We start from the raw sequence: 57671 nt of genomic DNA, 5'->3' as shown, positions 1-57671 counted from the left end.
CAAATATTGAACAGCCTGAAATATTTAAACAGATAATCTCAGATTTTATAAGATAATTTAAAATCTCATTTTCTTTTTAAATTTCAAAACCGGATAAATTAATTTATCCGGTTTTTTATTAAAATTTTTATTAAGTTAAAATAATTTTATACATTTTTATTTTACTCTATCTATAAAATATTTTTTATATAACTATAAAAATAATATATAAATTTCTATTTTCATTAATATGATAAATATTTTTCAAGATCAAATAATTAAATAATAAATTTTAGTCATACCTTTATTACATAAATATATACTGATTAAGTTTTTGACTTAATACAAGCTCCCGCCTAATTTATCAGCATAATTACTCAGTACTTCACAGATTGGAGGTGAAGAATGAATAAAAGTCAGATCAATATTCATGATCTTATAGACTATGCGAAATTTACGCCTTTTCATTGGAAGGTATTAATTTTATGCCTGATCATTATTATTTTTGATGGTTATGACTTGGTTATTTATGGGGTCGCACTACCGCTATTAATGCAGCAATGGTCATTATCGGCAGTGCAAGCAGGCTTACTGGCCAGTGCAGCATTATTTGGAATGATGTTTGGCGCCATGATTTTTGGCACGCTATCTGACAAACTGGGCCGCAAGAAAACTATTTTAATCTGTGTTTCACTGTTTAGTGGTTTTACTTTTATAGGCGCTTTTGCCAGTGGTCCTGTCGAATTTGCAATATTACGCTTTATTGCCGGGCTAGGTATCGGAGGGGTTATGCCAAATGTTGTAGCCCTTATGACAGAATATGCACCAAAGAAAATTCGCAGTACTTTAGTCGCAATCATGTTTAGTGGCTATGCCATTGGCGGTATGGTATCTGCCTTACTTGGTGCCTGGTTAGTCAAAGATCATGGTTGGCAGATTATGTTTTACATAGCGGGTATTCCTTTACTGTTTTTACCTTTACTCTGGAAACTTCTGCCTGAATCTCTTGCATTCCTGATCAAGTCCCAAGACGAGCAACAAGCTAAAAATATTGTTCAGAAATTATCTCCTCAGCTAGCTGTAGGGTCTGAGACTGAACTTTATTTAAATGAAAACATTGATCATCAGGGTGCACCTGTTCGTGCCTTATTTCAGCGTGGACGTACTTTCAGTACATTCATGTTCTGGATAGCCTTTTTCATGTGTCTATTGATGGTCTACGCTTTAGGAAGCTGGCTACCAAAACTGATGTTGCAAGCAGGCTATTCACTAGGTGCCAGCATGCTGTTTCTGTTTGCCTTAAATATTGGGGGAATGGTAGGAGCAATTGGTGGTGGAGTACTGGCAGACAGATTCCATCTGAAACCTGTCATTACTACCATGTTTATATTAGGTGCTCTTGCCCTGATCTTACTAGGTTTCAACAGCCCGCAATTTGTGCTGTATAGCTTGATCGCGATTGCTGGCGCAGCAACCATCGGATCGCAAATTCTACTTTATACTTTTGTCGCACAGTTTTATCCAACAGCTGTACGTTCAACCGGTTTGGGATGGGCATCCGGTATAGGCAGGATTGGTGCAATTGTTGGACCTGTATTAACAGGTGCCTTACTTACACTGGTGTTACCACATCAGATGAACTTTTTAGCGATTGCTATTCCCGGTATTATTGCTGCCCTAGCAATTTTTCTGGTCAATTTAAAAGTATCTGTAACTGCTAGCCCTGCTCCACCTTTAAATACAACGACCTCATTAAATACTTAACTTATCTATGTGCCCAGGATGGGCACATTATTTCAAGAAATGGAACTAAACTCTATGAATGAATTAAAAACTAAACATCTTGCAGTTTCTTCAGGGGTTATGCTGGCAGCATTTACGGCATCTCTACCGCTTTGGGCAGCTGAATCTCCGCTAGGTAATCAGGATACAGCAGTTCATCAGAGTACACCGCTTCCAGAGAATATTGCAGGAAGTCCCGTACAGCAAAACAAAGCTTCTACTGCTGCTCCAAGTTTACCTGTACTTTTTCCAGTTGAAGATGAATGGAAATTTACCTTAAAAAATGCATATATTGATCGTAACTTTGAACGTTCCGATTTAAAAGATACCGGCAGCTGGTCACAGTCTGCTTCTTTATTCTATAAATCCAGAATGATTGACACCCCACTTGAGATTGCAGGACTGCCAGTCAAAATTGGTGCAGATGCCTCAGTACAGTACGCGGTACGTTTAAGTTCAGACAAACACGTTGCCGATACTGTTCTACCTTTTGATCCGGTAACTCAAACGCAAGCACGCGACTTTTTAAAATATGGCGCTACCTTAAAACTGGGTTATGACAGAACATTGCTCAGTTTGGGTGAGTTATGGCTGGATTTACCGGTTACTGCCGTAGATGCCAGCCGACAACTATTGACGTCCTATTGGGGAGCTAATCTTAAATCACAACTGACCGACCAGTTAAATCTGGAAATTGGCCATATTACCAAGGTTTCGCCACGCAATGAAGAAGACTTTCGCAAGTTTTCTTTTACTTCAAACGGCATAACCGAATTTTCTGATGGCTTAAACTATATTGACCTGCGTTATCAGATCATGCCAAATCTTAAAGCAGAATATTATTTTGGTAATCTGGAAAATCTATATAACAAGCATTACCTTGGTCTAGATCATACCTGGAAACAGCCAGAGTTTTCAGTTAACTCACGCTTTAAATATTTTAATGCTCAAGATACCGGAAATAATTTTGACATAGATGCACAAAATGTAGGTCTACTGGAAACTCTCAAGATTAAAAACCATAGCTTTGGTATCGGTTACCAGCAAATTATTGGTGAGTCTGCTTACCCGCTTCCAGACGGTTTCTTGCCAGAAACTTATTTTATTAACTGGAATACCACCGGTTTCTTCAAGCAAGATGAAAAGTCATATCACTTTATCTACGGTTATGACTTTAAAGACCATGTACCGGGCCTGAATACGACACTGAAGTATGTATATGGCAATGACTTTAAAACTGCAGATGGCCGAGAAAACAAGGAAAGTGAATCAAATATTATTGTAAATTATGCATTCCAGCAGCCTGCGCTGAAGGGTGTAGCTCTGCAATATATTCTGATTAATTACGACGTCAAATACGGTAATGACTTTACCGAGAACCGGTTCTTTGTAAATTACACCAAGAAATTTTAAGCTTGCTTAAATATACTTCAAAGCCAGAAGCCCTGAAATTTCATATTTTAGGGCTTGTTTTTTTACCTGTAATTAAAAGTCTTTTTATATTTATAATAAAAATGCCGAATTAATGCCCATATATTTACTAAAATTTCTCATATGGCTACTTTTTAATATTTAATCTCTATAATTGCCAATGCTAACTACTGTGTATATCTTCTTCCTATATAGAAGAAGAGAAAATACGATCATTTATATATTTTAAATAATGATTATCTAGCAAATAGTACAACTGGCATAGCCATAAGGATATCTAGATGAGTGAAGTCATATATACGAAAGAAGAAAAACGGAAACGGGTCTTGGGAATTGTCGGGGCTTCCTCCGGTAACCTGGTGGAATGGTTCGATTTTTATATTTATGCTGTTTTTGCCATGTATTTCCAGCATGCACTTACTGCACCAGATATGACTTCTACCGCACAGGGTATTTATGTCTGGGGAGTATTTGCGGCAAGTTTCTTTATGCGTCCAATCGGTAGCTGGCTTTTTGGCCGTATTGCTGATACCCGGGGCCGTAAACAGTCGATGGTTATTTCTATCAGTTTGATGGCTATAAGTTCTTTCCTTTTCGCCTTACTGCCTACATATGAACAGGTAGGTATGGCAGCTCCATTTTTATTATTACTGGTTCGACTGTTACAAGGTTTATCGGTTGGGGGCGAGTACGGAGCGGTTGCAACCTATATGAGCGAGATTGCATTAAAAGGCCAGCGTGGTTTTTATGCTTCTTTTCAGTATGTCACCCTCTCCGGCGGTCAACTTCTAGCGAGTCTGCTAGGTGTGATCCTGCTTGCTTTTATGAGTGAACAACAGTTAATGGACGGCGGCTGGCGTATTCCGTTCGTCATCGGGGGTATTACCGCCATTATTTCTTTGCTGGCCCGTAGCCGTCTTGAAGAAACTCTGTCACATGAAGACAGTGAGCGTAAAGAGTCTGGTAGCCTGCGTGCATTATTTCAGAAACACTGGAAAACCTTTTTACTGGTGGTTGGCTATACCTCGGCAGGTTCATTAACTTTCTATGTTATTACTGTTTATTCAAAAACCTACCTAACCAATATCGGTATTGATGGCAAGACTGTCGGTTTTATGATGACCTGTGCCCTATTTGTATTTATGCTGGCGCAGCCGATATTCGGTATGATTTCCGACCGGATTGGACGACGGGCATCTATGCTGCTGTTTAGTGCCACCAGTGCTATCTTTATCTATCCAGTAATGGTTGTCGGGATGCGACACTTCAGCTATTCACCTGTAATCGTAACACTCCTGCTTATTTTCCTGATGATGTTGCTAAGCTTCTATACGTCTATTAGTGGTCTGGTTAAAGCAGAAATGTTCCCGACCCATGTGCGTGCACTTGGTGTCGGCTTTTCTTATGCAGTAGGTAATGCATTATTTGGAGGCTCGGCTCCTGCCGTTGCTTTAAAATTTAAAGAAGCAGGGTTTGAAAATACTTTCTTCGTTTATGTTATTGTCATGCTTGTTATCTGTTTCCTGTGTAGTTTTGCACTACCAAAAGAACCAGAATATCTTCATCATGACCACTAATTAATAAATATAAAAAACCTGTCTAATGACAGGTTTTTTATATTTTAAGATATGAAGTCTAGAAAACTTTAAGGCTCAGGTATCCAGCATATTTAAGATGAGTGCCATGACCTGTTCTGTTTTCTCTGCATGTAACCAGTGGCCTGCCTCAACCTCTTCAATCCGTGCAAATGGAAACTGCTGGTGAATTGCCTGAAAATGTTTTTCTTTGGAAATATAAGGTGACTTGCTACCTTTGATGAATAAGGTTGGAATGGATGAGGGCTCAATAGTTTCCCATGCCAGAATATTCGGGTAATTGTTCGCCAGAGCATCGACATTAAACAGCCAGTGCCCAGCCTTAAAGGATTTCATCAGGAACTGTATAACCATTTCTTCCTGAAGGTATTCACGCATAATTGTCATTGCTTCAGGTCGGGTTTGTACATCACTGGCTTCTACTGCTTTTAATGCCTTAAAAATCTGCTCATGTTCACCATGATTACTATGCACAGGTGAAATATCCAGTACGATCAACTTTTCTACCCACTCCGGTCTTAAAGCCGCAATTTTCATCACAACTTTTCCGCCCATAGAGTGCCCGATCAGAATGACTTTCTCCAGTTTAAAGGGTTCTAAAGTTTCGATTACATCTTGTGCCATCAGTTCGTAATTATGTTCGGCCGAATGCCCAGACTGTCCATGATTCCTCAAATCCAGCTGAAAAATATCACGGTCTTTTATACCCCGTGCCAGCATATTCAAATTACTGTAACTACCAAATAAACCATGCAACAATACAACTGGAGTTTGTGTAGTGGCCTCAGAAGCAGTTTGTATATGATGATGTAATTGCACAAAACTATCCTTTGAATGGCTGAACAATAAGTTCAAGCATAACATGCCTGACTGTAAGCTCATGTGGCAAAAAATGTTTCTACAATAGTCCCCTCTAGGTTTCAAGCCAGCACTTTATATTTACCAAATACACTCGAATTGTTTACCAAGTTGCATATTTCATTGCTTTAGAGTTGGCTAGATTAGTACCAAATTATTTTCTTATTTTTAAATTTAGTCATATTCAAATAATAAAGGAGCCTTGTCATGCCGGAACGCTATGTGCGCTACTATCCCGGAGTAGAACAAAAACAGCCAGATGAGGACCGTCTGATTCAGGAAATTGTCGAGCAGATGGCTGAAACAAACTGTAAAGTCTTTGATAAACACCGTCATGCTGTCCGTGATGCTCATGCAAAATCACATGGATTCTTAAAAGGAATTTTGAAGGTTCCTGAAAATTTGCCTGAACATTTGCGCCAAGGCCTGTTCGCTCACCCTGGCCATTATGATGTTATGGTGCGTCTTTCTGCTGCCCCGGGAGATTTGCGTAGCGATAAGATTCCGGCACCTCATGGCTTTGCTCTTAAAATTTTAAATGTTCCCGGACACCGGTTACTTCCTGATGATCCCAGTGATGGTCATAATCAGGATTTTTTAATGGTCAATATACCGGTACTGGCTTTCGGGACAGTACGAAAATACAAACAGATGCTGCCTTTCATTACCCAAGGCGAGCAGGCACCTGAGAGTATGATGCGCGGTATGCGTTCAGTATTACGTGGCGTTAATCAGTTAGTAGAATCTGCAGGAGTTCCCGCGCCTGCAACTTTGCAAGGTCTGGCTCGCAGCCAGAACCACATATTAGGTGAGACCTATCATACAATGGCTGCGTTACGCTATGGCGATTATATTGCCAAGATTAGTGTTGCCCCTGAGTCCGATTCAGTAAAAACACTTACAGGACAACAGATGCAGATTGAATCCGAGTCCACCATCCGTGATCTGGTCAGGGATTTTTTTAAACATAATACTGCTGATTACGTAATACGTGCGCAACTTTGTACTGATCTTGAACAGATGCCAGTTGAGGATGCAGCAGTTTTATGGCGTGAAGAAGAATCTCCACATCAGAATATTGGTATTCTGCATTTTCCCCAGCAGGATACTTTTGGTCCGGCCCGACGGGTGTATTCAGATGATGTCCTTTCTTTTAATCCTTGGCATGGAATTCGTGAACATCAGCCATTAGGGTCGATTATGCGGGTACGAATTCAGGCTTATGAACATTCCTCATCATTTCGCCATCGCATGAATGTACAGCCCCGAGCTGAACCGCGAAATATTGATGAGATGCCTGACTGATATAAACTTCTAGCTAAAGCTTTAATATGTTGATTTAACTGAATTACATTAGAAATAAACTTTAAGCAATGGAGCATAATAACTATGAAGAAACTGGTTGTTTTTTCTGGTGCAGGCATGAGTGCAGAAAGTGGAATTAATACCTTTCGCGACAGCAATGGACTTTGGGAGCAATACCGTATTGAGGAAGTCGCTACGCCTGAAGCCTGGTCCAAAAATCCTGAACTGGTACAACGATTTTATAATGAACGGCGTAAAAATATTCTTGATGCCGAGCCGAATGCTGCACATCAGGCTATTGCCAGTTTAGAAGATAATTTTAATGTCGAGGTGATTACCCAGAACATTGATGATCTGCACGAGCGCGCAGGAAGTAAGCGGGTATTACATTTACACGGGAATATTCGCCTGGCAAAGACATCAGGCCCGGACGCGCAATATACTGAAGAGTTTTATCCGGTTGACGGCTGGGAGCTTGACCTCCAGCAACATAAATGTCGGCAAGGTTATTCTTTGCGGCCCCATGTGGTCTGGTTTGGTGAAGCTGTGCCTACTTATGAACAGGCCATTAAACTTGCAAGACAGGCTGATATTTTTATTGTGATAGGTTCAACACTGTCAGTATATCCTGTTGCAGCTCTGGTTAATGAGATTCCTGCTCATTGTGAGGCTTACTATATTGACCCAAAAGCCGATCATGTGCAGCTCCCTGAACAGTACCAGTTACTTTCCATGACTGCCACGGAAGGAATGCGGTATTTAACAGAAAAATTAAAACGGTTATAAGAATGTTTTTATTTTCTGTTTCCTGAATTGCCAGCTAAATGTTCAGGAAAATACAGACTAAACCGGACCCCTTCTGGCATATTTTTAACTTCTGTTATCCCTTCATGAATACTCATAATTGACTGAACAATTGCAAGCCCTAAACCTCCAGAACGTCCTTGCTGGTGTCTGGCCGGATCACATTGATAAAAGCGTTCAAACAAATGTGGCAAATGTTGTTCAGCAATATATACATCATATGTCAAAACATGAATTGCATTATATATTTTACCTGCCAGCGTTATCCGTTCAGCTATTATAGAAATATGGCCATTCTCTGTACTATATTCAATCGCATTGTTTAAAAGGTTGGAAACTGCTCTTTGAAACAATAAATAGTCAGCATGGATAAATGTAATCTTGAGGCGGCTGTTAATCTGCAGATTTTTTTCTTCAGCAATTAATTCGAAATATGCCAACAGTTCATTCAGACTACTTTTTAGATTAACCTCTATAATACTTAGGCTATTTTGAGAATGATCAGCACGTGCCAGAAATAGCATATTTTCAACCATCCTTTTCAGACGTTCATATTCTTCCAAATGGGAAAATAACAAATCCTGATAATCGGCCTTTTCACGATTTTGACTAAGCAGAATCTGCGTCTGTCCAATCAGATTATTTAAAGGCGTCCGAAACTCATGTGCCATATCTTCAGAAAAGCGGCTCAGTTGCTGATAACCTTGCTCAATCCGCTCCAGCATACTGTTCATGGCGGTAGAGAGTAGTCTGATTTCGTCACTTTGACTGGTTTCGCTGACACGCTGGTTCAGCTTTTGAATATTGATTAACCGGGTCTGCTCACTTAAATCTCTTAGTGGTGCAAGGCCATAATAACTGACTAAAGCACTCAATATACATACCGTCAAGATTCCTAGCCCAATGTAACCTACAAGCTTTAAGGCAAAGCTATAGAGGACCTGCTCTCGCTCATCGAACTGCTTACCTGCAATCAGCAAATACTGCTGTCCCTGATAATTGATTGTTTTCCATGCCAACCTTGTAGTGGCCTGCTGTTTCTTATTATCAATGAGCCAGGTTTGTTCGGCTTTAGGCAAAATGGGTATATGAATCTGTAAGGGATTAATATAAATCAGAGCAGTTCCGTTCTGATTTTCTAATATAAGCAGATTATCCTGATTTCCAAGCATATTTTCATAAAGTTTGGGCCGCTGAATCAGGCTATTTAAATCGCTAGAATTTTGAATCAGGAGTTCCAGCCGCTCTACCCTGGCTCGCAATGCTTCATCCTGCTGGCGCTTTAATACCTGATCCATACCATTGTAAGCCAGTAGACCTATCGCTAAAAACACTGCACAGGCAATACCGATAAATAATAAGCTCAGCCGAACTGCAAGCGAATGCCGGAATATACTCATGTGTTTGTATCAAGTTTATAGCCCATACCACGTATGGTATGAATCAGTTTAGGCTGATAAGCATCATCAATCTTAGCACGCAGGCGACGTACTGCTACATCAACCACATTGGTGTCAGTATCAAAATTGATATTCCAGACTTGGGAGGCAATTTGGGTACGTGTCATGATTTCGCCCTGATGCTCAGCCAGAAATCTGAGTAAAGCATATTCTTTGTTGGTTAATTCAATAAGGTCCCGGTCACGGTAAACCTTGTGTTCGAGCAAGTCGATTTTCAGATTCTCGACCTGCAACTGTTCGACTACTTTAGTAGATGAACGCCGTAACAAGGTTTTAACTCTTGCCAGTAACTCAATATAGGAAAAAGGTTTTACCAGATAGTCGTCAGCACCCAGTTCCAGACCTTTGACCCGGTCTAAAACACTGTCACGGGCGGTCAGGAATAATACCGGAACTTCCGAAAACTGGCGCAAGGTCTGAATCACCTGCCAGCCATCAAGCTCTGGTAACATCACATCTAGGATAACCAAGTCAATTGCATGCTGTTCAAATAGCATAAGACCTTCCCGTCCGTCATGTGCAAGCCATGTTCGGTAACCTGACTCAGTCAGACCCTTGGCCAGATAGCGCGCTATTTTCTGTTCATCTTCAATAATCAAGATATTCATTTCGAAACCATTTTTCCATTACGCCTAAATGACAAATCTGTAATCTACTTGTCATCCAACAAGACCACATCTCTTTTTATTATGTTTTCAGGATTTAAGGAGATACTCATGTTAAAGCCATCTTACTGGCCTGTTCTGACGGCAAGCTTTATTTTAGCTTCAGGTTTTATCACGACATTGTCTGCGAAAACACCTGAACCAATACAGCAATATAATTTAAGTCTAAAGCTTGCTGAACATTTAGCTGATCATACCATTACTGCCTGTCATGCCCAGCAAAAGAATATTGCAGTCGCGGTACTGGACCGGGGTGGCAATATACTGGTACTCAAACGTCACGAAAGTGTTGGTCCACATAATACCCTTGCGGCACAGCGTAAGGCTTATACTGCACTGTCTACCAAAACACGGACTTCTGTCCTGAACCGTAATGCTCAAAATAACCCTGAAGCCAGTAATTTGAACACCCTAAATGAACTGTTGCTACTCGGTGGCGGTATTCCAGTAACCTATAAAAATGAAGTGATTGGTGCAGTAGGAGTCGCAGGTGGAGGTGGTGCAGCACAAGATGAAGCATGCGCCGAACAGGGTGTCCAAAAAAGTTTATCACAGGAGTAAAAACATGAAAAAACTCATTATTGCCGGTTTAAGTCTATGTGCAGCCCAATTCAGTTTTGCTGCAGCTAATCCGCTCAGTGTGCATGTACTTAACCTAGAAACAGGCTTGCCTTCATCTAATGTTGAGGTCACGCTTGAAGAACAGATTAAAGGAAAATGGGTTCAAATCAGCCAGTCTAAAACCAATGAAAATGGCCGTATTACTGCACTTTATCCGGAAAACAAGAATTTTCATCAGGGGCTTTATAAAGTTACCTTTAAAACAGGTGACTGGTTTAAAACACAGAAACAGGATACTTTTTTTCCCGAAATTCCGGTCATTTTTGAAGTGAAGGGCACTGTACCCCACTATCATATTCCACTCCTACTCAGCCCTTATGGATATTCTACTTATCGTGGAAACTAATCAGTACTAAAATATTAGCCGGCGCTATAGTTTAAGCCGCTGGCTTTTTATTGATCTCTTTGAATTTTAAAAATATAAATAATCTTATTTCTCAAGTTATTCTACGACTTTTATACCAAGATACTACAGATAAATTCTGGTCAGCTGCATTTATTTCCATTTTAATACGCTTCTAATGCTGAGTTTTTATCTGAAATCAGGTTTAGAGTCATAGGGGAGCTTTAACTTATTCTTATAACAAATCTTTCCCTTATACTTTCATTGTTTTATATATGAATAAACATGGTCTGATCTTTTAAAAACTCAGCTTTTTTACCTTAAGAATCTAGTCTTAAATTCTTAGGCTATTAGTATTTACCAGTCCAGGATACTTATGAAAAGCTCTGCTTCCCTATCTGCCTTTCCATATAAAAAACTTCTTCTGAGTGCCTGCATTCTTCAGGCAAGCTGGGCTCAAGCACAAGAAGTTGTACAGCTTGCACCAATTACGCTTGAAGCTACACGTACCGATACGAGCTGGCTTGAAACACCGGCATCTGTCTATCGTATAGAACAGCCACAAAATCAGAATAATCTGGATGTGAATCTGTCAGAAACCCTAAAAGGTGTTCCAGGGCTGCAGATTAATAACCGTGAAAACTATGCGCAAGATCTGCAAATTTCCATGCGTGGCTTTGGTGCACGTTCAACATTCGGGGTACGCGGTATACGCTTATATGTTGATGGTATTCCTGCCACCATGCCGGATGGTCAAGGTCAGACCTCAAATATTGATTTGGGCAGTCTCGACCATATAGAAGTATTAAGTGGTCCATTCTCTTCCCTGTATGGAAATTCATCTGGCGGGACTATTCTTACCACGACACGTAAAGGCAAAGGTCGTGATTCTGTTGAATTGGGTTATGCCGAAGGCAGCCATCATAAAAACAAAACCAGTCTGGTTTTACAAGGTGGTGCAAATAAAGCAGGTGAACCAAGCTATATCATCAGTTCATCTTACTTTGACACTGACGGCTTTCGGGAACATAGTGCAGCACGTAAAGTCCTGAACAATGCAAAGCTGAGCTGGAATCTGGAAGATGGTTCTCAAGTTAACTGGGTAACCAACTATGTCAAGATTAATGCAGATGATCCACAAGGTTTGAACCGAGAGCAGTGGCAGAAAAATCCTCGCCAAGTCAATGATGTAAAGAATACCTATGATGTTCGCAAAGATATTGAGCAAACTCAAACAGGTGTAACGTGGACAAAACCAATTAATGATCAGCATGAACTCTATGTCATGACTTATGCCGGGCAGCGTCATGTGGTGCAATACCAGTCTATACCTCGATGCATATTTAAAAAAGATACCCAAGAATGTATACCTAATAGTACACAGCTAAACGCACGCCATGCCGGCGGTGTAATCGATTTTGACCGTATATATTACGGTACAGATTTGCGCTGGACCGGTAAAGAGCTACTGCCAAATACTACCCTAAGTATTGGTATGGCACTCGATGCAATGGATGAAGACCGGAAGGGTTATGAAAATTTTGTATTGAATAACAATACACCACAATATGGCGTAAAAGGTAACTTGCGTCGTGATGAGAAAAATACTTTATGGAATATTGACCCCTATATTCAGGCTTCTTGGCAATTCCTGCCAGACTGGCGGGTAGACAGTGGTCTGCGTTATAGCAATGTGCATTATGAATCTAAAGATAAATACATTAAGGGTCCCAATGAGGATGACAGTGGACAGACAGACTATCAGAAGCTTCTTCCCTCAATTGCATTAAGCTGGAATATCAGACCGGATTCAACACTTTATATTAGCTATGCTAAAGGCTTTGAAACACCAACCTTTACAGAAATGGCTTACCCTACCTTAGGAACTTCGGGGATTAATTTTGATTTGAAGCCAGCCAGCAGTGACAGTTATGAGCTTGGTTTCAAAACTCAGAATAATTGGGGCGATTTCAGTACGGCCATTTTCCATACTCAGACTCGCAATGACATTGTCTCGGCAGAGAGTAATAATGGCCGTAATACTTTTCAAAATGCCAAACGCACCCAGCGTGAAGGTATTGAGTTGTACTGGAATAAAAACTTGTGGCGGGAGCTTTATGCACAGGCAAGTTATAGTTATCTAAATGCCAAGTTTGATGCAGATATTCCTGGCTCAGACAGCCGTGAAACCGTATATAAAGGCAATATCATACCGGGAATTGCCAAAAATCAGGCCTATATCGCTTTAAACTGGCAACCCGAAACCGGTTTTCAGGCAGGACTTGATGTTCGCTACAATGATAAAATTTATGTAGACGATATTAATTCTGATACTGCACCAAGTTATACAGTTATGGCTGCGAATATTGGCTATGTATGGAAAAATGCTGACTGGAAAATCAATACTTTTGCCCGGGTAGATAACTTGCTTGATAAAGATTATGTAGGTTCAGTAATAGTAAATGATGGGAACAAACGTTTCTTCGAACCCGCAGATGGCCGCAACTGGAGTGCTGGTTTAAAAATGATCCGATCCTTCTAGTACTGTATAAAGACCGGCAAAAGCACAGCACGTTGAAAGGCAGGACTGATTTTTATTCCTGCCAATCTTTGTTAAGATGCAGCATCGATTTTCACCTGTTTTTGTTGATTCTTTATGACCGCGACCTATCAAGCCCAACTTGAAGCAAAAATTCAGCGTATTTCTACTCAATTTGCCGAATTTAACCCGCCTGCCCTGGAAGTATTTGAATCACCTGAACAGCATTTCCGGATGCGTGCTGAATTCCGTATCTGGCATACCGATCAGGATATGTTTTATGCCATGTTCGAACGTAATCCTGAAGACCAGCAAAAAACAGTTATTCGTGTAGATGAATTTCCAATTGCAGACCACAGCATTAACCAGCTTATGCCGGTTTTACTTGCAGAACTAAAAGCAAACCCTCTGCTTGAAAAACGTCTGTTCGAGGTTGATTTCCTGGCTACTTTAAGCGGTGAGATGCTGGTTACACTGATTTATCACCGTAAACTCGACAATGAGTGGGAAAAGGCAGCAACAACTCTAGCAGAAAAGTTAAATATTAAGATTATTGGGCGGAGCCGTGGTCAAAAGCTGGTATTAACTGATGACTTTGTTGTAGAAGAATTACAGGTATTAGAACAAAAATTTAAATATAAACAGATTGAAGGTGGTTTTACTCAGCCTAATGCAATTGTCTGCCAGAAAATGCTTGAATGGGCATGTAAAGCTGCCGAGGCATCACAAAAGCATCTTTTGGAACTCTATTGCGGTAATGGTAATTTTACGCTACCGCTTTCTTTAAAATTTGAGCGGGTGCTGGCAACCGAGCTGGCCAAAAGTTCAGTTTATGCAGCGCAATGGAATATTGAGCAAAATGGAATTAACAATATCCAGTTGGCCCGCCTCTCAGCTGAAGAGTTTACCCAAGCTTTCAATGGTGAACGTGAATTCAGACGTTTGCAGGAAGCAGAAATTGACATTCAGAGTTATGAGTTCGATACTGTTTTTGTTGATCCGCCACGTGCAGGAATCGATCTGGATACTTTAAAATTATTACAACGCTTTGACCGGATTATCTATATTTCCTGTAATCCTGACACTCTGCATGATAATCTTAAAATCTTATTAGAAAGCCATAAAATTTTAAAGTTTGCCATGTTTGACCAGTTTCCATATACCCATCATGTGGAGACAGGTATTTTGCTGGAAAAGATTTAAACAATTTGTATCATATGTAAAAGAGATTATTTTTATAATCTCTTTTTATTTTATAAAAAATATAACTAATACATATAGTTGTAAGTTATAAGATTTCTCCTCTGTCATAAAACTGTTAATTCGTAACAGTAAAATTAAAAGTTTTAACTGTTGAGCTCATCTTTTAAGACCTAGGATGACTTGTATTTTATTTTAATTTGGCTATATTTCCGCATATGTTAGGTTGATTAATATAAATTTATGAGTTTTTGGCAAAAGCTGTTCTCCGCAGACCAGCAACAGAACGCACATAAAAACCAGGTTGTTTGTGTCGAAAATGATTGTGCATGTAAAAGCAATGCACAACTTTTGGAAGCGTTGGCGAAAGCCACCAATGAAGATGTCATCGCAGGGATTACCCGGGTATTGGTATCACGTGGTTATAGCCGCAAAGAATTGAGTGAAATTTCTCATCATCCAATTCAGTAAAATGCCTTGTTGAAAATAACCATAAAAAAGTCCTGTTTATATACAGGACTTTTTATTAACAAATATCTAATCATATAGAACAACAAGATTTATTCAGGCAGATTGCAGGGTTAGATTATTCCATTGCTCCAGCTGCTGTACCACACTGGAAAAGTCACTTTCTGAGGGTAGATTATTACTGGCAGAACGATACAGCTGCTGTGTTAACTGCAAAACCGGCATTATAGTTTGAGTTGAGCCTGCAAGCTGTGTAGCAATAGTGGCATCTTTCGCAAGCAGGTTTAATGCAAAAGTTAAAGGAAATTCACGACTCAACACGCGCTGTGCAAAAATATTATGAGACATATTACTTTGACCGCTTGAGGCATTAATACATTTTAGGGCTGCATCCAATTCGACCCCTTGGCTTTTTAAATTACACATACCTTCAGCCAACGCCCATAAATTTGCTGCCATCAAAATATTGTTTACCGCTTTTACTGCAAATCCCGAACCACTTTCGCCTACATGCTGAATCAGACCGGCAAAAGTTTGAATGGCCGGGTTTGCCTGCTCTAGCATATTCGGGTCTCCACCAACCATAACGGTTAAGGTGCCTTTTTCTGCCCCTATAGTCTGTCCTGAAACTGGCGCATCAAGATAGGTTACGCCCTGCTCTTTTAATTGTTGTTGTAGCCGCTGTGCTGATTGTGGCTCTCCACTGGTACAATCTACCCAGATACTACCCGTTTTAGGTTGTGCCTCTTGAATAATCTCCTCAACCTGCTTACTGGTAGGTAAACAGGAAAAAATAATATCGGCCTGTCCCGCTTCTTTAAGACTGGTGGCTTGTGTTGCGAACACTCTGGCATGTTCTTTGGCCTTGCTGGCAGTACGGTTCCAGACCCGGACATCTGTATATACTTTGGTCAAATGGCCTGCCATATGCCAGCCCATTGCACCCAAGCCAATGAATGCTACAGATTTTATTGTCATAGTTACTTCCATAAAAGATAAGGTTTTTTAAAAACTGATAAATTTTTTATCAACTACTTTGTATCTGTACTGTTCTAGATTTATTCTTTAACGGGCATGGCAGGTGAAGTTAAAGGTGTTGTACCTGAACCAGTTTTAAGAGTCCGTGTTTCACGATTAAAAACCAGATTCATCAGAATTGCAGCAAAGGTTGCAGTACCAATTCCGCCTAAATCAAAGTTGCCAATATGCAGAGAATAATTACCTGCACCCATAATTAGAGCGATCGCAGCGACGATCATATTGCCATTCTTGCTAAAATCTACCTGATTACTAATCCAGATACGTGCTCCTGCGATCGTAATTAGACCAAAAACTACAATTGAAGCGCCGCCCAGAATTGCTACTGGAATGGTGCTGATCAGACTACCGAATTTTGGGGATAAACCTAACAGGATTGCAAAAACACCAGCAATAACAAAGACAACAGTAGAATAAATTTTAGTGGCTGCCATTACCCCAATATTTTCAGCATAAGTCGTCATGCCTGTACCACCTACTGAAGCTGAAAGTGTGGTACATAAACCATCTGCAAAGAAAGCCCTTCCCATATATGGAGAGATATTTTGCCCGGTCATCGCACTGACCGCCTTAAAGTGGCCGAGGTTTTCAGCAATTAAAATAATAAACACAGGTGCGATCAATAAAATGGCATTAAGCTGGAATACCGGCTGATGAAAAGCAGGTAAACCGAACCAGGCAGCACTAGAAATAGCATTAAAATCGATTGGTTTGCCTAAACCCATGACATTGGCGCAGACAAAGTATATCGCGTAGGACATGACCAGACCGATCAGTAATAGTAGACGACGAATCATGCCTCGGGTAAAAACGGCAATCGTACCAATACATAAAATAGTTACAAGTGCCATCCATGCATCGAAATTATTGGCTGAAACACTTTTAATGGTAACCGGGGCAAGATTTAACCCGATAATCATGACAATTGTACCGGTTACTACAGGTGGCATCAGTTTCTCAATCCACTGAGTACCAGTTCGCATGACCATTAAACCTACAATTGCATATAAAACTCCACATACAATTGTTCCGCCTAAAGCAAGCGCGATATTGGGATTACTGCCAGCTCCAGCATAGCCAGTGGCTGCAGCTACGGCGCCAATGAATGCAAAACTTGATCCCAGATAACTCGGCACATGGCCGCCTGTAATGAGGAAAAATAAAATCGTACCGATACCCGTAATGAGCATCGTCAGGCTCGGATCAAAACCCATCAATAGAGGGGCCAGAATAGTTGCTCCAAACATGGCAAAAGCATGCTGGGCGCCCAGTACCATGCTTTGCCCTACTGGCAGATATTCATTCATTGCTACAGGCGTTTTTTCAAGATTTCCCCGATAGGGACGCCATCTGACAAACCAACGTTCTTTCATGTCTACTACCCCCAAAGTTTATTTTTATTTCTGCAATAGATTTAGTGGTGTTGAGTAAGCTGGTGATAGGCGCGGTCAAAATAAACCAGACTGCGAGCTCCTGATTTTTGTTGAATACTTAGTACTTCACAGAAAAAAATATCATGTGTACCTACGCTACTGATCTGTTTAACCTGACAGTCAAAAGCCAGCATGGCGTCTTGCAATACCGGTGAACCAGTCGTCAGGGTTTGCCATTCGCCCTGTGCAAAACGCTCTGCCATTGGTGTTTTGCCGCCGAACAGATTACTCAGATTTTTATGCTCCAAAGCGAGCGTGTTAACACATAACACCTGATTCTGCTTGAAAGTTTCATAGACTGATGCATTACGGTTCAGGCAGACCAATAATGTAGGTGGCGTATCGGTTACACTACATACAGCAGATGCAGTAAAGCCCGCACGTCCCGCTGATCCGTCGGTACTGATAATATTGACTGCTGCCGCCAGATTGCTCATGGCGTTCCTAAATAACTGCTGGGTTTCATTTAAAACCGGTTTTTCTGAGGCTGATGACTCTTTTAATTTCATCAGAGATGCCGAAAGTTTTGTACTCACTGCCAGATCTTTTGCTACAACTGAATTCATGTGTAATTCTCCTCAATAGTAGAAAGATGCCAGGTTCGTGCGGAATTTTTTAGCCTTTAATCTGTTCTAGCATCTTTCTCAATATGGTCCATGATGCGATTAGCCAATATGAGCAACCGAAGCAATTTCAATCAGAGCTTCGGGTTTCACCAGCCCGCATTGGATACAGAAACGGGCTGGTTTTTCATTTGGGAAAAATTCTCTATAGACAGTATTGATGGCAGCATAATCTGCCCAGTCTTTTAAAAATATGGAATTAAAGGTCACATCATCCATCGTACCGCCCGCTGTCTCGATGACATTCTGAATGGTACTAAGTACATGTCGGGTCTGGGCAGCAGCATCTCCTACAAAGACCACCTCATTATTTGTGTCTAAGGGTAAGGTACCGGATACATATACAATATTGTCGGCCAAGGTTGCTGGAACATAAGGTGCCAAAGGCGTACCAGTACCTTCTGGTATAATTACTGTTTTTGCCATGTTTCTTCTTCCAATTTTTTTATTTAAAAAATAACTTATGCTGCTGAGCTCTGGGACTGTTTTTGACTAAAACACTGTTGCATGCTGGCTACATCAGAAACCCAGCCAAAAAAGGTTTTAACGTTATATAAAGTGGCTTCATGCGCTTCACGCGGACCAGCCTGATAGCAAGCATCATCAAGTAATACACCGAAGTACTCCAGGAAGAAGCCATCTCTTAAGGTAGACTCTACGCAGACATTAGTCGCAATTCCGGTGAATAATAAATTACGGATACCACGTGCACGCAGCACACTGTCCAGACTAGTATTAAAGAAACCACTATAACGGGGTTTATCGATAACAATATCACCCGTTACAGGCTTTAGCTCATCAACCAGCTCATAGTCCCAGCCGCCTTTAGCCAGTAATTTTCCCTGTAGCTCCGGCTGCTTACGCATGGTTTTCAGGGCATTTGACTTATGAAAATTTGGCGAACCTGCTCCGCCAGCTTCTACATAATGCTGGTCCCAGCCATTTCTGAAATAAATCACCTGAATACCTGCCTGATGGGCAATATCCACAGCTTTTTTAATTTGCTCAATGACTGGTTGTGTAGTAGATACATCAAAACCGGCCAAGTCCAGATAACCACCTGAACTGGCATATGCATTTTGCATATCCACAATAATCAATGCTGTCTGTTTGGGATCGAGCTTGATTGCTTCAGGAGCAGCATTCAAAATTGGTGCAGAATCTGAAGTAAAGTCGGCACATATTGCTGATTTCATATTCATGCGCTTTTCTCCAGTGCAGTGACCTGGCTTGGTACAGGGCTATCTACTTCAATACGGCTTTTCATCAGTGGCTGAATTCGGGTTCCGAAATCTTCTACACCTTTTATAAAATCATCAAAAGTCAGAAGAATACCGTCTGTACCTTGAACTTCTGCAATTTCATCAAGCATGGCAGCCACTTTTTCATATGAACCTACCAGAGTTCCCATATTGATATTGACTGGAGATACACTGGAAGCCATGTGCCGTATATTGGTGTCATTACCTGAAATCTTGTCTTTTCCGCCTTGGTCCTGTAACCACTGAATAGCTTGCATGTCAGCCCCATTATTATAGTTTTGCCATTTTGCCTGAGCCTTTTCATCAGTTTCATCAGCAATGATCATAAACAGTACATAAGTCGAAACATCACGGCCTGTCTTATCTGTCTGTGTTTTTAGACGTTCATTAATACCGGCATAGGCCGTTGGAGTGTTTAAGCCCTTACCAAAAACGAAATTATAATCGGCATACTTTGCTGAAAATGCCAATCCTTCATCAGACTGGCCTGCACAGATAATTTTCATGTCTGCCTGAGGCACTGGCTTCACCTGGCAGTCATCCATCTTGAAAAAATCACCTTTAAAGTCAGAGTGGCCTGTTGCCCATAACTCTCTTAATACCTGCACATATTCTGAAAGATATTCATAACGTTTACCAAAGTACTCGTCTCCCGGCCACATACCCATCTGGCTATATTCTGGCTTTTGCCAGCCAGTTACTACATTCAGACCAAAGCGGCCATTAGAAATAGAATCAATTGTGGAAGCCATTCTTGCTACAATTGCCGGTGGCATAACTAATGTAGCAGCTGTTGCATAAATCTGGATTTTGGACGTAACCGCAGCCAAGCCAGCCATTAATGTAAATGTTTCCAGGTTATAATCCCAAAATTCAGTCTCCCCCCCGAAACCGCGCAACTTGATCATGGATAAAGCAAAGTCAAAACCGTAATGTTCAGCACGCTGTACGATTTCTTTATTCATTTCAAAACTTGGTTGATATTGTGGTGCTGTTTTCGAGAGCAACCATCCGTTATTACCAATTGGACAAAAAACGCCGACTTTCATATTCGTACCTCTCTTTTAAAACTTCTCGAGTAAAAGGACCAAGTACATCAGTTCTTCTTGCTTGTATTTTTATTAATGCAAGGTACATGCCAATATTTTTTATTCTTTAATATCAACATATTAATAAAAAATTGAGATATTATTTTTTTTACCATTTAGTCTAAATAGGTGTATCAAAAAGTATCACGCGCACAAAATATGTGCATACAGTGCAAAATTTAAAGGCTTTTGAAAATAACTAATAAGATGAGTAGCTTTCATAGAATCTTAGACTGGCTCTATCCAGAATAGAAATGAATAACAGAGTTAAACCAAGTTTAAATATCAAGCGCACCATGACGTAAAAAACAGCGGTACATTACTCGCAAAGGTATTAAAATTATTTTTAAGATCTATCTTGAGTTGTATAAATATAGAGAAAATTATTAAAAATCAGAATTAGGGCAGTTCTATTAAATATAAATACTGTGAATAAAACGAGTAATCTGTGCTTTAAAGCGCAATACGACTGCAACAGTGGCTTTTTTAAGCTTCTTATCAAATATAAGTGTTTCCTAAGAAAATAATCGAAGCATACTAATAAATATAAATTAGATAAGGGCTCAAGAGTAGTATTTTTAATTAGATAGTGCATCAGGAACAGAAATATAAGCATCTTCAATTAATCGCAGCAAAAATCTATTCAAAGCTAATTTTTTAACTATTAATAATTTATTTAAGATTTAGTATTTTGATTTTTTAGAATTACTTGAGCAGCAACAACGCGTATGTTCCTGCTCGATGGGCTTTAGAGTATTTTGCAGGTTTTTTCAAAATTCAGTCGAGGTAACCGCTCAAACAATTTTTCTGTAGCTCCATAGCCAATATTAATCAGCAGGTTAGATTTCCAACTGGTGCCTGCAAAAAAAGTTTCATCAATTAAAGCTGGATTAAAACCGGACATTGGACCGGTATCAAGCCCCAGGCTCCGACAGGCCAAAATCAGATAAGCTGCTTGCATGGAACTGTTACGAAAAGCCGTTTCATGTGCCAGTTCTGGACTTGAAGTAAACCATGACCGGGCATCTCCATGTGGGAAAAGTTCAGGCAGCTGCTCATAAAATTCTGCGTCATAAGCTACTACCACTGTTACGGGCGCGCTCATTGTCTTTTCCAGATTCCCTGATGATAAGGCCGGTTTAAGTTTGGCTTTGGCTCCTGCAGATCTGATAAACAAAAACCGCGCAGGTGAACAGTTTGCCGAAGTGGGAGCCATTTTCACCAGATCGTAAATCTGCATAAGCTGCTCATCGCTTACATCACGTTCCTGCCATGCATTATAGGTACGTGCTTCAGTAAATAACTGCTTGAGTACATCCTGCTCTAGGCCTTGCTGATAAATTGTCATTTTCTACTCCCTATATCAGATTAATCTGTTGTTTTAGTTAAAAATTTAATTAGTATCTCATTTACGCTTTGAGCTTGGGTTATGGTACTGGCATGACCGCCATTTGGTATTAATTCCAGTTCAGCATTTTTAATCAGCTTGGCAAGTGCCAGCCCCCGTTTCCATGGCACCAGAAAGTCATCCTGATTGGTTAACACCAGAGTAGGATTTTGAATCTGACGCGCCACTTCAAAAGGTTGATAATTCTGTAATGCATGAAGCCGTTTAAAGACATTTTCTAGAGGTGCAAAAATATCGATCATTTTGTTTTCCTGTTCATTCAATTGCAGTGAATGTGCGGAAATCCAGGCAGGCGGATATAAAAATAAGGCCTGAGCCCGTATATAAGCTTCAATACCTGCATACCGAAGTAAAGCAATACGGGTACTAAAACACTTTTCAGTATGCGAATCGAGCCGGTCCCAAGCATTAATCAGGACCAGTCTATTGACCAGCTCAGGATAAAGCCGCACAAGTTCTATGCCTATAAACCCACCTAGGGCATGTCCTATAAAATGACAGTTTTGCTGTTGGTGCTGTTTTAAAATTTTTGCCAGATGCTCTGCCAGATGCTGTATGGAATAATTTTCCGGTAATTCTGGACTCTGCGGTTCTATGCCTTCATGGTCATAGCAAATGACCTGAAAATATTCTCTTAATGCTTCAATCTGCGGCTGCCAAAAATTCGCGTGGCCACCTAGGCCCGAACTGAGCACCACTGTCTGAACAGAATGGTTTTTACAGGGATAAATTTCAACAGTCATACACTCATCTGCTTTAGTTGAATTGTTTTATTCCCAGCAAAAAACATACCAGTTTTGACCAAACGGTCAATTTTCCATGAAGCGTTAAATGAAAAATATTTTTATTTTAAAAGAATTGTATAAGCCACCCTTAACAGTTTTTTATTTTTTCTAAAAAATCTGAATATTCAATAAAAGTGTTAAAACGCGCTATATTGTGACAGCCTACACTAATTTTAGGTATAATCCTGACCCTGCTTTCAATAAAGTAATCCCAACGATTTATTGGAATAAAAACAATATGCAGTCACGACGCGTAAAACGCTTCACTGTTGGAGCGCATTTAATTGTTAAACATTTTGGCTATACTCACCATGGTATTTATGCCGGGCGTGGTCGTGTGATTCATTATTCTGGTTTTGCCCATCTATTTAAAAAACATCCTATCGAAATGACCTCACTCAAGAACTTTTCTCATGGCAAGAAAATTTCTGTACGCCACTATGAAGCTCCAAAATATAGTGGCCGCACGGTAGTTAGACGTATGTGTTCCCGCATGCATGAGAATCAGTATCATCTTATTATTAACAACTGTGAGCATTTATGTAGCTGGGCCATTACCGGGGTCGAGAGCAGCCCGCAAGTGGTGAAGATGATGAATCGTCTGACAACTATCGGTTATGTCAGTTCAATCATGAGCTATATGAACAGCATGATGATTACCGTGGCTACCACATCCTTTGCGCTAGTATTGTATATCAAGAAAAAACTGCGGGATAAGGCAAAAATGCAGATTCCTTCTTATCTCATCTATAAACAGGAAGAAAAAAAGTAGTCTAATGGGTTTTATTGTTTAAAAAGATAAGTGGTTTCATTGCATATTGAAATAGCAATTGCAGAGTGATTGCTGCAATTATGGCAAGGATAAGCGCAAACCAGAAACTCATATATGGCCATGCCATTACCAATATAAAAAAGAAAAGTACAAGCGAATATAAGCCCCGTACTGTACCCCGATATAGAGTAGTGACCGCGTCGGCACCTTGTGTAATATGCGTAAAAACTGCCAGAATCGAACCAATAATTGGAAAAACTGCCAGTAATCCACTCCATGTTCCACCCACCAGATCAGCAGCCTGTGTAACTATCAGCGTGAATACTCCACCTGCTAACATTCGTACCGGCAGATCTTTTGCATGAGCTGCAGGTCGATACACCCAATTTTTCCGAGGTAATAAGTACGGTGTGAAGATCAAACCGAGTAATGCTATACAAAGGGCAAGATAAATATTTTGTGGTAAAAGTACCAGAAAGCTAGAAATAACACTCCAAACCAGCGTTGCCAGAAGAAAAGTCATCCACCAGTTAAGTTTCAGACTTAACCAGCAATAAGCTATCCCAAAACTCAGTAAGGCAATTACACCTGTAACAGCTGCTGTCGCAGTATATATACCAAACCCAACCCCCTGCTCTAAAGCAACCAGCACCACTATCGGGCCAGCAACTACCGGCATACCGGCCAATATACCGGCAACCGTTGTTCCCCAGCGCCGGCCAGCCAGACTGACCAGTAAGATAAAAGCAGGCACTATTAGCAGCTTTAACCATATCATATTTATATTATGCCCTTTAAAAAAAGAAGCCTCTTTCACAAGAGGCTTCTTTTAAGCTTATTTACCCGGTTTAAAACTGTCTCTCAAATCGAGAATTCTATTAAATACCGGTTTTTCAGGAGAATGGTCATAACGATCGGCCACAAAATAACCTTCACGCTCGAACTGGAAACGGTCTTCCGGTTGAGCTTGTGCCAGTGCAGGTTCAATTACCGCCTGAAGCACTTTGAGTGATTCAGGATTAAGGTTAGCCAGGAAGTCATCTCCAGTTTCTGGATCTGCTTCAGTAAACAGGTGATCATAAATACGGACTTCTGCCGGTATACCTTGGGTTGCAGAAACCCAGTGGATAACACCTTTTACTTTACGCCCTTCCGGATTTTTACCCAGAGTTTCCGTATCAATTGAACATTTCAATTCTACTACCTCACCGCTTTCATCTTTAATAACTTCATCGCATTTAATGACATAAGCATGACGTAAACGAACTTCACCATCTGGTATGAGGCGTTTAAAACCTTTTGGCGGCACTTCTTCAAAATCTTTACGGTCAATATAGATTTCAGAGGTCAGCGGAATCCTCCGCTCACCCATATCTACATTTGGATGGCGCGCATGAACCAGATCCATGGCTTCTGGCAGATTAGTTAAAATTACTTTAAGTGGATTTAGGACTGCCATACCACGTGCTGCACTATTTTCCAGTGACTGACGGATGCAGAACTCCAGCATTGCCACATCAACAATACCGTCAGTTTTCGAAACGCCTACTCGCTTGCAAAAATCACGCAATCCTTCTGGAGTAAAACCGCGACGGCGCATACCAACAACTGTTGGCATTCGAGGATCATCCCAGCCATGTACATGCCCACCTTCTACCAGCTTACGCAGTTTACGTTTTGAAGTAATAGTATAATCGACATTCAGACGGCTAGATTCGTACTGGCGCGGTACAGCGGGTGAGTGGACTTTCTCGACGACCCAATCATAAAAAGGACGGTGGTCCTGGAATTCCAGAGTACAAAGCGAATGTGTGATGCCTTCAATCGCATCAGACAACGGATGGGCATAATCGTACATCGGGTAGATTTTCCATTTATTGCCTGTTTGATGATGCTCAGAATGCAACACACGATACAGAATCGGATCACGCATGTGGACATTTGGTGAAGCCATATCAATTTTAGCGCGGAGTACCGCTTCACCTTCACTCAGTTCACCATTACGCATCTGCTCAAAGCGTGTCAGATTCTCTTCAACACTTGCATCACGATAAGGTGAGTTTTTGCCTGACTCTACAAAAGAGCCACGATTTAACTTAATCTGTTCTGGAGTCTGCAAGTCTACATAGGCATCGCCCTGCTGAATCAACTGAAGCGCCCATGTATAGAGCTGATCAAAGTAGCTTGATGCATAACGCGGCTCACCTTCCCATTGAAATCCAAGCCATTTCACATCATTAGCAATGCCATCTACATATTCCTGCTCTTCGGCATCTGGATTGGTGTCGTCAAAACGCAAGTTACATGCACCTTGATATTCTTCTGCAATTCCAAAGTTCAGACAGATAGCCTTTACATGACCAATATGCAAATAGCCATTCGGCTCTGGTGGGAAGCGGGTGATTACTTTCTGGGTACGCCCGGCAGCCAGATCATCACTAATGACCTGACGGATAAAGTCTAAGCCTGCCTGTTGTTGTTGCTGCGCTTGATCGACTATGGCTTCATTATTTGGTGTCGGGTTATTTGGCAGGGATGAAACAACATCATTGGGCTTCATAATAGATAATTCACTTCTAAATCAAAAAATGAGGATAATTAAAACGCTATTCAGTTTTTTTAACAAAGAAAATAACGTTTTTACTTGCCTTGTAGTTTACAGTTTGCTTATGCTTCTCTCAACCAAAAAACCCATGGCATTTTTGTCCATGTTCAGGAGATTAACCAATGAGTTTTCCTCAAGTCGAATTAAACACCAATAAAGGTCGTATTGTTCTTGAGCTTAATACTGAAAAAGCACCTAAAACTGCTGAAAACTTCCTGCAATATGTTCGTGACGGCTTTTATGACGGCGTTATCTTTCACCGTGTGATTGACGGTTTCATGATCCAAGGTGGTGGCTTCGACGAAAACTTTAAAGAAAAAGCAACTCGCGATGCAATCGAAAATGAAGCAGATAACGGCCTGAGCAATGACGAAGGTACGATTGCAATGGCACGTACCCAGGCTCCTCACTCTGCATCTGCCCAGTTTTTCATTAACGTGAAAAATAACTCTTTCCTTAACCATACAGGTAAAACTGCTCAAGGTTGGGGTTATGCAGTGTTCGGTAAGGTTGTTGAAGGTATGGACGTTGTTAATGAGATTAAAAATGTCCGTACTGGTAACCGTGGTTACCATGCCGATGTTCCTCTGGAAAATGTTGTAATCGAATCTGCTAAAATTATCTCTGAATAATTTTATACAGGACACCTTGTGACCTATCTGTTTATTTCAGATTTACATTTGTCACCTGAACACCCTCGACTTGTTCGGGGGTTTTTAGACTTATTAAAATATTATGCAAACCAGCATACCCAGCTCTATATTTTAGGAGACTGGTTTAATGCCTGGATCGGTGATGATTATTCCGCGCCTTGGCTGGATGAAATTGTTCAGGCTTTACAGCAGTTCCAACAAGCTGGTAACACTATCTATTTTCAGGCCGGAAATCGTGACTTTGCCCTAGGCCAAAAATTCTTGGACCAGTTTCACGGTGTTCTATTGCCAGATATATATCAGTTGAGTATTGGTGCTTTAGCGTTCCGGCTAGAACATGGAGATGCACTTTGTACTGATGATATATCTTATCAACGCTTTAAAAAGATAATTCGCAACCCACTTTTGCTGGGCTTTCTAAAGCGTCTACCACTCGGTTTTAGACAAAAGCTGGCCAATGGATTCCGTCAAAAAAGTGCTGAGACCAAGCAGACCAAAGCTTATGAAATTATGGATGTTAACCAGCATACAGTTGAGCAGGTTCTAGAAAATTCCGATATTTTGATTCACGGCCATACACATCGCCCTGCAATTCATGAAATATATAATAAAAAGCGTATTGTGCTAGGTGACTGGAGAGAGCGTTCTGCTCAAATTCTGGAGATAAATCCGCTAGCAGAGCAAACAGAGTTAAAGTTGATAAGCTGGAATTATTAAACAAACAATATAATCCTGCTTCTTTAAGATAAAAATTGATTGAATTTACGAGTATTATTTAAAAAATATCGTATGATCAATCTCAATGATTTGAACCTAAATGCAGTGATGGAGTACATATATGGATCTGCTTGATATCGTACATAACCGCTATACGACTAAAGCTTATGACCCAACCAAGAAAATTTCACAGGAGCAGTTTGAACGCTTCCTGGAAATACTTCGTTATACTCCTTCATCAATTAACATTCAGCCTTGGCATTTCTTTATCGCTGATCATGAATCTGCCAAACAGCGTATTGCGAAAGCTCTGGTGGGCAAGTACAGTTATAACGCACCTAAAGTATTAGACTCTTCCCATACTATTTTATTTTGTACTAAAGCCAATATTACTGAAGAACATCTTGAGCATTTGTTAAATCAAGATGCAGCAAGTGGGCGCTTCAAGGATGAAACAGCCAAACAAGGTCAGAAAGACAGCCGTAGTGGTTATGTTGATTATTACCGCAATGAAAAAGGTGATGTCCAGCGTTGGGCTGAAAATCAGACTTTTATTGCTCTTGGGCAAATGCTATTGGCAGCAGGTATTGAAGGTGTGGACGCTACCCCTATTGGTGGATTTAATGAAGATATTATCAGTGCAGAATTAGGCCTAACTGAATTAGGCTTAGTTCCATCAGTATTACTTACATTAGGCTACCGCAGTGCAAGCGATTTTAATGCCAAGTTACCTAAATCACGCTTGGATAGAGAACAAATTTTTACCAAGCTATAAAATTCTAAATTGAGGAGAGGATATCTCTCCTTTTATAATTGTCATCATAATTTTATATAAAAATTTTAAAATCATTCAAAAACTGGAAATAAAAAACAATGTTACCTATTCCCAAACGTCTGCTTAAATTTGAATGTCTAGGTTGCGGCAGCATGTACATAGAACAAATAAATAGACAGCATATGCTTTCCTATCCAGCATGCCCAAATTGCCAGCAGCCAGGCCAGATACTTGGTAGTGTCAATAAACTGGATTATTTGCTTCATCCGGTAGCAGTGATAAAAATTTACTTACCTTAAAGCATATTACATGGCATATGCCAGACAGATTACTCCAGTCAATCCTAAAATTAAGCCGATTAATGTCGGGAGATTCAGTTTTTCTTTAAAGTACAGCAAGCCACTCATCACGCCCAGTAATACTACCAGAATATTCATTCCAGCAAATACAATAGCCGGGCTATCTTTAAGTAGCATATGGGCCTTAATGTACAGAGCAATATTACAAAAATTAAGCAAGCCCAAACCTGAACCAGCTAATATATTTTTTTGTGACCACCGGTTTTTTTGTAAAACCAGAAAACCGCTTGAGAGTACAAAAGAAAAGAGAAAGGCCAGATTCAAGGCCAGTGCAAATTGTAAGCCTAAGCCTGTGGTGTATTTTAAAAGAATATCCACCAACGCGTAGCCTATCCATACACTCAATAGAAAAACCAGACCTTTTTTATGATCGGAAGTCGTTTTTTCCTGAAAATGTTGACCGAATAATAAACTGATTACTGCGACTATTCCTAGACCTATACCCAGCAGTTTACTAATACTGAACTGTTCCTGAAATATAGAAAAAGCAGCCAGTAGAGATAATACAACAGACAGGCGTTGCGCAATTTCGGTTTTCAGGATTCCTGCGTATTGTAGTGATCTGGCCAGACATAGAAATATACCAGGCAATAGCATACCTAAAATAAAAATCAGCCACCACGGAGTGGTACTTAAAGAAACATGAGAAAAATCCGGTTTAAACCATATATAGCAAAGCACACTGGCAACTGCATAATTGACAGTAATCATTTGCAGAGCATCAAAACCGTGTGATTTGCCCCATTTTAAGAATATAGACACTGCCACACTGCATAAGGCCGCCCCAAAAATCAGTTCCATCTTGCCACTCTTAGCTTGTTTTACTTGAGCTTATAGAAAAAGCCCACATCTGTGGGCTTTTAAATATTATAAAAAATCACGTAGTGAGTTATTTATAACGATCAACCATTTTTTCCAGTGAAATCGGATGGATTTTATCTGCATGGCCTGCCGTACCAAATGCTTCATAACGATCTACACAGATCTGTTTCATTGCATCAATAGTCTTGGCAAAGAATTTACGCGGATCAAATTCACTTGGCTGCTCAGCCATCATACGGCGCATTGCACCGGTAGAAGCCAGACGTAAGTCTGTATCGATGTTAATTTTACGTACACCATGTTTGATCGCTTCTACCAACTGCTCAACTGGCACACCATAAGTTTCTTTGATATCGCCGCCGTACTGGTTAATAATAGCTAACCATTCTTGTGGAACTGAACTTGAGCCATGCATAACCAGGTGTGTATTTGGTAGAGCCGCGTGAATTTCTTTAATACGGTCAATTGCCAAGATGTCTCCCGTTGGTGGACGGGTGAATTTATACGCACCATGTGAAGTACCTACAGCAATTGCCAGCGCATCAACATTGGTATCAGCCACAAAACTGCGTGCTTCTTCTACAGAAGTCAACAGCTGAGAATGGTCAAGTATCCCTTCTGCACCTACGCCATCTTCTTCACCAGCCATACCGGTTTCAAGTGAACCCAGACAGCCAATTTCACCTTCTACTGAAACACCACAAGCATGTGCCATTTGTACAGTACGACGAGTCACATCAACATTGTATTCATAGGAAGTTGGTGTTTTACCATCTTCACCTAATGAACCATCCATCATCACCGAGCTAAAGCCAAGCTGAATTGAACGTTGGCAAACATCTGGGCTGGTACCATGATCTTGGTGCATAACTACCGGAATGTGTGGCCATTCTTCAATAGCAGCCAGAATAAGATGACGCAAGAACGGCGCCCCTGCATACTTACGGGCCCCCGCTGAAGCTTGTACGATCACAGGTGAATTGGTTGCGTCTGCAGCCAGCATGATTGCGCGCATTTGTTCTAAATTGTTTACATTGAACGCTGGTACGCCGTAGCTATGTTCTGCGGCGTGGTCCAAGAGCTGGCGCATCGAAATAAGTGCCATAATATCCTCCCAGGTAATGCGGCCTATTCTACCCTGTCATTTATTTCAATTCAGCAACAAAACACATGATTTAAAAAAAAATCCCTGCATTTGCAGGGACTTTTAAACAAAAGCCTACAATTTACTGTGTGGCTGTGCCTGTAGTAGCTGTTTCAGCATCTGGTGCAGGCATTTCTGCTGCTGGAGTCATAGAATCTTCAGCTGGTGCATTCGCTTGTTCAGGCGAAATATCTGTATTATTTTCATCCATGACTGGCTTATCGATTGCATCAATTGCAGCTTGTTGTTCAGGTGTTATTTTTTCTTCTGCAGCAGGTGCATTTTGCCCCTGATCAGTTGCAGCTGCTTCTTCTTTCTTTGCACACGCAGTTAGTACCAGTGGTGCGACCAGTGAGATCACAAGCATAAATTTTAACTTCATTACCTTTACCCAAACAAAGAAGATCTAATGCAGATTATGTTATTGCACAAATATGACAGTTATATGAATCTAAAATGAAAACAGGCTGGACCAAGCCAACCTGTTTAAACTTTAAAAATTATAGAATCAGAAGAATGTATTAGGCACGCTCTAGTAGCACGGCTACTGCTGGCAAGGTTTTGCCTTCTACAAACTCAAGGAAAGCCCCTCCACCAGTCGAGATATAGCCAATTTTGTCAGCGACTTCATATTTATCAATAGCTGCCAATGTATCTCCACCGCCTGCTATCGAGAAACCGGCAGACTTTGCAATTGCCTGAGAAAGCGTTTTGGTACCCTCTCCAAACTGGTCAACTTCAAATACACCGACCGGACCATTCCATAAAATAGTTTTTGAATTTTTAAGAATCTCTGCAAATGCCTGAGCTGTTTCTGGACCAACATCCAGAATCATATCATTTTCCGAAACTTCTGATACTTTTTTGACTACAGCTTGAGCTTTTGCCAATGAACCCAAGAAATCTTCAAAGTTAATTTCAGATGCATTAGCAACAACCACGTCAGTTGGCAAAGGGACAGAAACTTTCGCAGCAATCGCTTTTGCAGTGTCGACCAGGTCTGCTTCAAAAAGCGATTTACCCACGTTATAACCAGCGGCGGCCAAGAAAGTATTGGCAATACCGCCGCCAACAATTAACTGGTCACAAAGTGTAGATAAAGAATTTAAAACGTCGAGTTTAGTAGAGACTTTAGAACCTGCAACAATTGCTACCATCGGCTTTTCAGGTGTTTTTAGTGCACGGCCCAGTGCATCCAGTTCTGCTGCAAGCAGCGGCCCTGCTGCTGCAACCTTGGCAAAGCGCGCTACACCTTCTGTAGATGCTTCTGCACGATGCGCAGTACCAAATGCATCCATAACAAAGACATCACACAATGCAGCGTATTTTTGTGCCAGCTCAGGATTATTCTTCTTTTCACCTGCATTGAAACGTACATTTTCCAGTAAAACTACCTGGCCGGCCTGAACTTGAACGCCATCCAAGTACTCTGTAACCAACTGGACTTCCTGACCCAGTGCCTGAGACAGATAAGCCGCAACAGGAGCGAGTGACTGTTCCGGTTTAGGTTCACCCTCTACCGGACGACCCAGATGAGAACACACTATCACTGCTGCACCTTTTTCCAGCGCAGCCTGAATTGTCGGTAATGCAGCGCGTAGACGTGCATCGCTCGTAATCTCACCATTTTTTACAGGAACGTTTAAGTCTTCACGAATAAGGACACGTTTGCCTGTCAGGTCAAGGTCAGTCATACGCTGAAAGTTCATGTAATACTCTCTTTATGTATTTAAAAATGCCATCGATTTTAAATGATTATGCTTAAAAAGGTTAGCTTCTTTTGCATAAAAGCTAACGTTTGCCAAAGATTTGTTATGATAGATAAAGCCTGTCTATTTCCGAGTACTTATGTCTTTTCATCCTGATCCGAAGATTAACCGCTTAAATGTATTAGGTGAACCCTTGGCAAGCTGTTGCTATGACCCTATTACCGGATATTTCCGTAATGGTTTTTGCCATACTGCTGCTACTGATCTGGGCCAGCATACTGTTTGTGCACAGATGACATCTGAATTTCTAAGTTTTTCTCAAAAACTGGGTAATGATCTGATTACGCCCTTACCGGAAGTAGGTTTTCCCGGACTAAAACCTGGTGACTTCTGGTGTATCTGCGTAACGCGCTGGGTTGAAGCCTATCAGGCTGATATGGCTCCGCCTGTAAAAATTCATGCCTGCCATCAGGCAGTACTCAGTTATGTACCTTTAGATATTTTAATGGATTATGCAATTTGATGAAGCAGCCTCCTCTTATTCTGGCCTCCAGTAGTGATACCCGTAAAGCGCTGTTGAATCGTTTAGGCTTGCAGTATCGATGTATTTCACCAGATATTGATGAATTACCCCAGGGTGAGACACATGCAGATGAACTTGCAAGGAGACTGGCTTTTGACAAAGCTCATATTGTTGCCAGACTTTACCCTGAAGCAGTAGTGATTGGTTCCGATCAGGTAGCATGGCGGGAACATACACCCGATGATTTTATAGGTAAGCCCTTAACAGTTGAAAAGGCAGTGCAACAGTTGCAGGTCAATTCCGGGAAAACGGTCTATTTTAGTACGGGGCTGAGTGTACAGCAGCATTCCACAGGTTTTCAGCACACACTGGTAGAGCATTATCAGGTAAAATTCCGCACATTAAATCTGGCCGAAATTGAGCGATACATCGAACTGGATCAACCACTTCACTGTGCAGGTAGCTTTAAATGTGAAAGTCTGGGCATTAGTCTGTTTGAAAAGATGACGGGTAATGACCAGACAACTTTAATGGGCCTACCCATGATTCAGCTATGCCAGATTTTGCGCCAACTCGACTTCCAGATTCCCTAGCTAATTTTTTTAATATTTACAGGTTTTTCTATGTCCCAACCTCTAGCTGTCTTAGGCGGTATAACTGCCGAACAATTTTTAAGTGAATATTGGCAAAAAAAACCGCTACTGGTCCGTAATGCCCTGCCCGAAATTATCAATATTCTTGAACCGAACGATGTTAAAGAACTTGCGCTTGAAGAAAATATTACTGCCCGTTTAATCAAGCAAAAAGATAAAGATTCTAACCAGTGGTCAGTGAAATCTTCTCCCCTGATTAAAGGCGATTTCCAGAAAATGCCAAAACTATGGACCTTGCTGGTTCAGGCGGTTGACCATTATTCATTTGACCTCGCAGCCCTATGGAAAAAATTTCCCTTTATTCCACAGTGGCGCCGTGATGATATTATGGTGTCTTATGCGCCTAAAGGCGGTTCAGTTGGCAAGCATTTTGACTTTTATGATGTATTCCTGGTGCAAGGTTACGGTCACCGTCGCTGGCAGCTTGGGCAGATGTGCGATGCAGACACGGCTTTTGTTCCAGGTCAGCCTCTTAAACTGCTACCAGATATGGAGGTAAATTTTGATGAAGTACTGGCTCCAGGTGATCTGTTATATGTTCCGCCAGGTCTGTCTCACTATGGCGTAGCAGAAGATGACTGCCTGACCTTTTCCTTTGGTTTTCGCATGCCTAATATTGCAGATATGATGGATCGTGTGAGTGATAAATTTTCTGAAGACCAGTTACTCAGAAATCCGCTAACCGATATTCTGCGTGACCAGGCTACAGCAGCAGGCGAGATTACACCTGTTGAACTTGAGTACCTTAAAACAGAACTGCTTGCCCGTCTGCAAAACTCTACTGTACTTGATGATGCTATTATCAGCTTGATGTCAGAGCCGAAGTATCCGGAGAATATTCCTGAAGCGGAAGAGATCGGTACAGGTGATCTGGAAGAAGCTTTGGATCAGGGTTACATGCTAATGCTGGAACCTGCTTCACGCCTGCTTTATACAGATGAAGACAACCAGCTACTTTTTTGGGCAAATGGTGAAGCACTATATATTTCTGAAAGCTTTGCAGCCTATTTAAAGCGCCTTGCTGATGGTGAAATTCTGGTTCTTGATCAGAATTTAAATGATGAAGAAATACTTGAAGATATCGCACAACTATTGACTGACTCTATTTTGATGCTGCTTCCACCAGAAGAAGAGCAGAACTAATATTTATTTATAAAAAATAGCCAGACCTGTTCTGGTTATTTTTTTATCTGAAAAATTATCTCAGTTATCTTCTTATATGACTGAGAATGAACAAAACTCTCATTGAGAAATATAGCCCGGCTTGGCAAGTTGAATCTATTGAAAAATATTAAAAGGAAAGCTGAATATAATGGCAAGCCCAGCACAAACAATACGTCATAAGCTCCTCAATACATTTTTCTCAAGACATTCGGTCTGGTTCCTGTGCATTCTGATCGCATTAGGTATTACCATGCTTAGGCTATTCTATGAGCCACATTATATTTATTACTTCGTTTCAGATACCTTGCTTAACAGTGTCTGGCTAATCACAGCTTTGCTCAGCCTGCTGGGTCTCTATGATGTTTTGCAGAATCGTCACTCGATCTTAAAAAACTATCCGATTATGGGCCACTTTCGCTATATCTTTGAAGATTTTCGTCCAGAGATCCGGCAGTATTTTATTGAATCGGATCATGATGCACTGCCATTTTCACGGGTACAGCGCAGTCTAGTATATCAGCGTGCGAAAAATGAAAATTCAGATAAACCCTTTGGCTCAATTTTAGATGTCTATCAGGCAGATTATCGTTTTATTACTCACTCCCTGGCACCTTGCTCACCAGCAGATCCGGCCACTTTTCGTATTCAGATTGGTAATGAGCAATGTACTCAGCCCTATAGCGCTTCAATTTTCAATATCTCTGGCATGAGTTTTGGCAGTCTCAGCGCCAATGCAATTCTGGCGTTAAATCAGGGTGCCAAGATGGGTAACTTTTACCATGACACAGGAGAAGGCAGTATCAGCCCTTATCATCTGGAAAATGGTGGCGATTTGGTCTGGCAAATTGCCAGTGGTTATTTTGGCTGCCGGACGCTTGACGGACAGTTTGATGAAGGAAAGTTTGCTAAACAGGCACAACTTGAACAGGTTAAAATGATTGAACTCAAACTTTCCCAAGGCGCCAAACCGGGTCATGGCGGTATTTTGCCAAAGCATAAAATTTCTGAAGAAATTGCCCTGATTCGGGGAGTAAGTCGTGATCGTGACTGCATCTCTCCTTCTACCCACTCTGCTTTTCGTACACCGATCCAGATGATGCACTTTCTGCAAAAATTACGTGATCTTTCTGGTGGTAAACCAGTAGGCTTTAAGCTCTGTATTGGGCATCCATGGCAATTTATGAGTATTGTAAAAGCTATGCTGGAAACCAAAATTGTACCGGATTTTATTGTAGTCGATGGCTCTGAGGGTGGTACAGGTGCAGCACCAATTGAATTTAGTGACTACATTGGTACACCTCTGCGTGAAGGCTTACGCTTTGTACATAATACCTTGGTGGGTACCGGTTTACGTGATCAGATCAAGATTGGAGCAGCGGGTAAAATCGTCAGTGCATTTGATATTGCCAGTACATTTGCACTGGGCGCAGACTGGGTGAATTCAGGTCGGGGGTTCATGTTTGCAATTGGCTGTATACAGGCACAAAGCTGCCATACCAATCAGTGCCCGGTTGGGGTAGCTACACAGGACCGTGACCGACAAAAAGCTTTACATGTGCCCACCAAAGCTGAACGGGTTTTTAATTTCCATAAAAACACTTTGCATGCCCTGGCAGATATGATAGCAGCAGCAGGCTTGCGTCATCCTTCGGAACTTGATGCACACCATCTGGCACAACGGATTAATGACCGGGAAATTAAAAATTATGCCCAGTTGCATTATTTTATGGAGGAAAATGCCCTTATTAATAACCAGCTTCAGGATAAAGAAAATTTTTATTACCGCATGTGGCAAATGGCCAGTGCTCAAAAATTCTGAACTGTAAAAAGCTGAGTACATACATTCTTCACTTGGCTAACTTGATCACCATAAAACTCTATCTGAGGAAAATACGATGAGTAACTTGCGCTGTTATAAACAAATGCCTGTATGGTCTAATAAAACCCTTCCTCAGAATTTCCGCGAGAAACATAATACTCAAGAAGGGACTTGGGCTAAATTGACAATATTGCAGGGCGAACTGGTATTTGCCATGCTATCAGAAAATGGTGAAATAATTTCTGAAGAAACTTTTAATGCTAGTCATCAACCTTCCTTAGTCTCACCTCAAGCATGGCACAAAATTGTCTCTACCAGTTCCGATATTGCCTGCCAACTTGAATTTTTCTGTGAACCTGAGCGTTACTTTGAAAAGAAATATGGACTAGTACCAACGCATTCCGAAATACGTATGGCGAGTAAAATTCTGCACAGTGCAGGTACCGCACTTGATCTTGGTTGTGGTAGTGGCCGCAATACACTTTTTCTCAGTGAAAAAGGTTTTGAGGTCGATGCATGGGATATTAATGAAGCTAGCATCAATAAGCTTAATGAAATTATTGATGCAGAGAAAATTGATCATATTCACACTGAGATACGTGACCTGAACCAGAATCCCATTATTGAAAAACGCTATAACTTTATCTTTTCAACGGTTGTGCTGATGTTTTTACAGCCCGCTACTATTCCCCGACTTATAGAAGAAATGCAAAAAGCAACTCTGCCTGAAGGTTATAATCTGATTGTTGCGGCTATGGATACACCAGACTATCCATGTAATGTTGATTTCCCCTTCACCTTTAAAGAAGGAGAGCTCATTCGTTATTATACGGGTTGGAATATCTTACAATATAATGAAGATGTTGGTGAGCTACATCGGCTCGATGAGCATGGTCGCCGGATAAAATTGCGTTTTGCTACATTACTGGCAAAAAAGCAGGCTTGAATATAAAAGCATACTATTCACTAAAAACTACAAAGCCAGATCATTACTCTGGCTTTTTCAGAAGATTATATGACGCTAAGTTTTATTAGTACTTAATGCCAGATCATGAGCTTATTTATTCATAATAGTATTTTGAAGGTCTGGCATGTAGAAATGCCGGAATCAGCCCGGTAAGTGCAGCCCGAATATCAGCCCGCTCATTAATGAGTTGATGCGAACCCTCTTCAAGCATAAGCAGGGTCTGTAACCGGAATTTTCGCCGAATAAATTCAATGTTATAACGCCAGTCTACCGTCTGGTCCAGGGCTCCCTGAGCAAGCCAGACTGGTATTCGGCAAGCCGGTCGCTGCTCCATTTCCAGCATCCACCGCGACATCGCCAGAATCCAGTCCATACCCATCATACGGGGCTGTAAGGGATCTTTTAAGCGAATAAAGCGCAGAAATTCCGGATTATGGTTATTACGCCGGAAATGTCGAGGCACTTGCCGCTTGATACGCCGGATAATACCGAGGCCAACCGGGTTATGCCACCATGCTGTTTTTGCAGGTCGAATGAGTGGAGATAAAAGCAAAATACGATCAACAATCGGATTACGGCGTTGCTCAGCATATTCGAGCAAATGATGCATCCAGATTGCGCCTCCCGTACTCTGCCCAATACCTAACCATGGTTGCGGCAACTGGTCAGCCTGACGGACATACTGATATACGGCCAGTAAAACTTGCTGATAATGATCAAAATTCTGGATATTGGCCGGCGAACCGTCACTTAAGCCATGCCCTGGCAAGTCATATGTTATTACGCTGAAGCCCTGTTCAAGTATTTCACGGATGATTGGCTGGTAAATGCCACTGTGTTCAAGATAACCATGCAGCAAACAGACCGTACCTTTAATTTCAGCAACTCTCGGTTTAAAAACCTGTACATGTAATCGAAAAAGTGGCATGGGAACATAACCCTGCCATTGGTCACAGTCCAGCAGATTTAAACCATAAAGTTTGCGATAAGCTAAAATATCAACTGAGGGCTCATACGGGCGGTTCAGATTTAATGGTTCTAGAAGCTGTGAAGTAATTTCACGGCTAGGTATAGGCAAGTCAAGCTGGGTAAGTACATTCGGATTTAAAAACGGGATATCTGACATTAAGGTACCTCCCGGCAGCCACTTGAGCCAAATAGGATATCGCGAATTGTGGCCAGCATTTCGTAATTGGCACGGCGACTGTGATCATAATTCTGCCGGCTTGGACGCCAGTCTGTTAATTTTGAAGGCATAGGTGCTTCAACCGGTATGGTTTCTATACCGTTTAGTGCAAATAAACGGCGTGTACGTGGCATATGATAAACATCCGTGATCAAGATTACTGTAGGTGCCCCACCTTTTTTCTGTAAAAGCAATGAACTGAACCGTGAATTCTCACAGGTATTCATACTGCGGTTTTCCAGTAATTTTGCTTCTACATTTCTTTCTTTTAACCAAGCCTGCATATAAGGGGCTTCTACCCCGCTTAAAACAATGGGTAAATGGTATTGTTTTTCGACTTCCAGGGTTTTCTCGAGCCGCAAGCGGGTATATTTATTCACTACAATATCTTTCTGGTTATCAGCTAAAGTCAATCCGCCACCTAAAACAACAATTGCATAAGGTTTGCTGGAACTTGCCGGATAGACTGGTTCATTTTTTTCTTTTTGTATTTGGGCAATATCTTGATAAATTTCGCTTTCTACTGTCTCTTGCTGTTCAACCGGATGTGTCATCAGGAAATCTATATATTGCTCCATTAACACCTTGTTCTCTGCGCTATTCAATTGCAGAAGCTCACGCATGTCTTCAACCGAATCGGAGACTGGCTGTTCTTGTTCCTGTCCTTTTTTATCAACAGATGGAACCAGTAATGGAATAACCGGTTGGTCGTCCTTATCGTTTTCTTCTTTTTCCTGTTCTTCAATAATAATTTTTTGCAATGCTTTATAACGGGCCTGTAGCGTAGGCAAATCCTGTGCATTCTGGTTTTGCATAGACTGCTCCATCAGTTTTAAATATGCCTGACGGGCAATCCAGAGATTTGAACCAGGCTCTAGTTCCTCATATTCGCTCAGGGCGGCCATTTCCTGACTTTTTGCTGCCACCTGGTTGACTTCTACTGGCACAAAAGTATTAAGAGCCTTGACCACCAGCTGCGAATAAAAAGGGGTATAGATAAAAACCATCAAACAGCCGAGCAGTACAAATATGCCTGCGGCAAGCTGTACTAAACGCACCATCCAATGATACTGAGCCATAAACTGTTTATTCCGTATGTGAGCAAATCTGGGCTATTTCATTATAGAGTACCGGTTCCGGCTCGAGCATGATGTTAAATTTCTGATAAACATCGTGCTGTACCGCGCCGTATGTAGCTTTGATATCTTCTAATGACGCTTCAGCATAGTTGACCAAGACCAGTGCCTGTTTTTCAAACATGCCTACCTGACCCAGACGCTTGCCCTTCCATCCTGCCTGCTCAATCAGCCAGCCGGCTGCAATCTTGGCCTGACCAGTCAACTGGGGGTAATGCGGTAGTCTCGGGAATCGCACTGCCAGTTTCTGATAAGCCTCATTACTAATCACAGGATTTTTAAAAAAACTGCCGGCATTAGGATATTGTGCCGGATCAGGTAACTTACTTTGTCGAATATGAATAACCTGCTGTTGCAGGTTTTCGGCACTCTGATCACCTGCCATAGCCAGTTTCAGATCGCCATAATTCAGCTTGAGCTGCGGTGTTTTTAATAACCTGAATGTTACATGGGTAATAATGTAGCGATTTGGCTGATCTTTAAAAATACTGTGCCGGTATGAAAAACCGCAATCTTTAGCACAGATCGAGTCAAACTGGCCAGTTTCACGGTCATATACTTGTACCGATTCAATAAAATCCCCAGCTTCTACCCCATAAGCACCAATATTCTGTACAGGTGACGCGCCAACTCGTCCTGGAATTAAAGCCAGGTTCTGTAAGCCATACAAGCGTTTTGTGGTGGTATAGAGTACAAACTCATGCCAGACCTGACCGGCACCCACCCTCAGGCTGCGGCTTTGTTCATCTTCATCTAAATACTCAATACCTTGAATATCAATATGCATGACCAGTGCATTAATCTTTTCAGGTAGAAGCAGGTTACTGCCACCAGAAAGTACAAGAATATTCAGCTGATTCTGGATAGCATATTGAACCGCAGCCGGAATCTGCCGAGTCTGTTCAATGTGAATGTAATGGGAAGCGACACTGTTAAGCTTTAAACTGTTAAAAGGTTTAAGTTGAATATTATTTTGAATCTGAATCACATCTAAACCTTTTAAATTACTGACTAAACTGACTTTTAAATACATTTATCCAGGCACGACTGCTTGATTCACACTGATCCAGTACCCGCTCAAAACCATCAAGTCCGCCATAATACGGATCGGGTAAAGCCTGCTTGGAATATTCAGGGTCATGCTCACTCATCAGAGCAACTTTTGCACGCAGGCATGTTTCGCCATATTCAAGACCAGCTTGATGCATTACTGCTTGTATATCTTCAAGATTCTGATGATCCATTGCCAGAATCAAGTCAAAATCAAGAAAATCCTGAGTCTTTAACTGACGAGCTCTTAACGTTGAGAGATCATAACCACGTTTTTTGGCATGCTTCTGACTCCGTTGGTCAGGTGCTTTACCTGGATGATAATTACTGGTGCCAGCTGAATCAACGATTACATTTAACTGATGCTCGTCACAATAATGCCTCAGGACAATTTCCGCTGTGGGAGAGCGGCAAATATTTCCTAAACAGACACACAACACCTTATACGGCGCTTTGGACGACATAACGACCTCAAGTACAGCTTTCTTTTGAAGAGTCTTATGTTAAGTTATTTACAGGATGAATCCTATAGAACTGCAAAACAATAATGTTCAATTTTTTAAAGAATTAAGGAAAACGTATGGGCCAATTTCAGTTTCAAACCGTTCCCAATATTATTGCTGGGCTAGGCTCAATTGAGAGACTCAAGCAAATCTTGATAGAGCAGAAGTCTAAAAAACTGTTATTGGTTACCGATCCGGGAATGCTGGCTCAGCAGCTTCATCAACCTGTTTTAGATATTTTACATAGCATTGGACTTGAATATAGTATTTATGCTGATGTACAGGCTGATCCACCAGAAGACGTAGTCCTGGCAGCTGCCCGTTTTGCCCGAGAAGAAAAAGCAGACATTATTTTAGGCTTTGGTGGCGGCAGCTCTATGGACGTTGCCAAGATTATTGCCCTGCTTGCGCATCCTGAACAACAGCAAAAGCTCCAGGAGATGTATGGTGTAAATCAGGTCCAAGGCGCACGACTGAAATTAATTTTAATTCCCACCACTGCTGGTACCGGCTCCGAAGTCACGCCTATTTCGATAGTAACCACTGGAGAAACAACAAAAAGTGGAATAGTCTCACCTGTGCTTTTTGCAGATACTACTATACTCGATGCAAATTTCACCCGAAATTTACCGCATCATATTACTGCAGCGACCGGTATTGATGCGATGGTGCATGCTGTCGAAGCCTATACATCTAAAATTAAAAAAAATTTCTATGCAGATTTACTCGCAGTTAAAGCGCTCCAGATTCTTTATACAAATTTAAGACCGGTACTTGAAGATGGCCACAATATGGAAGCCCGGCAAAATATGCTGGTCGGCTCAATGCTTGCCGGGCAGGCCTTTGCCAACTCACCAGTGGGTGCGGTACATGCCTTGGCTTATCCGCTTGGTGGACACTTTCATATTTCACATGGGCATAGCAATGCTCTGGTTTTTACTGAAGTCTTAAAATTTAACCTGACTCATGCCAAGCAGCACTATGCTGAATTGATGTTACATATTGAACCTAAAAGTAGTGGCTCAGTAGAAGGCCTCAGTGATCTGTTTATTGATCATATGCAAAATTATCTGGACATCACTGGTTTACCCTTGACTTTGCAATCACTCGCAATACCTGAGCAGGCTTTAGAACAGCTGGCACAAGATGCAGTATTACAAACCCGGCTATTACAGAATAACCCCCGTGAGCTGGGTTATGAAGATGCGCTCAATATATACCGAGCCATTTATTCATGAATAAGCCTGTAATTACCGAACGCAAGCATTTTAGATTTTTCTTGCCGATTCAGACTCGCTGGGCAGATAATGATATATACGGGCACGTCAATAACGTAACCTATTATAGCTATTTTGACACGGCGGCTAATTCGCTGCTGATTCAGAAAGCAGGGTTTAATATTCATCAATCCCCTGTAATTGGGCTGGTAGTTGATTCTGCTTGCAGCTTTTTTCAGGAACTGTCTTTTCCTGAAATAATTGAGGTTGGCGTAGCAATTGAACGGATTGGCCAATCTTCTTTAACATATCGTTTAGCGATTTTTAAACAGGGTCAGCAGCAAGCATCTGCACAAGGTCACTTTGTTCATGTGCTTGTAAATCGTGAAACACGAAAAAGCACTCCCATATCTCAACAGATGCGGGAGGATCTAGCCACTTATTGTTTATAAAACAATCATGATTTTAACTGGATATTTTGCAGCTCGGCATCAAAAAGATGAATTAAACTCTGAATTGCAGGCTCCTGCTGTAGTAATTCTTTTGCACGCTGGTACGCTTTTTCCTTGCGTACCGTTTGCATGATATATGGCGTGATCTGCTCAATTTCTTTGTATTCCACTTGAAACTGTGTATCAGGCCATTGCTCTTTCATGGCTTGCTCTAAAGCATGCTGGAGCTGAGACAGCATTCCTTCATATTGTTGTGGAATTTGAAAAACTGACAGGCCATTAATCGTGCCTGTCATCAGTCCATGCTGGGCCAGCTCTTGAACGGCAGGTGATAACTCGCTATTCCTAAACCAGTATTCCCATTTGTCTACAGTCCATTCATGCTCTAACTGCTGAGGTGTTAGTGTTAGAATATCCTGAGGCATCAAGTGACCAGAGTTTTCATATTGCTGAGCGCTAATACCAGCTTTTTCCAGCTTAGTATCAGACAATTCTTCATCAGAAAAACTATGAGATACCTGCTCAATCTTTCCCCCGGTTTTAAAGGACTCGGCTACAGGTAACTCAACAAATAAATCTTCCGCAGATATGGTAGGCGCTGTTTCACTCTGGCTAAGATCTTTTGGTATATCGGATTGGGTGTTTATTGCCAGTTCTGAAATGACTAGAGCATCAGGCTCAAGAAATTTAGTATCCAAAAGATCAGCAGAAGGCGCTACCGGTTTAGGCTGAACATTTAAACCTGCCTCATCAAACCCGACCAGCCCATCAGCCGAGTTTAAATTAAAGCTCAGCATTTCATTTGCTGCTGAACTTTCCTCAGTATTACTGTCCGGAACAGCTGATTTTAGCGGTTTTTTCTCAAAAGGTTTAGAAGAGTCTGCCGTAGTTTTAGACACAGTGTCTGGCTCTGCTCCAGCGAATGATAACTCTTCAGAAATAAAATTTGTCTCAGGCTCAAGTTTCTCTGCTAAAACTGTTACCTGTGGTTCAGACGAACGAGGTGCTGTATTAACTTCTGCCGATGCTGAAAAGCTACTATCAGAAACCGCCGGTCTAGAATTGTCTATTGATATTTCATCAGGTGCCAAAGGTCGAAAAGCTAACAGCCGTAAAATACACATTTCAAAGCCCTGCTCTTGCGTAACAGACAGTTGCAGGTCAGCTCGTCCTTTACAGGCAATTTGATAATACAGTTGCAGGTCTTGCGCTGAAATCAGGCGTGAGAGCTGTAAAATTTTACGGTTAATCTCATCACTGTATTTAAGGCCTAGGTCGGGCAAATATTGTAATAGAGCCAATTCGTGTAAGGTCGAAATCAGCTGATCCAGAACAAGTGAAACATCCAGTGCCTGATGTCTAAACTGTAATAAAAGCTGGCTGACCCGGGCCTGATTATTCTGATGAATGGCCAGAATCAGGTCATAGATGATAGTGCGGTCGATCAGCCCCAGCATCTCTTTGACATCCTGATGGTGTACCTCACCCTGACCATAAGCAATCGCCTGATCTGTCAGAGACAATGCATCACGTAGGGAGCCTTGGGCAGACTCACCAATTTGCCAGATGGCGTCACTATCAGCATTAATCTCTTCTTTTTGTAAAATTCGGGTTAAATGTTCAGTAATCTCATCAACTGCTAATGGTCGCAAGGTAAATTGCAGGCATCGTGAAATAACCGTAATAGGTAATTTCTGCGGATCTGTGGTAGCGAATAAAAATTTTACATGCTCTGGCGGCTCTTCGAGCGTTTTCAGGAGTGCATTAAAAGAGTGAGTAGAGAGCATATGCACTTCATCGATCAGATAAACCTTAAAGCGTCCCTGAGTCGGTGCATAAGGTACATTGTCGAGCAGTTCGCGGGTATCTTCAACTTTGGTTCTTGAAGCGGCATCAATTTCAATCAGATCAATGAAACGGCCTTCATTGACGGCTTTACAGGTAGCACATACTTCGCATGGTGTAGAAGTAACACCGGTTTCACAGTTTAAGCACTTTGCTAAAATACGCGCAATTGTTGTTTTGCCTACGCCACGTGTACCTGTAAATAAATAAGCATGATGCAGACGGCCACGTTCTAACGCATTGGTCAGCGCCCGTGACACATGGCTTTGCCCGACCAGCTCATTAAAGTTGCGTGGACGATATTTTCGCGCAAGTACTTGATACATGTATGCTCCTTTTTGCCTGTATAAGCATACTGTTTTTTTGCAGCTTAGTGAATGAGCCGATGTCATCAATTGCTTTTAAAACGACAAGTCACTACTTTGCGTTTGAATATGAAAATAATTTTTGAAACCAGATACGCTTTTACATTTATGTATATTTAAAATTTCTGTGCTTTTAAACTATCAGGCAATCTTGTGAACACATAGAATAATGGCTGCAATTCGCTCCACACCTGAATAATATGGCTGTTCGAGTTCTTCACCAAAAATATCCGGATCGATTTCCTGCCAGCGCCATGTAAATTTTGATTGTCCTTTAAACCACTCTTCAATTCGTTCCTGTAATACGCTTTGACCATTACGGATGGCAACCCCTGTATATAAAAACAAGTGTCCATTTCTGTAAAGATGAGTAACCCCTTGCTGCACAATATCAAAAGCCAGCTGTGCACCATCCATTTTATAGCCACCATGCCGATACTGACGCCGCTCCGAGTCTACCAGGTAAGGAGGATTGGCAATAATCAAATCATATTGCTCATGAATTTCCTGATATAAATGACTATTTACTGCACGAAACTTTTCAATGCCCGAGAATTCTGCATGAAGTTCACTTAATAATAGAGCGTGTGGATTAATGTCTACCAATGTAAGTTCTGGCTGAGGGTTAAATTTTTTGGTTGTTAGAATCGCAGTGGCTGCCGTACCCGAACCCATTTCCAGAATACTGCTCACAGAGAATTGCTGTTGTTTTAGGAAACAGTCTAAATGCAAATTAAAACGGTAGGTATCAGGTCCTAAGAAAACAGCATTCTGGCTAGTTGTAGGGTAACTGCTATGGATAAAAATCTCATCATTTAAACTTGAAACACGAAATTTGCAGCGAAACAGTTGCTCCTGCTGTTCAAGCAAATCATGATATTTCAATAGTTCAAATAAAGGTGCCTTGAGATCTGCTGCATAGAACCAGCGATTCCAGCCAAAAATATCTGCTAAAGTTTCTCCTACCGCCGCATGTCTTAAGACCCGTGAATGCGTTTCTGGCGTTACACTGATAAACTGATAAGCATTAGCTTTAAGATGTTTTAACAGATCTAGTAAAGCTTGCTTCTTGGTTTGTAAATCTGAAAGCTCTATGTCCATATATGTCCTTTTATATTATTTTAATTCAAGAGAACCATCCTTTCCTACCAGTAAGTACACCATCTGCACAGCGTAAAGCTTCTTGAGTAAGTGCCCACAAACGGTAATCTCCAGTCATGGAACCCATCTGGAAATTATGAGTATAGGCAAAACTCAAATTACGCTCAGGGTCACACCAGGCCGCTGAACTGTTATATCCCATGTGCCCAAAACCTTGTTGGGCGGCCTTACCCAGCGTAAAGATCCGATGATAGCCCAAACGCCAGTTCATGGGTACAGGCATAACCCGGTCGCGAGCAAAACTCTGAATACTGCTGAGCTCCTGAAAAACTTCTGGTTTAATCAAGACCTTACCTTTCCACTGTCCATGATTAGCCAGCATGGCATAAATTTTTGCCAGACTATGCGCATCAAACACACCATTGGCTGCGGGAACCAAGGCCTGCAGGCCGGCCTCATTAAAGAAGCTAAAGTTTTTCATTCCTTTAGGAACCATAGCATCTTGGAAATCTTGAGGGTTCTGTCCACTCCAGTAAAACAGCTTTTCACTGAATGATGTTTTTCTTTTTGTTTTCTTTGATATTTGATTGTTATGTTCCTTTCGGACTGGTTTAGAGGCAGCAAAAGGACGAGCTACACGCTCCAGTTCAGTCAAGGGAAGACCAAAATATGCACCATCTAACCCAAGTGGTTCTACCAGATACTGTTGCATTAACTGAGATAAAGTTTGACCGGTAACTTTCTCAAGTAGCCCACCGACCAGCCAGCCAAAGGTTAAAGCCTGATAAGCAACGCCCTCTCCTGCTGAAAAACGCGGTTTAGCCTGCTCGAACACAGTTAACATATGCTGCCACTCAAGCATTTCTGCAGCATCATTAATCAGGTTGCGGATATCATATAAACCGCTTTGATGAGACAATATATGTCGTAGCGTCAGCTTATCTTTCCCTTGCTGTGCAAATTCAGGCCAGTATCGACCAATGGGTGTGTCATAGTCCAGAAAACCTTCACTTACTAGAATATGAGCCAAAGTGGCCAATATGCCTTTTCCGGTTGAATAGCATACTGCCAGCGTATCGGCTTGCCAGTTTTCAGTTGCAGATTTTTTGCCAGTATAAATATCAACAACTTTTTTTCCTTTAAAATAAACTGCTAACCCAGCCCCTCCGCTATTTAAACGGCTGGACTGCAATCGGCTAAACAGCTTTGCTAAATCTCTGAATTCAGATTGACATTCACCTTTATAATGCTGGTGTCCATGAAGAATCCATTCTTGAATGGCTGACATATCATTACTCTTATTTTTAATCTAAATATTTTAATTCAATACTTACTATAAAAAAGCCTGAGTTATGAAACTCAGGCTTAAAACTTACAACGCTTTAATACAACCCGCAACATGGGGTTTATGCGATTTGGCATTACAAATCAGGAATACTGTATCTTGGCCTTGCTCGGCAGAGAGAAGCTCTACCCGGGAAGGTAAATACATAGGTAATTTAAAATTCACATCGGCTTCATAAGCTTCTGGTAGTTCAAGACTTGCCAGTGCCCGAGCCTTACTCCACATACCATGTGCTATTGCCTGCTTGAAACCAAATGCCTTGGCTGTAACTGCATGAATATGGATCAGGTTGAAGTCTCCTGAGACTAGAGCATAGCGGCGTCCGGTATTTTCAGAAATATCCCATTTTTCTTTCAACTGATATTCGGGTTCCTGTTCAGCCTTTACCTTTTCAGCCGCTTTTACTGTACTTTTCTGGCGAACCAGATAGGTAGTCAGCCCTTCCATCACGACCTGATTACCAGCTTTAGCAGTAGTGATAAAGTCGAATTGTATACCTTTATCATGGGGTTTAAGTTCACCAAACCTGCAAGACAACGTCAGCTCTTCACTGGTATTGATGCTACGGGTTTGACGTACCATATTGCGAATATGTACCAGCCCCAGAATTGCAAACGGGAAAGCTTCCTGCGTCATCATATGCATTTGCAGACTTTGTGAAAGTACTGCCAGATAAATTGCAGGAACCTCTCCATTATTTTTAAAGCCGCACACTTCATTGTAGGCTTTCAGATGTTTCTGATCGATCTTAAGAGAGTCCACAACATATTCAACTTGTGGCAATACTTTCTCAGCTTTAGGCTTTTTAAAAATCAGTCCCTGAATAACTTTTGGATAAGCCAGATAAGGCTTAGGTAACTGGCTAAAATGACGTGTGTGCATACTCAACCTTCATCAATATCTTTTTTATAAATAAAATTCCCTCTCCCTTGCTCAGGAAGAGGGCCAGAGAGGTTTAAATCCACCTCTCCTTTTATACTGCTCTTCCCTTTAGTGGAAAAGAGTTTTTATGAAAAATTTACGCGCCTAACAGGCTTTGTCCACAGACACGCACAACGTTGCCATTTAGGCCTGTAGATGCAGTTGAGGCAAACCATGCTATCGTTTCAGCAACATCTACCGGTAACCCCCCTTGACTCATAGAGTTCATACGGCGTCCGGCTTCACGGATTGCAAATGGTATGGCTGCGGTCATTTGAGTTTCAATAAAACCCGGGGCAACTGCATTAATGGTAATCCCATTTTTCAGCAGTGGTGCGGTAAATTTAACCAGACCGATTACGCCTGCTTTAGAGGCAGCATAGTTAGTTTGGCCCAGATTACCCGCAATACCTGATATGGAGGATACGCATACAATACGGCCATTGTTATTTAAGCCATCATTTTCCAGCAGATAGTCATTAATACGCTCTGCCGCAGACAGGTTGATATTTAGTACCATGTCCCAAAGTTCAGGCTTCATATTGGCCAGCGTCTTGTCACGGGTCACACCGGCATTATGCACAATAATATCCAGACCACCTTTTTCTGAGGAAGCTGCCTTAATTTTTTCACCTGCATCAGCTGCAGTAATATCCAGTGCCAAAACTGAACCACCAATACTTGCTGCAACCCGGTCAAGGTCAGCTTGCTGCTGTGGCACATCAAGACAAATCACATGAGCACCATCACGTGCCAGTACCTGTGCAATCGCCTCGCCAATACCACGGCTGGCACCAGTTACCAATGCCACTTTGCCATCTAAAGGTTTAGCCCAGTCAACATTAACCACTTCAGCTTTAGATACACGGATTACCTGACCAGATACATAAGCTGAACGAGGTGAAAGCAGGAAACGTAGAGTAGATTCAATATTCGCTTCAGCGCCTTCATCTACATATACAACTTGAGCGGTAATACCTTTTTTGAATTCTTTGCCAACTGACTTAACAAAGCCTTCTAATGCGCGCTGGGCAATTGCCTGTTTTACTGTTTTGGCATGCTCAGGTGTAATGCCTACTACAATCACTCTGCCAGAAGTCTGAATCTGGCGGGCAACCGGATTAAAAAATTTATACAGTTCATTTAACTGCTCAGAGTTCTGGATTCCGGAAGCATCAAATACCACTGCCTTAAACTTGGACTCTTTATCGCCAGCATTAAAAGCACTGAGGTTCAAGCCGGTCTGGGCTGCTGCCTGCTGTAGTTCAGCATTATTACCTGCATAGCTATTTGCATGGATATTGTTTAAAACCTGTGCAATTTCACCAGACAATGTACTTGAGGGTGCTGCACCTAAAAGTACTGCTCCTTTAATAACAGGCGCAGCTGACTCAAAACGGTCCAGCTGGATTGGCGATGGTAAACCTAGATTCTTGATGACAAATTTACCAATTGGAGATTTTGCAAATACCTGGTATTGATCAGTCATGTTTATTATCTCTCATACAATTTAATTTGAATGAACCTGGAGTTCTGTTGACTTTAGAAGTAATCTCAAACAGTTATATTTCAAAGGGTCCACCGGATTCTAGCAAAATAATACTTGAGTTACTGTTTTGATGTCTTGACCTGAAAGCTCCATGCAATGTCATTGTAGTCAATTCAGGCTATTCTATAATATGTTAATGTAACACATCAGAATATCGTAAACGTGCTTGGAAAAGCCTTATGACTAAAACAACTCAAGAAAATCAGGCGGTCGAGAATTCTGCTCGGGAAAATGTGTCAAATACATCAAAAACAGCATCGCGTATTGCTAAAAGTACGACCGAATCTCCCAAAGCAGTAAAATCCACTTCTAGCCGTAGCAAAAAAACTGTCTCTACTGCAGCTAAAGTTACTTCGTCTAATCCATCTTCTGTTCAACAGGATCAAAACATGAGTCAAAACACAGTTCGCCGCGTTGCAATTATTGGTGGTAACCGTATTCCATTTGCACGTTCAAATGGTCCTTACTTTACTGCATCCAATACTGATATGTTAACCGCAGCATTAAATGGCCTTGTTGAGCGTTTTAATCTGCAGGGACAACGCATTGGTGAAGTTGTTGCTGGTGCTGTTCTGAAACATAGCCGTGACTTTAATATGACACGCGAATGTGTACTTAATACTCAACTTGCACCTGAAACACCTGCTTACGACATCCAGCAGGCATGTGGTACTGGTTTACAGGCTGCCTTTTTGGTTGCAAATAAAATTGCCCTGGGCCAGATTGATGTAGGTATTGCTGGTGGTGTGGATACCACTTCCGACGCGCCAATCGCTTTCGGGGATGGCTTGCGTAAGGCCTTACTCGAACTCAATATTGCCAAAACTGCAAAAGACCGGCTAAAAGCCTTAACTAAAATTAATGTTAAAAACCTACTGGATGCGCCTAAAAATGGTGAACCACGTACCGGCTTGTCTATGGGTGAACATCAGGCGATTACTGCGCTCGAATGGGGAATTTCCCGTACTGCACAAGATGAACTGGCTGCATCAAGCCATCATAAGCTGGCTGCAGCCTATGAAGCAGGTTTTTTTGATGACCTGATTACTCCTTTTCTCGGTGTTGAACGTGACCAGAACCTTCGTCCGGATTCATCTGTCGAAAAACTGTCAAAACTGAAACCTGTTTTTGGTAAAGGTGAGACAGCTACTATGACCGCAGGCAATTCGACTCCCCTAACTGACGGTGCATCTGTTGTATTGCTGGCATCTGAAGAATGGGCAAAAGCTAACGGTCATGAAGTGCTGGCTTATTTGACCTTTACTGAAACTGCTGCTGTCGATTTCGTTAACAAGAAAGAGGGACTGCTAATGGCACCGGCCTATGCAGTTCCACGTATGCTTGAACGTGCCGGTCTGAAACTTCAGGATTTTGATTATTATGAAATTCATGAAGCTTTTGCTTCCCAGGTACTTTCTACCTTAAAAGCATGGGAAGACCCAGCTTTCTGTAAAGAGCGTTTAGGACTGGAAGCGCCACTTGGGTCAATTGATCGCTCTAAATTGAATGTTAATGGTTCCTCACTGGCAGCAGGGCATCCATTTGCAGCGACTGGCGGCCGTATTTTGGCTACTGCTGCAAAACTGATTAATCAAAAAGGTTCTGGCCGGGTACTGATTTCAATCTGTGCAGCGGGTGGACAGGGTGTTACAGCAATTGTAGAAAAATAATTTCTGCTTTGTGAATGAATACAAGAAGGCCGCTTAATGATTAAGCGGCCTTCTTGTATTTTCTTGTCTTAAACTCATAATAGCTGGTTTTTTACCGCTCTATTTTATCTAAGCTATTTAACCTGAATTTTATATAATACCTACAATGATCTTTAATTTTAATTATCTCTCAATTTAAGATCAGAACATGATAAAAAGTTATTTAACACCAGTCTTCCTGTCCGAGACTTATCGATAATCTGGTGCATATCCCAACCGTATTTCAATGCGGTCATAAAACCACTGAAAGATAAAAGTATATACCAATATACATAATGTCATACCAAGGTCCAGCAGAATAGCTTGGCCCAAGCCGATATTTAAAGCATAAGCCACCATTGGAATAGTCGCGAGCATTAGACCGCCTTCAAAACCAACTGCATGACAAATTCTCACCTTAACTGTTCTTTTAAGCTGATGCCTGTGTTCAAATTTTTCAAAAAAATGATTAAAAATCATATTCCAGATCACTGAAGTAATTGCCATGACCACACCAAGTGTACCTGACACTTCCATTGGTACTTCAAATAGGAAACTTAGTGCAATCGCAATGATAATTAATAAAATAATTTCATAACTCAGCGCATGGATCAGCCTGCGCTTGGACAATAACATGACTTTCACCTACAAATTTATTGATAAGTTTATTTTATGTGCATAATATTGACTAATCTAATTAGCTCCTTTCATTTTTTTTGATAGATGAATATAAATCAAGAACAGCTCACTATATTTAAAACAGTAATTGAAACAGGTTCTTTTTCAGCAGCAGCGCGAAAGTTGGGAAAAGTCCCCTCGGCTGTAAGTATGTCAATTGCAAATCTGGAAATTGATTTAAATCTTCAACTCTTCAAACGTAATGGACGTGAGCCTGTGCCTACCTCTCAGGCTTGGGTGCTCTATGAAAAAACTGAACAGCTACTGGTTGAGATTAATCAATGGAAACAGCATGCCTTTGCATTAAGCAATGGCCTTGAGTCCTCTTTAACCATTATAGTGGTGTCGGAGCTGCTTTATACCAATTGGACTGATTATGTCAGTATTGTTGAAAAACAGTTTCCAGAACTGCAAATTAATGTTATTTCCGCACCACAAGAAGATGCTTTGCAGATGCTGATTAATCGTAGTGCCCAGCTAGCGCTTATGTTTGAGCGTGAACAGCTGGATAGTCGGGAACAGTTTATTGAACTTAAGCGTGAAGTCATCGTACCGGTAGCTGCCTATACTCATCGCTTGGCTGCTTCTAAACAGGTAACGTTTGAGGATATTTTAAAAAGCAGACAAATTGTAGTCGCGAGTCGTGATCATCTGATTAAACCTGAACTGCTTTTTTCAAAACAATACTGGCGTACCGACAATCACTACTCAGCCTGTGCCATGATCAGCCAGAATTTGGGTTGGGGAATTTTGCCCCTAGAAATTTTTAATAAGAATGCACAGCTTGCCAAAGATTTAAAGATTCTGGAAATTGCCGATTTCACCCCAAAATTTGAATATTATGTCGATCTGGTCTGGAGCCGGGAAACTGAACTGGGTGCAGCTGCACGTTTTTTAATCCAGCATCTTCGAGAAAAGCGTTTAAATGTATAAGAAATATTTTGATTATTAATTTTCACTTTAGCCTGTCAGGCTTTGTGATATAACTGATTTCACAACTATTTTAATTTTAGACTTTGATAGCAATGACACATTCAGCGTTAAACCAATTAAAAAATTTGACCACCGTCGTGGCAGATACGGGCGACCTTGAAGCTATTCGCCAGTTTCGTCCTCTGGATGCTACCACCAATCCTTCGTTAATCACCGCAGCAGCAGCTCAGCCGGAAAACAGGACATTAATCCAATCTGCTTTTGAACAGGCAAAGCAGGAAAACTTTACTGAAGATGCCCTGATTGAACGTACGATTGATATTTTAACAGTTAAATTGGGCGTTGAAATTTTAAAGCTAGTAGAAGGTCGTGTATCAACGGAAGTTGATGCTTCTTTGTCATTTAGAACAGAAGCTACAGTTAAGAAGGCTCATGAACTGATTGAACTTTATCAGCAGTACGGTATTGATAAAAAACGGGTACTGATCAAGATTGCCTCAACCTGGGAAGGTATACAAGCTGCCAGAATACTCGAAGCGGAAGGTATTCACTGTAATCTGACCCTGCTGTTTGGCCTGCATCAGGCCCAGGCATGTGCAGATGCCAAGGTTACTTTAATTTCACCATTTGTAGGTCGGATTCTGGACTGGTACAAAAAGTCTGAAGGTGTGGAAAGCTATCCAACTGAGCGTGACCCCGGCGTGCAGTCTGTGAAAAAAATCTATTACTATTACAAACAGCAAGGTATACAGACACAGGTAATGGGCGCCAGTTTCCGCAGTATCGACCAAGTGCTAGGTCTTGCTGGATGTGACCTGCTTACTATTGCCCCTTCTTTACTGAGCCAGCTTGAAGAAGACGACCGTGAAATTCAGACAGCTCTAAGTATTGAACAAGCAAAACAGGCCGAACTGATTGAACGCCCGGCACAGACCCCAGAGAGCTTTGCCAGTGAACTGGACAAAGACCTTATGGCTTATCAGCTGCTTCTAGGCGGTATTGATGGCTTTATTAGTGCACGTCATCAGCTCAGTATCCAGTTACGTCAAATGTTTGGTATGGATGCTGAAATTAAGCCTTAAATCTTGTTTCTCTGCATTTTTACTGACCGCTTTTGGTTATAATAACCTCAAGCGGTTTTTTATTGCAGAGCATCGCCCGTGTTTGGTATTACTGATCTGACCACCTATATTATTGGTACGGTCTTAATTATTCTTCTTCCCGGTCCTAACTCCTTATATGTTATGTCAATTGCTTCCCGTTACGGTATTAAAGCCGGCTATCAGGGCGCTTTTGGTGTATTTGTAGGGGATGTTATTCTTATGTTTTGCACTGTACTCGGCGCAGCTTCCTTACTTTTGGCTTTTCCGTGGGTGTTTACAGTGGTGAAAGTTTTGGGAGCCTCATATTTAACCTATCTGGGATTTAAACTCCTTAAAGCGAGTATCAGTACTTGGCGTAAAGCAGTTTATAACCGCCAGGTAGAAGCTGAGTTACAGACTATTTACCGTATTCGCCCTTTTCGAACAGCTTTAACCGTTAGCCTGCTCAATCCTAAAGCCATACTCTTTTTTCTTTCTTTTTTTGTTCAGTTTATTGATCCTGATTATCCTCATCCTGCGCTCAGTTTTATAACCCTCGCTATTATTTTACAGGTGACCAGCATGAGTTATCTGACCTTACTCATTTTCTCAGGTAGAAAACTTTCAGGCTTTTTTAGGCAGAGCCCGAAAATCAGTTCTGTCAGCGTGTTTCTGGTTGGTCTTTTATTTTTCAGTTTTGGAGTCAAGCTTGCTACTAGCAGTTTAACTTGAGCACTTTCTCATATAGAAAATAATTGTTGATTCTTATCATAAATAAACGTGAAAAATACTTTAACCCCTTATCTGACGAGCGTATGATGTCTGCATTTTAAACGATTTAATATAAATATTAATAAGTCATGATGCAGAAACTTCTTGAGGACATTTCAATACCTGCCATTTTTGCAGGTTTCATTACTTTTCTGGTGGGCATTAGTGTTTCAGCAGTTCTGGTTATACAGGCTGCTCAGATTTTAGGTGCAACTTCAGAACAGATCAGTTCATGGTTCTGGGCGTTAGGTCTAGGAATTGGTATATCCGGTCTTTTCCTTTCATGGAAGTTTAAATATCCGGTAGCAACCTCTTGGTCAACTGCAGGTCTGGCACTGATTATTGCAACAGGTAGCGGATATACCCTTTACGAGGCAATTGGTGCCTTTTTCATATGTGGCCTACTCACTGCAATCTTGGGTTTTTCAGGCGTATTCAAAAAAGCCTTGTCTTATATTCCTCAAAGTCTGACTAGTGCTATGCTGGCTGGAGTATTACTCAAATTTGGTATCGCGCTTTTTGCCAGTCTGCAAACTAACTGGGGGTTTATTCTTTCTATTCTCGCGATTTATATACTCAGCAAGCGCATATGGCCACGCTATAGTATTGTACTCACTGTAATTGGTGGTATAGCAGTCTGTCCTCTATTTATGGAGTTTCATACGCCGGTCGTACAATGGTCGTTAGCTCAACCCGTATGGATGGCCCCTGAGTTTAGCTGGTCAGCGATTTTAGGACTGGCCTTTCCTCTTTTTGTTATCAACATGGCTTCGCAATATCTGCCAGGTATTGCCATGATACAGAGCTATGGATATAAACCGCATATTAATCAGCTGATTGGCTGGACAGGACTGTCACAAACACTACTCGCTCCTTTTGGTTGTTATAGTGTAAATATTGCAGCAATCAGTGCAGCAATCAGTCTAGATGATCAGGTTCATCCTGATCCTGCAAAACGCTATATTGCCGGTATAAGCTGTGGATTTTTTTACATTCTGGTAGGACTTTTTGCAGCCACACTGACTAGTTTACTGATGTCATTTCCACAGGTATTTATTACTGCGCTTGCCGGTATAGCCCTGTTTGGTACTATTGGTCACAACATTGCTTTGGCTTTTCATGAGATAGAGGAACGAGAAGCAGCCCTGATGACCTTTTTATTTAGTGCATCAGGTGTACAGTTTTTAGGTATCGGCTCGGCATTTTGGGGTCTGATTTTTGGTATAATCGTTATGTTGGTCTTTAAATTTAAAACCAAAATAAAAGCTATTTAAGCTCGGTACACAGCAGACTAATGACCAACACTTGAAGAAAAAAGATTAATTACCAGTACACCGCCAATAATCATACTAATACCAATGATTGCGGCGGAGTCTAAAGACTGTTTGAAAAAGAATATGCCAATAAATGCAGTCAATACAATACCGACACCACCCCATATTGCATAAGCAATACCGATAGGGATAACTTTAGTGACTTGAGATAACAGATAAAAGGATAAAATAATGCCACAGCAAGAGTCGGGCCTAATTTGGTAAAACCCTCAGATTTAACCAAAAATGTAGTACCAATGACTTCAGAGATTATGGCTATAGCTAGCAATAAATAAGAAAAAAATACTGGATTCACCCATATTTACTCATTAAAAATATTTTAGATTTCACGCACTACCACACTTTTGGCCATTTTATCATGCCATCCCTGCTTTTTAGGATCAAAAGCTATCCAGATCAGACCAATAAGAAAAACCAGAGTAGCCGGTATATAACCAATATAGCGTAATATACTTTGTCCTAAAGTGAGTTTATTTCCCGTTTCTTCATCTAGAACCTTTAAGCGCATTAACATTTTGCCAGGCGTAGCCGCAGCAAATAGCCAGAACAGTACACTATAGAATATAGGAAAAATATAATTCATGAGTATGTCAAAATATAAGTTTTGTGGCTGATCACTTAACCCGGTAGCAAAGATCAAATCAAAATCCCCTGCATAGAAAATCCATGCGGCTGGAATAATGGCTAAAAACATAATTAGAGCATCTATAATAGTGGCACCAAATCTGACCCAAAAACCGGCATACTCATATTTATAAGACATTTAGGCATTCTCCTTATATTTCAGATTTATAAGAATATAAATAATAAGTTTTATCCTAAAGGATAAATGCCCGGCGAATTCAAACATGAGGTGCGACAGTTTGAAAAGTCTTATGATAATCAACAAGCTGAGCAAATTTCTCTAATGGTGTAAGCCAATCTAACGCTTTTCTAGGACGAGTATTCAGTGACATGGCAACTTGATTTAAATAATGCTGATCTGCCTGATTTAAATCAATCCCTTTAGGTAAATATTGCCTAATTAAACCATTCATATTTTCGCATGTGCCTTTTTGCCAGGGTGAATGTGGGTCACAGAAATATACATCTATGCCTAAATCTTCTTCAAGTATTTTATGTTCTGCCATCTCGCGTCCACGGTCA

General features: G+C 41.2%; 56 protein-coding genes and 2 pseudogenes (1 of these 58 running past the window's edge). 27 read left to right on the top strand and 31 right to left on the bottom strand.

The window, feature by feature from the left end:
- The 4 genes and pseudogenes from pcaD to N518_RS0108475 all read left to right on the top strand — a co-directional run.
- Window positions 1-56 carry the final stretch of a 3-oxoadipate enol-lactonase gene (gene pcaD / locus N518_RS0108490; RefSeq protein ID WP_005026189.1) on the top strand. 721 nt of this gene lie to the left of the window's left edge, so 56 of the gene's 777 nt are visible here — the last part of the coding sequence; the start codon falls outside the window, past its left edge; it ends in the stop codon at window positions 54-56.
- A gap of 328 nt (window positions 57-384) precedes the next feature.
- On the top strand, window positions 385-1743 hold the full coding sequence (locus N518_RS0108485; protein WP_005026191.1) for an aromatic acid/H+ symport family MFS transporter: 1359 nt from the start codon (window positions 385-387) through the stop codon (window positions 1741-1743).
- A gap of 273 nt (window positions 1744-2016) precedes the next feature.
- Window positions 2017-3174 (top strand): annotated as a pseudogene (locus N518_RS0108480) (OprD family outer membrane porin); the annotation flags it as partial.
- A 299-nt stretch (window positions 3175-3473) separates the two neighbouring features.
- Complete coding sequence (locus tag N518_RS0108475; protein ID WP_005406307.1) at window positions 3474-4769, top strand: MFS transporter; 1296 nt, start codon at window positions 3474-3476, stop codon at window positions 4767-4769.
- 75 nt (window positions 4770-4844) lie between these two features.
- Here N518_RS0108475 and N518_RS0108470 read toward each other — a convergent pair whose 3' ends face one another.
- The gene (locus N518_RS0108470) at window positions 4845-5606 is read right to left on the bottom strand and encodes an alpha/beta fold hydrolase (RefSeq protein ID WP_005020022.1); all 762 of its coding nucleotides are present in this window, start codon (window positions 5604-5606) and stop codon (window positions 4845-4847) included.
- Between the two features lie 246 nt (window positions 5607-5852).
- On the opposite strand from N518_RS0108470, the gene N518_RS0108465 reads away from it, so the two are divergent.
- Both N518_RS0108465 and N518_RS0108460 read left to right on the top strand, forming a co-directional pair.
- Window positions 5853-6950, top strand: a complete 1098-nt coding sequence (locus N518_RS0108465; protein WP_026444137.1) for a catalase family protein — start codon at window positions 5853-5855, stop codon at window positions 6948-6950.
- 84 nt (window positions 6951-7034) lie between these two features.
- Window positions 7035-7736, top strand: coding sequence for an SIR2 family NAD-dependent protein deacylase (locus tag N518_RS0108460; RefSeq protein WP_026444136.1), 702 nt, complete (start codon window positions 7035-7037; stop codon window positions 7734-7736).
- Window positions 7737-7744: 8 nt separating this feature from the next.
- On the opposite strand, the gene N518_RS0108455 is transcribed toward N518_RS0108460, so the two are convergent.
- Together N518_RS0108455 and N518_RS0108450 are read right to left on the bottom strand one after the other, a co-directional pair.
- Window positions 7745-9154 carry a heavy metal sensor histidine kinase gene (locus N518_RS0108455; protein ID WP_026444135.1) on the bottom strand — a complete coding sequence of 470 codons (1410 nt, stop codon included), beginning with the start codon at window positions 9152-9154 and terminating at the stop codon, window positions 7745-7747.
- Window positions 9151-9822 (bottom strand): heavy metal response regulator transcription factor, encoded by a 672-nt coding sequence (locus N518_RS0108450; RefSeq protein WP_005026207.1) that lies wholly within the window; start codon window positions 9820-9822, stop codon window positions 9151-9153. Before N518_RS0108450 ends, N518_RS0108455 begins: the two co-directional genes overlap by 4 nt.
- A gap of 108 nt (window positions 9823-9930) precedes the next feature.
- Between N518_RS0108450 and N518_RS0108445 the strand changes: the two genes are divergently transcribed.
- The 5 genes from N518_RS0108445 to N518_RS0108425 all read left to right on the top strand — a co-directional run bounded on the left by N518_RS0108445 (window position 9931) and on the right by N518_RS0108425 (window position 15053).
- Window positions 9931-10440 (top strand): GlcG/HbpS family heme-binding protein, encoded by a 510-nt coding sequence (locus N518_RS0108445; RefSeq protein WP_005026209.1) that lies wholly within the window; start codon window positions 9931-9933, stop codon window positions 10438-10440.
- A gap of 4 nt (window positions 10441-10444) precedes the next feature.
- Window positions 10445-10846 carry a hydroxyisourate hydrolase gene (uraH, locus tag N518_RS0108440; protein WP_005020012.1) on the top strand — a complete coding sequence of 134 codons (402 nt, stop codon included), beginning with the start codon at window positions 10445-10447 and terminating at the stop codon, window positions 10844-10846.
- Between the two features lie 373 nt (window positions 10847-11219).
- Window positions 11220-13385, top strand: coding sequence for a TonB-dependent receptor family protein (locus N518_RS0108435; protein ID WP_005026211.1), 2166 nt, complete (start codon window positions 11220-11222; stop codon window positions 13383-13385).
- A 114-nt stretch (window positions 13386-13499) separates the two neighbouring features.
- Window positions 13500-14585: a tRNA (uridine(54)-C5)-methyltransferase TrmA gene (gene trmA / locus N518_RS0108430; RefSeq protein ID WP_026444134.1), complete on the top strand. Its 1086-nt coding sequence runs from the start codon at window positions 13500-13502 to the stop codon at window positions 14583-14585.
- A gap of 240 nt (window positions 14586-14825) precedes the next feature.
- Window positions 14826-15053: a hypothetical protein gene (locus tag N518_RS0108425; protein WP_005020007.1), complete on the top strand. Its 228-nt coding sequence runs from the start codon at window positions 14826-14828 to the stop codon at window positions 15051-15053.
- A 93-nt stretch (window positions 15054-15146) separates the two neighbouring features.
- Here N518_RS0108425 and N518_RS0108420 read toward each other — a convergent pair whose 3' ends face one another.
- The 8 genes from N518_RS0108420 to rutD form a co-directional block, all read right to left on the bottom strand.
- Window positions 15147-16028, bottom strand: a complete 882-nt coding sequence (locus N518_RS0108420) for an NAD(P)-dependent oxidoreductase (RefSeq protein ID WP_005026217.1) — start codon at window positions 16026-16028, stop codon at window positions 15147-15149.
- 80 nt (window positions 16029-16108) lie between these two features.
- Window positions 16109-17461 carry a solute carrier family 23 protein gene (locus N518_RS0108415; protein ID WP_005026219.1) on the bottom strand — a complete coding sequence of 451 codons (1353 nt, stop codon included), beginning with the start codon at window positions 17459-17461 and terminating at the stop codon, window positions 16109-16111.
- A 41-nt stretch (window positions 17462-17502) separates the two neighbouring features.
- Window positions 17503-18030 carry an NADH-dependent FMN reductase RutF gene (gene rutF, locus N518_RS0108410; protein WP_227548704.1) on the bottom strand — a complete coding sequence of 176 codons (528 nt, stop codon included), beginning with the start codon at window positions 18028-18030 and terminating at the stop codon, window positions 17503-17505.
- A gap of 156 nt (window positions 18031-18186) precedes the next feature.
- Window positions 18187-18570 (bottom strand): pyrimidine utilization protein C, encoded by a 384-nt coding sequence (gene rutC, locus N518_RS0108405; RefSeq protein WP_005020003.1) that lies wholly within the window; start codon window positions 18568-18570, stop codon window positions 18187-18189.
- Between the two features lie 35 nt (window positions 18571-18605).
- Window positions 18606-19346 (bottom strand): pyrimidine utilization protein B, encoded by a 741-nt coding sequence (gene rutB / locus N518_RS0108400; protein ID WP_005026223.1) that lies wholly within the window; start codon window positions 19344-19346, stop codon window positions 18606-18608.
- On the bottom strand, window positions 19343-20455 hold the full coding sequence (rutA, locus tag N518_RS0108395; protein ID WP_005026225.1) for a pyrimidine utilization protein A: 1113 nt from the start codon (window positions 20453-20455) through the stop codon (window positions 19343-19345). Before rutA ends, rutB begins: the two co-directional genes overlap by 4 nt.
- Before the next feature lie 787 nt (window positions 20456-21242).
- Window positions 21243-21842 (bottom strand): malonic semialdehyde reductase, encoded by a 600-nt coding sequence (locus N518_RS0108390; RefSeq protein WP_005026227.1) that lies wholly within the window; start codon window positions 21840-21842, stop codon window positions 21243-21245.
- 20 nt (window positions 21843-21862) lie between these two features.
- Window positions 21863-22645, bottom strand: coding sequence for a pyrimidine utilization protein D (gene rutD, locus N518_RS0108385; RefSeq protein WP_005026229.1), 783 nt, complete (start codon window positions 22643-22645; stop codon window positions 21863-21865).
- A 280-nt stretch (window positions 22646-22925) separates the two neighbouring features.
- On the opposite strand from rutD, the gene N518_RS0108380 reads away from it, so the two are divergent.
- Entirely contained in the window at window positions 22926-23459 is a 534-nt protein-coding gene (locus tag N518_RS0108380; RefSeq protein WP_005026231.1) for a lecithin retinol acyltransferase family protein, read from the top strand.
- A gap of 1 nt (window position 23460) precedes the next feature.
- Here N518_RS0108380 and N518_RS0108375 read toward each other — a convergent pair whose 3' ends face one another.
- Complete coding sequence (locus tag N518_RS0108375) at window positions 23461-24237, bottom strand: hypothetical protein (protein WP_005026234.1); 777 nt, start codon at window positions 24235-24237, stop codon at window positions 23461-23463.
- A 57-nt stretch (window positions 24238-24294) separates the two neighbouring features.
- Window positions 24295-26019, bottom strand: a complete 1725-nt coding sequence (locus N518_RS0108370) for a glutamine--tRNA ligase/YqeY domain fusion protein (RefSeq protein WP_005026236.1) — start codon at window positions 26017-26019, stop codon at window positions 24295-24297.
- Window positions 26020-26186: 167 nt separating this feature from the next.
- On the opposite strand from N518_RS0108370, the gene N518_RS0108365 reads away from it, so the two are divergent.
- The 3 genes from N518_RS0108365 to nfsB all read left to right on the top strand — a co-directional run bounded on the left by N518_RS0108365 (window position 26187) and on the right by nfsB (window position 28209).
- The gene (locus tag N518_RS0108365) at window positions 26187-26696 is read left to right on the top strand and encodes a peptidylprolyl isomerase (protein WP_005019994.1); all 510 of its coding nucleotides are present in this window, start codon (window positions 26187-26189) and stop codon (window positions 26694-26696) included.
- A gap of 18 nt (window positions 26697-26714) precedes the next feature.
- The gene (locus N518_RS0108360; protein ID WP_005026238.1) at window positions 26715-27434 is read left to right on the top strand and encodes a UDP-2,3-diacylglucosamine diphosphatase; all 720 of its coding nucleotides are present in this window, start codon (window positions 26715-26717) and stop codon (window positions 27432-27434) included.
- A gap of 121 nt (window positions 27435-27555) precedes the next feature.
- Window positions 27556-28209, top strand: coding sequence for an oxygen-insensitive NAD(P)H nitroreductase (gene nfsB / locus N518_RS0108355; RefSeq protein WP_005026240.1), 654 nt, complete (start codon window positions 27556-27558; stop codon window positions 28207-28209).
- A gap of 137 nt (window positions 28210-28346) precedes the next feature.
- Here nfsB and N518_RS17455 read toward each other — a convergent pair whose 3' ends face one another.
- The 5 genes from N518_RS17455 to N518_RS0108330 all read right to left on the bottom strand — a co-directional run bounded on the left by N518_RS17455 (window position 28347) and on the right by N518_RS0108330 (window position 32243).
- Window positions 28347-28475 (bottom strand): hypothetical protein, encoded by a 129-nt coding sequence (locus N518_RS17455; RefSeq protein WP_016801188.1) that lies wholly within the window; start codon window positions 28473-28475, stop codon window positions 28347-28349.
- A gap of 39 nt (window positions 28476-28514) precedes the next feature.
- A complete protein-coding gene (locus N518_RS0108345) occupies window positions 28515-29369 on the bottom strand; it encodes a DMT family transporter (RefSeq protein WP_005026244.1) in 855 nt (284 codons plus the stop codon).
- An 88-nt stretch (window positions 29370-29457) separates the two neighbouring features.
- Window positions 29458-30495: a class II fructose-bisphosphate aldolase gene (gene fba / locus N518_RS0108340; protein ID WP_005026246.1), complete on the bottom strand. Its 1038-nt coding sequence runs from the start codon at window positions 30493-30495 to the stop codon at window positions 29458-29460.
- Window positions 30496-30616: 121 nt separating this feature from the next.
- The gene (locus tag N518_RS0108335; protein WP_005026248.1) at window positions 30617-30916 is read right to left on the bottom strand and encodes a hypothetical protein; all 300 of its coding nucleotides are present in this window, start codon (window positions 30914-30916) and stop codon (window positions 30617-30619) included.
- Between the two features lie 139 nt (window positions 30917-31055).
- Window positions 31056-32243 (bottom strand): phosphoglycerate kinase, encoded by a 1188-nt coding sequence (locus N518_RS0108330; protein ID WP_005026252.1) that lies wholly within the window; start codon window positions 32241-32243, stop codon window positions 31056-31058.
- Window positions 32244-32382: 139 nt separating this feature from the next.
- Here N518_RS0108330 and N518_RS0108325 point away from each other — a divergent pair, with 139 nt between their 5' ends.
- The 5 genes from N518_RS0108325 (at window position 32383) to tehB (ending at window position 37348) form a co-directional block, all read left to right on the top strand.
- On the top strand, window positions 32383-32766 hold the full coding sequence (locus N518_RS0108325; protein WP_005026254.1) for a DUF2237 family protein: 384 nt from the start codon (window positions 32383-32385) through the stop codon (window positions 32764-32766).
- On the top strand, window positions 32766-33359 hold the full coding sequence (locus tag N518_RS0108320; RefSeq protein WP_017400600.1) for a Maf family protein: 594 nt from the start codon (window positions 32766-32768) through the stop codon (window positions 33357-33359). Before N518_RS0108325 ends, N518_RS0108320 begins: the two co-directional genes overlap by 1 nt.
- A 30-nt stretch (window positions 33360-33389) precedes the next feature.
- Window positions 33390-34562 carry a cupin domain-containing protein gene (locus tag N518_RS0108315; protein WP_005026259.1) on the top strand — a complete coding sequence of 391 codons (1173 nt, stop codon included), beginning with the start codon at window positions 33390-33392 and terminating at the stop codon, window positions 34560-34562.
- 169 nt (window positions 34563-34731) lie between these two features.
- A complete protein-coding gene (locus tag N518_RS0108310; protein WP_017400601.1) occupies window positions 34732-36402 on the top strand; it encodes an FMN-binding glutamate synthase family protein in 1671 nt (556 codons plus the stop codon).
- A 76-nt stretch (window positions 36403-36478) separates the two neighbouring features.
- Window positions 36479-37348, top strand: a complete 870-nt coding sequence (gene tehB / locus N518_RS0108305; RefSeq protein WP_017400602.1) for an SAM-dependent methyltransferase TehB — start codon at window positions 36479-36481, stop codon at window positions 37346-37348.
- A 115-nt stretch (window positions 37349-37463) separates the two neighbouring features.
- On the opposite strand, the gene N518_RS0108300 is transcribed toward tehB, so the two are convergent.
- Genes N518_RS0108300 through N518_RS0108285 form a run of 4 tightly spaced genes read right to left on the bottom strand, consistent with a single transcriptional unit; the run spans window position 37464 to window position 41205 of the window.
- On the bottom strand, window positions 37464-38495 hold the full coding sequence (locus N518_RS0108300) for an alpha/beta hydrolase (protein ID WP_017400603.1): 1032 nt from the start codon (window positions 38493-38495) through the stop codon (window positions 37464-37466).
- The gene (locus N518_RS0108295; protein WP_017400604.1) at window positions 38495-39634 is read right to left on the bottom strand and encodes a YdcF family protein; all 1140 of its coding nucleotides are present in this window, start codon (window positions 39632-39634) and stop codon (window positions 38495-38497) included. The genes N518_RS0108300 and N518_RS0108295 overlap by 1 nt, the downstream gene beginning before the upstream one ends.
- Window positions 39635-39641: 7 nt before the next feature.
- Window positions 39642-40724: a UDP-N-acetylmuramate dehydrogenase gene (gene murB / locus N518_RS0108290; protein WP_081402529.1), complete on the bottom strand. Its 1083-nt coding sequence runs from the start codon at window positions 40722-40724 to the stop codon at window positions 39642-39644.
- Entirely contained in the window at window positions 40696-41205 is a 510-nt protein-coding gene (locus tag N518_RS0108285) for a low molecular weight protein-tyrosine-phosphatase (protein ID WP_026444132.1), read from the bottom strand. The genes murB and N518_RS0108285 overlap by 29 nt, the downstream gene beginning before the upstream one ends.
- Window positions 41206-41321: 116 nt before the next feature.
- Between N518_RS0108285 and N518_RS0108280 the strand changes: the two genes are divergently transcribed.
- Entirely contained in the window at window positions 41322-42482 is a 1161-nt protein-coding gene (locus tag N518_RS0108280) for an iron-containing alcohol dehydrogenase (RefSeq protein WP_026444131.1), read from the top strand.
- Window positions 42479-42913 carry an acyl-CoA thioesterase gene (locus tag N518_RS0108275; RefSeq protein ID WP_005026273.1) on the top strand — a complete coding sequence of 145 codons (435 nt, stop codon included), beginning with the start codon at window positions 42479-42481 and terminating at the stop codon, window positions 42911-42913. Before N518_RS0108280 ends, N518_RS0108275 begins: the two co-directional genes overlap by 4 nt.
- A gap of 5 nt (window positions 42914-42918) precedes the next feature.
- Here the strand turns inward: N518_RS0108275 and dnaX are convergent, their stop codons facing one another.
- The 5 genes from dnaX to N518_RS0108250 form a co-directional block, all read right to left on the bottom strand.
- Window positions 42919-45084, bottom strand: a complete 2166-nt coding sequence (gene dnaX, locus N518_RS0108270) for a DNA polymerase III subunit gamma/tau (RefSeq protein WP_005026276.1) — start codon at window positions 45082-45084, stop codon at window positions 42919-42921.
- Between the two features lie 180 nt (window positions 45085-45264).
- Window positions 45265-46224, bottom strand: a complete 960-nt coding sequence (locus N518_RS0108265; RefSeq protein ID WP_005406230.1) for a methyltransferase — start codon at window positions 46222-46224, stop codon at window positions 45265-45267.
- 25 nt (window positions 46225-46249) lie between these two features.
- Complete coding sequence (locus N518_RS0108260) at window positions 46250-47512, bottom strand: serine hydrolase domain-containing protein (protein WP_026444130.1); 1263 nt, start codon at window positions 47510-47512, stop codon at window positions 46250-46252.
- Between the two features lie 84 nt (window positions 47513-47596).
- Complete coding sequence (locus N518_RS0108255; RefSeq protein WP_005026283.1) at window positions 47597-48451, bottom strand: MaoC family dehydratase; 855 nt, start codon at window positions 48449-48451, stop codon at window positions 47597-47599.
- A 136-nt stretch (window positions 48452-48587) separates the two neighbouring features.
- Window positions 48588-49979 (bottom strand): 3-oxoacyl-ACP reductase, encoded by a 1392-nt coding sequence (locus N518_RS0108250; protein WP_017400609.1) that lies wholly within the window; start codon window positions 49977-49979, stop codon window positions 48588-48590.
- Between the two features lie 239 nt (window positions 49980-50218).
- On the opposite strand from N518_RS0108250, the gene N518_RS0108245 reads away from it, so the two are divergent.
- Window positions 50219-51709, top strand: coding sequence for an acetyl-CoA C-acetyltransferase (locus N518_RS0108245; protein ID WP_017400610.1), 1491 nt, complete (start codon window positions 50219-50221; stop codon window positions 51707-51709).
- 228 nt (window positions 51710-51937) lie between these two features.
- On the opposite strand, the gene aceI is transcribed toward N518_RS0108245, so the two are convergent.
- Window positions 51938-52363, bottom strand: coding sequence for a chlorhexidine efflux PACE transporter AceI (gene aceI / locus N518_RS0108240; RefSeq protein ID WP_017400611.1), 426 nt, complete (start codon window positions 52361-52363; stop codon window positions 51938-51940).
- 87 nt (window positions 52364-52450) lie between these two features.
- On the opposite strand from aceI, the gene N518_RS0108235 reads away from it, so the two are divergent.
- The 4 genes from N518_RS0108235 (at window position 52451) to N518_RS0108220 (ending at window position 56465) form a co-directional block, all read left to right on the top strand.
- Window positions 52451-53338, top strand: a complete 888-nt coding sequence (locus N518_RS0108235; protein WP_017400612.1) for a LysR family transcriptional regulator — start codon at window positions 52451-52453, stop codon at window positions 53336-53338.
- A gap of 92 nt (window positions 53339-53430) precedes the next feature.
- Entirely contained in the window at window positions 53431-54420 is a 990-nt protein-coding gene (tal, locus tag N518_RS0108230; RefSeq protein ID WP_017400613.1) for a transaldolase, read from the top strand.
- A gap of 78 nt (window positions 54421-54498) precedes the next feature.
- Window positions 54499-55152 carry a leucine efflux protein LeuE gene (gene leuE / locus N518_RS0108225; RefSeq protein ID WP_017400614.1) on the top strand — a complete coding sequence of 218 codons (654 nt, stop codon included), beginning with the start codon at window positions 54499-54501 and terminating at the stop codon, window positions 55150-55152.
- A gap of 131 nt (window positions 55153-55283) precedes the next feature.
- Window positions 55284-56465: a benzoate/H(+) symporter BenE family transporter gene (locus N518_RS0108220; RefSeq protein ID WP_026056616.1), complete on the top strand. Its 1182-nt coding sequence runs from the start codon at window positions 55284-55286 to the stop codon at window positions 56463-56465.
- 17 nt (window positions 56466-56482) lie between these two features.
- On the opposite strand, the pseudogene N518_RS16165 reads toward N518_RS0108220, so the two are convergent.
- The 3 genes and pseudogenes from N518_RS16165 to N518_RS16755 all read right to left on the bottom strand — a co-directional run.
- Window positions 56483-56820 (bottom strand): annotated as a pseudogene (locus N518_RS16165) (DMT family transporter).
- A gap of 24 nt (window positions 56821-56844) precedes the next feature.
- Window positions 56845-57288: an RDD family protein gene (locus N518_RS0108210; protein WP_005019940.1), complete on the bottom strand. Its 444-nt coding sequence runs from the start codon at window positions 57286-57288 to the stop codon at window positions 56845-56847.
- Between the two features lie 79 nt (window positions 57289-57367).
- On the bottom strand, window positions 57368-57671 hold a 304-nt coding region (locus N518_RS16755), incomplete at its 5' end, for an IS30 family transposase (protein WP_139194183.1).

Origin of the sequence: Acinetobacter sp. UNC436CL71CviS28 (assembly GCF_000620525.1) — a bacterium.
GTDB classification, from domain to species: Bacteria; Pseudomonadota; Gammaproteobacteria; order Pseudomonadales; family Moraxellaceae; genus Acinetobacter; species Acinetobacter radioresistens.
Note: the sequence above shows the minus strand (reverse complement) of the source record. Positions and strands in the feature narration are given on the sequence as shown.

Coding starts and splice junctions, on each gene's coding strand:
- N518_RS0108485 (WP_005026191.1), top strand. CDS start 385: ATGAATAAAAGTCAGATCAATATTCATGATCTTATAGACTATGCGAAA.
- N518_RS0108475 (WP_005406307.1), top strand. CDS start 3,474: ATGAGTGAAGTCATATATACGAAAGAAGAAAAACGGAAACGGGTCTTG.
- N518_RS0108465 (WP_026444137.1), top strand. CDS start 5,853: ATGCCGGAACGCTATGTGCGCTACTATCCCGGAGTAGAACAAAAACAG.
- N518_RS0108460 (WP_026444136.1), top strand. CDS start 7,035: ATGAAGAAACTGGTTGTTTTTTCTGGTGCAGGCATGAGTGCAGAAAGT.
- N518_RS0108455 (WP_026444135.1), bottom strand. CDS start 9,154: ATGAGTATATTCCGGCATTCGCTTGCAGTTCGGCTGAGCTTATTATTT.
- N518_RS0108450 (WP_005026207.1), bottom strand. CDS start 9,822: ATGAATATCTTGATTATTGAAGATGAACAGAAAATAGCGCGCTATCTG.
- N518_RS0108445 (WP_005026209.1), top strand. CDS start 9,931: ATGTTAAAGCCATCTTACTGGCCTGTTCTGACGGCAAGCTTTATTTTA.
- uraH (WP_005020012.1), top strand. CDS start 10,445: ATGAAAAAACTCATTATTGCCGGTTTAAGTCTATGTGCAGCCCAATTC.
- N518_RS0108435 (WP_005026211.1), top strand. CDS start 11,220: ATGAAAAGCTCTGCTTCCCTATCTGCCTTTCCATATAAAAAACTTCTT.
- trmA (WP_026444134.1), top strand. CDS start 13,500: ATGACCGCGACCTATCAAGCCCAACTTGAAGCAAAAATTCAGCGTATT.
- N518_RS0108425 (WP_005020007.1), top strand. CDS start 14,826: ATGAGTTTTTGGCAAAAGCTGTTCTCCGCAGACCAGCAACAGAACGCA.
- N518_RS0108420 (WP_005026217.1), bottom strand. CDS start 16,028: ATGACAATAAAATCTGTAGCATTCATTGGCTTGGGTGCAATGGGCTGG.
- N518_RS0108415 (WP_005026219.1), bottom strand. CDS start 17,461: ATGAAAGAACGTTGGTTTGTCAGATGGCGTCCCTATCGGGGAAATCTT.
- rutF (WP_227548704.1), bottom strand. CDS start 18,030: ATGAAATTAAAAGAGTCATCAGCCTCAGAAAAACCGGTTTTAAATGAA.
- rutC (WP_005020003.1), bottom strand. CDS start 18,570: ATGGCAAAAACAGTAATTATACCAGAAGGTACTGGTACGCCTTTGGCA.
- rutB (WP_005026223.1), bottom strand. CDS start 19,346: ATGAATATGAAATCAGCAATATGTGCCGACTTTACTTCAGATTCTGCA.
- rutA (WP_005026225.1), bottom strand. CDS start 20,455: ATGAAAGTCGGCGTTTTTTGTCCAATTGGTAATAACGGATGGTTGCTC.
- N518_RS0108390 (WP_005026227.1), bottom strand. CDS start 21,842: ATGACAATTTATCAGCAAGGCCTAGAGCAGGATGTACTCAAGCAGTTA.
- rutD (WP_005026229.1), bottom strand. CDS start 22,645: ATGACTGTTGAAATTTATCCCTGTAAAAACCATTCTGTTCAGACAGTG.
- N518_RS0108380 (WP_005026231.1), top strand. CDS start 22,926: ATGCAGTCACGACGCGTAAAACGCTTCACTGTTGGAGCGCATTTAATT.
- N518_RS0108375 (WP_005026234.1), bottom strand. CDS start 24,237: ATGATATGGTTAAAGCTGCTAATAGTGCCTGCTTTTATCTTACTGGTC.
- N518_RS0108370 (WP_005026236.1), bottom strand. CDS start 26,019: ATGAAGCCCAATGATGTTGTTTCATCCCTGCCAAATAACCCGACACCA.
- N518_RS0108365 (WP_005019994.1), top strand. CDS start 26,187: ATGAGTTTTCCTCAAGTCGAATTAAACACCAATAAAGGTCGTATTGTT.
- nfsB (WP_005026240.1), top strand. CDS start 27,556: ATGGATCTGCTTGATATCGTACATAACCGCTATACGACTAAAGCTTAT.
- N518_RS17455 (WP_016801188.1), bottom strand. CDS start 28,475: ATGAAGCAAATAATCCAGTTTATTGACACTACCAAGTATCTGGCCTGG.
- N518_RS0108345 (WP_005026244.1), bottom strand. CDS start 29,369: ATGGAACTGATTTTTGGGGCGGCCTTATGCAGTGTGGCAGTGTCTATA.
- fba (WP_005026246.1), bottom strand. CDS start 30,495: ATGGCACTTATTTCGATGCGCCAGCTCTTGGACCACGCCGCAGAACAT.
- N518_RS0108335 (WP_005026248.1), bottom strand. CDS start 30,916: ATGAAGTTAAAATTTATGCTTGTGATCTCACTGGTCGCACCACTGGTA.
- N518_RS0108330 (WP_005026252.1), bottom strand. CDS start 32,243: ATGAACTTTCAGCGTATGACTGACCTTGACCTGACAGGCAAACGTGTC.
- N518_RS0108325 (WP_005026254.1), top strand. CDS start 32,383: ATGTCTTTTCATCCTGATCCGAAGATTAACCGCTTAAATGTATTAGGT.
- N518_RS0108320 (WP_017400600.1), top strand. CDS start 32,766: ATGAAGCAGCCTCCTCTTATTCTGGCCTCCAGTAGTGATACCCGTAAA.
- N518_RS0108315 (WP_005026259.1), top strand. CDS start 33,390: ATGTCCCAACCTCTAGCTGTCTTAGGCGGTATAACTGCCGAACAATTT.
- N518_RS0108310 (WP_017400601.1), top strand. CDS start 34,732: ATGGCAAGCCCAGCACAAACAATACGTCATAAGCTCCTCAATACATTT.
- tehB (WP_017400602.1), top strand. CDS start 36,479: ATGAGTAACTTGCGCTGTTATAAACAAATGCCTGTATGGTCTAATAAA.
- N518_RS0108300 (WP_017400603.1), bottom strand. CDS start 38,495: ATGTCAGATATCCCGTTTTTAAATCCGAATGTACTTACCCAGCTTGAC.
- N518_RS0108295 (WP_017400604.1), bottom strand. CDS start 39,634: ATGGCTCAGTATCATTGGATGGTGCGTTTAGTACAGCTTGCCGCAGGC.
- murB (WP_081402529.1), bottom strand. CDS start 40,724: ATGTATTTAAAAGTCAGTTTAGTCAGTAATTTAAAAGGTTTAGATGTG.
- N518_RS0108285 (WP_026444132.1), bottom strand. CDS start 41,205: ATGTCGTCCAAAGCGCCGTATAAGGTGTTGTGTGTCTGTTTAGGAAAT.
- N518_RS0108280 (WP_026444131.1), top strand. CDS start 41,322: ATGGGCCAATTTCAGTTTCAAACCGTTCCCAATATTATTGCTGGGCTA.
- N518_RS0108275 (WP_005026273.1), top strand. CDS start 42,479: ATGAATAAGCCTGTAATTACCGAACGCAAGCATTTTAGATTTTTCTTG.
- dnaX (WP_005026276.1), bottom strand. CDS start 45,084: ATGTATCAAGTACTTGCGCGAAAATATCGTCCACGCAACTTTAATGAG.
- N518_RS0108265 (WP_005406230.1), bottom strand. CDS start 46,224: ATGGACATAGAGCTTTCAGATTTACAAACCAAGAAGCAAGCTTTACTA.
- N518_RS0108260 (WP_026444130.1), bottom strand. CDS start 47,512: ATGTCAGCCATTCAAGAATGGATTCTTCATGGACACCAGCATTATAAA.
- N518_RS0108255 (WP_005026283.1), bottom strand. CDS start 48,451: ATGCACACACGTCATTTTAGCCAGTTACCTAAGCCTTATCTGGCTTAT.
- N518_RS0108250 (WP_017400609.1), bottom strand. CDS start 49,979: ATGACTGATCAATACCAGGTATTTGCAAAATCTCCAATTGGTAAATTT.
- N518_RS0108245 (WP_017400610.1), top strand. CDS start 50,219: ATGACTAAAACAACTCAAGAAAATCAGGCGGTCGAGAATTCTGCTCGG.
- aceI (WP_017400611.1), bottom strand. CDS start 52,363: ATGTTATTGTCCAAGCGCAGGCTGATCCATGCGCTGAGTTATGAAATT.
- N518_RS0108235 (WP_017400612.1), top strand. CDS start 52,451: ATGAATATAAATCAAGAACAGCTCACTATATTTAAAACAGTAATTGAA.
- tal (WP_017400613.1), top strand. CDS start 53,431: ATGACACATTCAGCGTTAAACCAATTAAAAAATTTGACCACCGTCGTG.
- N518_RS0108220 (WP_026056616.1), top strand. CDS start 55,284: ATGCAGAAACTTCTTGAGGACATTTCAATACCTGCCATTTTTGCAGGT.
- N518_RS0108210 (WP_005019940.1), bottom strand. CDS start 57,288: ATGTCTTATAAATATGAGTATGCCGGTTTTTGGGTCAGATTTGGTGCC.